Consider the following 54444-nt stretch of genomic DNA (forward strand, 5'->3'; position numbering starts at 1 on the left):
ACCCTTTTTAAAATGGGGACAGAGACCACACCCTCAAGACATACACACACCATCCCGCCTCTACATACACTAAACCATAGGCGCTCGCCCAGTTTATTCGAAATTTTGTATACAATTCAAGCGATCGGGAGAAACTAAGCAGTATGGAGGTGGGAAGATGAGCAAGGATCAAATGGGAAATCAGCTGGAAAGCTGCATTGTCTGTGAAGAAAAGAAGCCTGAGGGGATTCATCTTTACACGAGTTTTATTTGCCATGAATGTGAAGCGGAAATGGTGCGGACGAAGACAGATGAGCCGAGATATTCGTATTTTATTGATAAGCTGAAAAGAGTCAAAACCCCTCCCCTTTATTCCTGATTGCTATTTTTATAGGTTTGATGAGGCCCTCGGGGGGTCTTTTTTTTATGGAGTTTAGTATCTGCATTTGGTCCCTTAGGATGTTTTCAGCTGCCGCAGTTGATATAATTTTGTAGTGCAGGGCAACCTCTGCACAAGTTTGAATAGAAATGGCTGGTGAACAAATGAATACACCGCTTTTTCATGCGTTAAAAAAGCATGCTTTAAAGCACCCGGTTTCTTTTCATGTGCCGGGTCATAAATATGGCAATACTTTTAACCGTGAGGGTTATTCCTTTTATAAAGAGCTGCTGAAGCTCGATGCGACAGAGATTACGGGCTTGGATGATCTTCATGATCCGGGCGGTCCGATTTTGGAGGCGATGGAGCTCGCGGCTGATTTTTATGGAGTGAGAAAAACATATTTTCTTGTGAATGGCACGACGGCAGGCAATTTGGCTATGATTCTGGCTGCGGTGAAGGAAAATGAGGTGGTGCTTGTTCAGCGCAACAGCCATAAATCCATCCTGCATGCATTAGAGCTTGCAGGAGCCTGGCCTGTATTTTTGAGTCCTGATTATGATGATGGACTGCAGGCAGCTGCTTCAGTGACTGAGAGCGTGATTGCAGAGGCGCTTGAGCTGTATCCGGAAGCAAAGGCACTGGTGCTGACGAGTCCGAATTATTACGGAGCTGCGGCTGACTTGTCGGGAATTGTTAAAATGGCGCATGCTAAGAATATTCCAGTGCTTGTGGATGAGGCGCACGGCGCCCATTTTACGCTTGGCGCTCCTTTTCCGACTTCTGCACTGGAAGCTGGTGCAGATATAGCCGTGCATTCTGCTCACAAGACGCTTCCTGCCATGACGATGGGTTCCTATCTTCATTTCAACAGCAGGCTGGTGGATGAGGAGAGAATGGCCTATTATTTAAATGTTCTGCAAAGCAGCAGCCCGTCCTATCCTATTATGGCTTCGCTTGATCTTGCCCGTGCGTACCTGCAGGAAATCAAAGAAGCGGGACGGCTTCCAGGCATACTGGCAGCTGTACATCAAACAAGAGAGGATCTCGCAAGACTGCCGGGCCTATCCTTAATGAAGCCGGCACTTCCTAATTTAAAGGCCGACCCGTTAAAGGCTGCGGTGAAGTCTGTGAGAGGCTTGAGCGGCTTTCGTGTTCAGGAGATCTTTGAGGATTCCGGTTTTTACGGAGAGCTTGCTGAACAGGGGCATTTTCTCTTAGTCCTCCCGCTGGATGAGTGGAATCCTTTTGACGAAAGGTATGGTATACTATGGGAAAACCTATCGCAGGAAAAGGGCAGTGGGAAAGAGGCCGACCCGCTGGCGCCATCTGTTTCAGGTGATGCAATTTCTCCATTGCCGGTTTCATACGCCGGACTGAAAAAGAGGAAGGTGAAGGTGCTTCCTTTTCACATGGCGGCTGGCAGGCTGAGTGCTGAGGCTGTTGTTCCTTATCCTCCCGGTATTCCGCTATTAGCGAGGGGAGAAGTGGTCAATCCTGATCATTTAAGGCAGGCAGAAAGGCTTATGGAGCATGGGACACAGCTTCAGGGCGGCAGGCATTTAGCGGAAAAGCGGCTGGCTGTCTACGAATAAGTACTGATTACTGATGCCTGTATCAGATGAAAAAGGCTAACATAGAAAAGGTGATGTTTTTGAAGGGCTGTTTTATTACGTTTGAGGGGCCTGAAGGGGCCGGTAAAACAACAGTACTTAAGCTTGCTGCAAGCAGGCTTGAGGAAATGGGCATTGAAACTTTAACAACGAGAGAGCCTGGCGGGATAAAAATTGCCGAGCAAATCCGGTCTGTTATTTTAAATAAAGAAAATACGGAAATGGATCCCCGTACAGAGGCTCTTCTATATGCGGCAGCACGCGGCCAGCATATGGCTGAAAAGGTGATTCCAGCCTTAAACGAAGGCAGAACGGTTTTATGCGACCGGTTTATTGACAGCTCGCTTGCTTATCAGGGGCATGCAAGAGGTCTTGGCATTGATGAGGTGCTTGGCATCAATATGTTCGCAACAAGCCATGTGATGCCGGATGCAACGATTTATTTTGATCTTGACCCGGAAACAGGACTTGAGCGGATCAGCAAAAACGAGGACAGGGAAATCAATCGCCTTGATCTGGAGAAAAGAGAATTTCATGAAAAGGTTCAGCAGGGGTACAAGGAAGTGCTTGAACGCTTCCATGGCCGCATCAAAACAGTTGATGCCTCTAAATCTCTTGAAGAAGTAACAGAGGATGTTGTGGAAATTTTATTGAAAGTCATCCCTGGATCTTTAAACCATTCTTAATATGTCTAAAATAATGTCGATACGATAAAGGGAGGCAGTTTTCTATGAAACTTATTATTGCTGTTGTCCAGGACCAGGATAGCCATCATTTATTAAACAGTTTGACAGAGCACAATTTCCGCGTGACTAAGCTTGCGACGACAGGAGGCTTTCTCCGTTCCGGGAACACGACTTTTATGATCGGAACAGAGGATATCCGTGTAGAAAAGGCGCTTGAGCTGATTAAGCAAAATTGTGAATCCAGAGAACAAATGGTTGCACCTGTGTCACCAATGGGAGGCAATGCTGATTCTTATGTTCCTTATCCAATTGAAGTAGAGGTAGGGGGCGCGACAGTGTTTGTCGTTCCTGTTGAAAAATTCCATCAATTTTAAAGGTGACAGGAAATGAAAATAAATCAGGACCTGCGGACAGGCCTGGAGTCGAGAATTCCTCAGCAGGGCAATGCTGCCCCGGCGAGAGGCTTCCATGAGGCAGTCCAAAAGCAGGAAAACAAGCTGCAGATACAGCAGCTGAATAAATTGATCGGTGATCTGGAGACAGCGGGCGCAAAGCTGTCGAAGTCGAGGAACTTTAGCGATCTGGCAAAATTCAAAGGAATAGTAAAGCGGTTTATTAATGAAGCTGTCGATTACGGCCTGAATCTGAAGCAGTCCCGCAGCTGGGATTTTTCAGGAAATGGACGGTCTCTGAATGTCGTCCAGCAGGTTGACAGAAAACTGATTGATTTAACAGATGAAGTGGTTAATAAAGAAAAAGGCAGTCTTGATATTTTGGCGAAAGTCGGCGAAATAAAAGGATTGCTCATTAACTTATATACTTAGAGAGTGATGGCAATGAATAAAACATGGGATGAACTTGCCGGCTACCAGCCAAGAGTGCTTAAGCTGCTTGCAAACAGCATTTCCAAGAAGCGTCTTGCTCACGCTTACCTTTTTGAAGGAAAAAAAGGGACTGGAAAAAAAGAGGTCAGCCTGCTCCTTGCCAAAAGTACATTTTGCGAAAATCTGGATGGCTTTAAGCCGTGCGGCCATTGCCGCAATTGCAGGAGGATTGATTCCGGCAATCATCCGGATGTTCATTATATAGAACCTGATGGCCTTTCCATTAAAAAGAAGCAAATACAGGAGCTTCAGGAGGAATTTTCCAAAACAGGCGTTGAATCCAACAAGAAGGTGTACATTATATCCCAAGCGGATAAAATGACAGTTAATGCGGCCAACAGCCTGCTGAAGTTTCTTGAAGAGCCCAATCGGGAAACGATGGCACTCCTTCTTACAGAACAGGTTCATCAGATTTTGAATACCATTCTTTCGAGGTGCCAGACACTTTCTTTTCACCCGCTTCCTTCCCAGACGATCCGGAATGAGCTGGTGAAAAGCGGAGTTCCGCTGCATCTCGCAGGAATTGCATCCCAGCTTACGAATAATCTGGAAGATGCCATCGAATTAAGTCGAAATGATTGGTTTGCAGAAGCCCGATCGAAAGTGATAAAATTGTATGAAGCTTTATTATCACGTAAAGATCAGGCAATCATTTATGTCCACACGCAATGGATGCCGTTTTTCACAGATAAAGACCTTCAAGAGCGGGGACTAGATTTGCTTCTATATTTATATAAAGATGTCATATCCATTCAAGTTGGACAAGAAGATGCTGCTGTGTATAAAGACCAGATGGAGTCTTTGCGCCAGCATGCCCTGCAGATTACGCAGCAGTCAGCTGCCGGGCACATCGAAACCATTTTGGAAGCTAAGAAAAAGCTTCAGTCCAACGTAAACCCGCAGCTCTTGATGGAACAATTGGTTTTAACGCTGCAGGAGGGATAACCTTGTATAAAGTAGTAGGCGTCCGTTTTAAGAAAGCGGGCAAAATATATTACTTCGATCCGAATGGATTTCAAATAGAAAACAGCGATTTTGTTATCGTTGAAACAGTCAGAGGCATTGAGTTTGGAAAGGTCGTCATTAGCGAAAAGCAGGTAGGCGAGAATGATATTGTGCTTCCGCTGAAAAAGGTGCTTCGCGTCGCTGATGCAAAAGACCGCCTTATAGTAGAAGAAAATCAACAGGCTGCAAAGGATGCGTATGAAGTCTGCCAGCAGAAGGTTGCTCAGCATGGACTGGATATGAAGCTGGTTGATGTAGAGTACACCTTTGACCGCAACAAAGTCATTTTTTACTTTACGGCTGACGGGCGCGTTGACTTCCGCGAGCTTGTAAAGGATCTTGCCTCCATCTTTAAGACACGGATTGAATTAAGACAAATCGGTGTCCGCGACGAAGCAAAGATGCTTGGGGGAATCGGTCCCTGCGGCAGAATGCTTTGCTGCTCCACCTTCCTTGGGGACTTTGAGCCAGTTTCCATTAAGATGGCCAAGGACCAAAATCTTTCTCTTAATCCTACAAAAATATCCGGTCTGTGCGGAAGGCTTATGTGCTGCCTGAAATATGAAAATGACGAGTACGAGTCAGCCAAAGAGCTGCTGCCAGATGTAGGAGAAATGATTGGAACTCCGAACGGCCGAGGCAAAGTTGTCGGGCTTAATATTCTGGAGCGCATTCTCCAGGTTCAGCTGCTGGATAAGGATTATACAGTAGAATTTAACTGGGATGAATTGAATCAGGAAGGCGCCGTTCCCATGCAGTCCACAGAATGAGGTGGAAATCTTGGAGAAAAAAGAAATCTTCGAATCTTTCAGCAGTATGGAAGAGCAAATTGGCTCTCTGTATGGACAGCTTGGAGAAATGAAGCAGCATATTGCAGAACTGATCGAAGAAAACCATGCACTAACGATTGAAAATCAAAATTTAAGGCGCAGAATGGAAGCTATGGCTGCACCCTTTACAAAATCCCTTAAAGGTCAGTCGAAGGACAAGGGAAAAGGGGCGGAGCCTAAAGAAGCGGTCATTGATATTGGTGAGGGGTATGATAACCTCGCCAGACTTTATCAGGAAGGCTTTCATATTTGCAACATTCACTACGGCAGCCTTCGAAAAGATGGCGATTGCCTCTTTTGCCTGTCATTTTTGAACAAGAAATAGCAGCACCCGGCTTCCTTGCTTATGGGAAGCCTTTTTTATGGAGAAATTAGAAATACAATAGAAGGAGTTAGTTTTCAACATGATTGAATTGACCGGAGATGAAAGGCTGGACTATTTATTAGCGGAGGATTTGCGGATTGTGCAAAGCCCATCTGTTTTTGCTTTTTCACTGGATGCGGTCCTGCTGTCTAAATTTGCATATTTGCCGATTCGAAAAGGGAATATCGTTGATCTTTGTTCCGGCAACGGCGTCATCCCGCTCCTGATCAGTACAAGAACGAATGCTTCCATCACAGGGGTTGAGATTCAGGAAAGGCTGTACGGAATGGCTGTGAAAAGCATCCGCTACAACAGGCTGGAAGAACAGATCAGTATGGTGCACGGTGATTTGAAGGATATGCCGAAGGAGCTCGGTTACGGGAAATTTGATGTGGTGACGTGCAATCCTCCTTATTTTAAAACCCCTAATAAAAGAGAAATGAACGCAAATGATCATTTGGCCATCGCCAGGCATGAAATTTTCTGCACATTGGAAGATGTGGTAAGGGTAAGCAGCCAGCTGCTTAAAATCGGGGGCAAAGCAGCATTTGTCCATCGGCCTGGGCGTTTAATTGATATTATAGAATTGATGAGGCAATATCGCCTTGAGCCAAAGCGCATTCAATTTGTATACCCGAGGCAGGGGAAGGAAGCGAACACTTTATTAATAGAAGGAATAAAGGGCGGACAGCCTGATTTAAAGATTTTGCCTCCGCTTTATGTGTATGATAGCGCCGGAGAATATACAGAAGAGGTGCGGCACATTCTGTATGGAGAGAAAGAGTAAAGGAGGGCATGGGATGCAGACACAGCAAAGCTTTAAAGACAGCGGTTCTTTAGGAAAGCTCTACCTCATACCGACCCCGATAGGAAATCTTGAGGACATGACCTTCCGAGCCATCAATATGTTAAAAGAAGCGGATTTGATTGCAGCTGAAGATACCAGGCAGACAAAGAAACTCTGCAACTACTTTGAAATTAACACGCCGCTTACGAGCCACCATGAACACAACAAAGAAAGCAGCAGCCATAAGCTGCTGAATTTATTAAGAGAAGGAAAAACAATTGCAGTTGTGAGTGATGCCGGAATGCCGACAATTTCAGACCCTGGCAGCGAGCTTGTACGGGATGCTGTAATGGAAGGCATTACAGTTGTGCCGCTGCCTGGTGCCAATGCGGCGCTTACCGCACTGATTGCTTCCGGGATCACTCCTCAGCCGTTCCTTTTTTATGGGTTTTTGGAAAGGCAGAAAAAGGAGAAGAAAAAAGAACTGGAAGAGCTGAAGCATTACAGGGAAACGCTGATTTTTTATGAGTCACCCCATCGTCTCAAAGAAACGCTTCGTGTAATGGCGGAAATCTTTGGCGACCGGCAAGTGTCTCTCAGCAGGGAACTGACAAAGAAATTCGAGGAGTTTATCAGAGGCTCGCTTCAGGAAGTGTTGGTATGGGCGGAAGAAAACGAAGCAAGAGGAGAGTTTTGCCTTGTCGTTGAAGGAACAAAAGAGGTCCGTGAGGTCGTGGATGAAGCATGGTGGAGCGAACTGGCCATACGGGAGCATGTAGAGGCTTATATAGAAAAGGGGCATTCCTCCAAAGAGGCCATTAAACTTGCTGCCTCAGACAGGGGTATGCAAAAACGCGACGTTTATCAGGCTTACCATATCGATTGATCAGGCAAAAGAAAAGCGACAGCAGCTCAGATCGGACCTAGCGGCTGATTTAATTTCTTACAATCAGCTATCGAAGTAAACTTATAAATTCTGATCTTAAAATACTCTGTTAAAGAAGAATGCTGATTTTTACGCACCTGTTGATCTACGTTCCAGGCGGGAGACTCCTGCGGGAGCAGCGGGACAGGTGAGACCCCAGAGGCGCTAAAGCGCCGAGGAGGCTCACCGCCCGCCCCGCGGAAAGCGGACGCCTGCAACGAAAATCAACAGCCAAATTTAACAGAGCCCAAAATAAAAACCCCTCCGCTGCCGGAGGGGTTTTTCATGACAATTATTTTGTTTGAAATTGGTTCTGAATTTCTTTAATAATTTGTTCTGCGCCTTCTTTGCTAAGAACCAATTTACCGTTCGCTAAAGAAAGGTTGTCGTCAGAAACTTCACCAGTTACCTGGCAAGTCATGTTTGGTTTGTATTTTTTCAAGATGATTTTTTCATCGTCTACATAAATTTCCAAAGCGTCTTTTTCAGCAATGCCCAGTGTTCTGCGCAATTCGATTGGAATAACTACGCGTCCTAGTTCGTCAACTTTCCGTACAATACCTGTAGATTTCATCGTTTCAATCTCCTCCCAGTTTAACCTTCTCTATGTTGTTTTTCTTTTAACTTCGTCATTTTTCGACAAAATTTACTTGCTTCATTAGCATATCAGTGTTTCCAAAATACGTCAATATTTTTACTTGAGATAATGTAAAGATAGGACGACGAAATCAAGAAAGTCTTGATAGCATAGGCTTCTTTCTACTTAAGTACCCACAAAAATAGGAAAATAAACCTAAAAAAGGCAGCGGAATATTATCAGGGTGATAACTTTTCCTAGATTGGTGTTATGGTCAGTATAAACAACATTCGACATATTTCAACATGATTCTTGTAAAAGGGATCATTTGGTACAATTGGCAGCATTATATTATTCCGCGCAGCTTTGAATTTTTTGTCCATAGTCTGGTATATTTTCTTGATATTGAAGGCTAAGATGGTATCATAATTATAGAAACGAGAACCTATGTGCTCTCGTCCATTAAGGGCGGGAGCTTTCTTCCTAAGTAAGGAAGTATGGCTTATTTAAATTGGGCTGGATTGCATAATGTCAGTTGGTGTCCAGCTTCAGCTCCAGGCCCTCGAAGGATTTACCCGAGGCTGGTTTTTTCTAATCTGCACCAGGGAGGGAAAAAGTATGGAAAACAAAAAAACGTTTTATTTAACAACTCCAATTTACTATCCAAGCGGAAACTTACATATTGGCCATGCCTATACAACAACGGCGGGCGATGCAATGGCGAGATATAAGCGCATGCGCGGTTTTGATGTGATGTATTTAACAGGTACTGATGAGCATGGGCAAAAAATTCAGCGCAAAGCAGAAGAACAGAACATCAGTCCTCTGGAATATGTTGACGGAATCGTTTCCGGAATCAAATCGCTGTGGAATATGATGGACATTTCATACGATGACTTTATCCGTACGACAGAAGAACGCCATAAAACAGTTGTTGAGAAAATTTTCAAACAGCTGCTTGATCAAGGTGATATCTATCTTGATGAATATGAAGGCTGGTACTCAGTACCTGATGAAACATACTACACAGCACACCAGCTTGTTGACCCGGTTATGGAAGACGGAAAAGTTGTCGGAGGGAAAAGCCCTGACAGCGGTCATCCGGTTGAACTCGTGAAAGAACAGTCTTATTTCTTCAAAATGGGGAAATATGCGGACAGGCTTCTGAAGTTTTATGAAGAAAATCCTTCTTTTATTCAGCCTGAATCGCGCAAAAATGAAATGATCAACAACTTTATCAAGCCTGGACTGGAAGATTTGGCAGTATCCAGGACTTCCTTTGACTGGGGAGTAAAAGTGCCGGGAGATCCAAAGCATGTGGTTTATGTATGGATTGATGCTTTATCCAATTACATCACTGCACTGGGCTATGGATCTGATCATCAGGAAAAGTATGAGAAATATTGGCCTGCTGATGTTCATATTGTAGGAAAAGAAATTGTCCGTTTCCATACAATCTACTGGCCGATTATGCTGATGGCGCTGGATCTTCCTCTTCCGAAGAAGGTTTTTGCCCATGGCTGGCTATTGATGAAGGATGGCAAAATGTCCAAATCAAAAGGCAATGTAGTAGACCCTGTAACATTGATCGACCGCTATGGCCTTGATGCCCTTCGCTATTATCTGCTGAGAGAGGTTCCGTTCGGATCTGACGGCGTCTTTACACCAGAAGGGTTTGTGGAAAGACTGAATTATGATCTGGCCAATGATCTTGGCAACCTCCTGAACAGAACGGTTGCGATGATCCAAAAATATTTTGAAGGACGCATCCCGAACTACAGCGGTGCAGTAACAGAATTTGATCAGGCTCTGGCTGATATGAACAAAGCCACAGTGGAGCGCTATGAAGAAGCGATGGAAAAAATGGAATTCTCCGTTGCGCTTTCATCCATTTGGCAGCTTGTCAGCCGTACAAATAAATACATCGATGAAACACAGCCATGGGTCCTGGCTAAAGATGAATCTCATAAAGAACTGCTGCAATCAGTTATGTATCACCTGGCTGAATCCCTCAGAAGAATTGGCATTCTGCTTCAGCCATTCCTGACAGCAGCTCCTGAAAAAATCTTTAAGCAGCTTGGCGTAACAGACAGCAGTCTTAAAACGTGGGAAAGCCTTGAAACATTCGGCAGTCTCGGCGAAACAGCTGTCGGTGAATCAGAACCAATTTTCCCTCGTCTTGATATGAAAGAAGAAGTGGAATATATTAAAGACCAAATGAAAGGCAGCGCGCCTGTTGAAGATTTGGCTGAAAAAACAGCAGAAGAAAAGACTCCTGAGATCACGATCGACGACTTCTTTAATGTCGACCTGCGCGTAGCAGAAGTAGTCGCGGCAGAGCCGGTAAAAAAAGCGGATAAGCTGCTGAAGCTTCAGCTGGATCTTGGATATGAAAAACGCCAGGTTGTCTCAGGCATTGCCAAATTTTATACTCCTGAAGAGCTTGTCGGAAAGAAAGTTATATGTGTTTCGAACCTGAAGCCAGTCAAGTTAAGGGGCGAGCTTTCGCAGGGAATGATTTTAGCGGGTGAATCTGACGGGAAGCTGTCACTCACGTCTGTTGATCAAACATTGGCAAACGGTACTAGAATCAAATAAATTGTCGAAAGAGGTGTTTCACGTGTAACATTCTGGTGAACGCCTCTTTTTTTATGTGCAAATCTATTGTTAAAGAAGGTTGATTTTTCGCACCTGTTGATGGAAGTGGCAGGCGGGAGACTCCTGCGGGAGCAGCGGGACAGGTGAGACCCCGCAGGCGCTAAAGCGCCGGCTCACCGCCCGCCCCGCGGAAAGCGGACGCCTGAAACGGAAATTAACAGTCAAATTTAAAAGAGCCCATTCTTTATTGCTCTGCATTGAAAAAGCAGTTGTTAACCAAAATAGGTATAAATAGAACCAGCCAAAAAAGAAAGGAGATTTTTCCATGCTTTTTGATACCCACGCCCATTTAAACGATCTGCAATACGAAGATGATTTATTAGAGGTTATGAACAGAGCAAGAGAGGAAGGGGTGGAAAATATTGTTGTTGTCGGCTTTGATCGCCCTACGATCGTTAAAGCAATGGAGCTGACAGAAACATACGACTTTATTTATGCTGCAGTAGGCTGGCATCCAGTCGATGCAATTGATATGACGGATGATGATTTAAATTGGATTAAGGAGCTTGCTTCCCATCCTAAAGTTGTAGCGCTTGGAGAAATGGGGCTTGATTACCATTGGGATAAGTCTCCGAAGGATGTACAAAAAGAAGTTTTTAAAAAGCAGATTGCTCTCGCAAAAGAAGTTAAGCTGCCGATTATTATACATAACAGGGATGCCACTCAAGATGTATTGGATATTCTTCAATCAGAAGGAGCGGAAGAGGTTGGAGGCATTATGCACTGCTTTACAGGGAGCGTTGAAGTTGCCAGGCAATGCATTGATATGAATTTTTATATCTCGCTTGGCGGTCCTGTTACCTTCAAAAATGCGAAAAAACCGAAGGAAGTAGCTGCTGAAATTCCACTGGACAAGCTGCTGATTGAGACCGACTGCCCTTATTTGGCTCCTCACCCATTAAGAGGCAAACGGAATGAACCGTCTTATATTCGATATGTAGCCGAGGAAATTGCCAATTTAAGGGGTATGACAGCTGACGAGGTAGGAAGCCAAACAACGGAAAATGCAAAGAAATTTTTCGGCATTTCCTGATAACGGATGCTGTCGAAATTGTTAGAAGCCTGTTCCGGCAGGCTTCATTCCGATTGATTCTATCGTTCTTTTGACCTGTAAAGGATATCTTTTGTCGATAACTAGTCCTTTCATTTCCGGCAGTTTTTCAGCATAATAGTGACACGTGTTACAATTTTAAGAAAAAAGTGGTGAGGGTTGACAGGTGAAATTTTACTCTATATAATCACCGAAGGATAAGGAGGCGTTTTTTATATTGCTAAAAAATATGAAAAAGCTATTTTCCGAAAGAATGAGTAAGAGTAAAGTTATTCTTTCTGCCGCTAGCTTACTAGTCTTAGGAACCGGTACAGCATTTGGTACATATGAGGGATCAAAGAAGGATGTCTCGGTTGATATCAACGGCAAACAGGAAAAAATTAGAACACATGCAGAAACCGTTGGCGCTTTGCTTAAGGAATTAAAAATAGATCCAGATAAAGAAGACAGGCTTTCCGCAGCAGAAAGCACTGTGCTCAGGAATAACATGAACATCGTGTTTCAAGACGCTGTACCTGTGAAGGTTGTGACAGACGGTCAAGAAAAGACTGTTATGACAGCTGCCCGATCGGTAGGAGATGTCCTGAAGGAAGAAAACATGGCGCTTGGCCAGCACGATAAAATCAGCCCATCGCTTGCTGAGCCAGTGAAGAAGGATACGGAAATCAGCATCAGCCGTGCATTCGCATTGAACATAAATGATGGCGGGAAAAAAGGAAAAGCTTGGACCACTTCGACTACTGTCGCTGACTTTTTGAAAGATCGAAACATTAAACTCAACCGTTATGATAAAGTTGAGCCTGAATTAGACCATGCCTTGCGGCCAAATGAAACCGTAAGTGTACTGCGTGTAGAAAAAGTCACCGATGTAGTGGAAGAACCGATAGATTTTGCTGTTGTTAAAAAGCATGATGGCGACCTGGAAAAAGGACGGGAAAAAGTTCTGGAGCCAGGCGAAAAAGGGAAACAAGCTAAACACTTTTTAGTGGTCCGCAAAAATGGCAAAGAAGTAGGCCGCAGACTAATCAGTGTCAAAACACTCGAAGATAGTGCGGACCGCATTGTTGCAGTCGGTACGAAGCAGCAGCCGAAAGCAGTGCCGGTCAGCACAAATGCAGGCAGTAAACCGAGTAAAAAATCAAGCGCAAAATCAAGCGCAAAAGTTAAGCCCGTAAACGTTTCCCGGGGCAGCGGTTCTGTGTCCAAAGAAATGTATGTGACCTCTACAGCCTATACAGCAAGCTGCAGCGGCTGTTCAGGCAAAACAGTAACTGGTGTTAATTTGAAGGCCAATCCAAATGCAAAAGTGATTGCGGTGGATCCCGATGTGATCCCGCTTGGAACGAAAGTGTATGTGGAAGGCTATGGGTATGCAGTTGCCGCTGATACAGGCTCAGCCATTAACGGCCATAAAATCGATGTATTTTTCCCTGACAGCGCAAGTGCCTACAAATGGGGAAACAAGAAAGTGAAAATTAAAATTCTAAACTAGACTGACCGCAGAGGGTGTCATGCCCTCTGTTTTTTTTGCTGTCTTTTTTGCTATTATAGAGTTTATAATCATTAGACGAAATGATGAGCTTGAATGTTTCAGCTCTGGAGGAAATAATGAAAATAAAAGAAATCATTGTGGTGGAGGGCAGAGATGATACCGCAGCCATCAAGCGGGCGGTTGCTGCCGATACAATTGAAACAAATGGATCTGCTGTAGGTGAAAGCGTCCTGGAGCAAATTCGCCTTGCGAAGGAGACGAGAGGGGTCATTATTTTTACAGATCCCGATTTCCCAGGTGAAAAAATCAGGCACACGGTTTCCCAGGCAGTACCTGGATGCAAGCATGCTTTTATTCCAAAGGAATCAGCAAAGCCGAAGCATGGGAGAGGCATAGGAGTCGAGCATGCTTCACCTGAAGCGATCAGGGCAGCACTGTCTGCTGTACAGGAGGAAATGACTGATGCCCCTCTGGTGATCACAGGAGAGGATTTGCTTGATGCCGGACTGATTGGCCATCCGCTGGCTAAAGCCCGGAGAGAAAAGCTTGGAGCGCTTCTCCGAATTGGTTATGCTAATGGCAAACAGCTTCAGAAACGCCTTCATATGTTTCAGATTTCCCGTGAAGCTTTTGGACGTGCCATAAATGAGATTTTGCAGGAGGAAGCAAGACATGATTAAAGATATCGCAACGCCTGCCAGAACAAGAGAAATTCTTGATAAACACGGCTTTTCATTTAAAAAGAGCCTTGGACAGAACTTTCTGATCGATACAAATATTCTGCACCGCATTGCAGATCACGCTGACATCACTTCGGAAACAGGAGTTATTGAAGTGGGTCCCGGCATCGGTGCTTTGACGGAGCAGCTTGCCAAGCGGGCAAAAAAAGTAGTTGCATTTGAAATTGACCAGCGGCTTCTTCCGATTTTGGCTGATACACTATCTCCTTATAAAAACGTCAGCATTATTCATGAAGATATACTGAAGGCTGATGTCAGGAAGGTTATAGAAGAGGAATTTGCTGACTGTAAGGAAATCGTTGTTTGTGCAAATCTTCCCTACTATGTGACCACACCGATTATTATGAAGCTGCTTGAGGACAGGCTGCCTCTTCAGCGCATTGTCGTGATGCTGCAGAAGGAAGTAGCGGACAGGATAGCCGCATCTCCGTCTACAAAGGAATACGGGTCGCTTTCGATTGCTGTACAGTATTATACAGAAGCCAAAACGGTCATGTCGGTTCCAAAAACCGTTTTTGTTCCTCAGCCGAATGTTGATTCTGCCGTCATCCGGCTGGAAAGAAGGAACTCCCCGCAAGTGCAGGTGCAAAATGAAGATTACTTCTTCCAGGTTGTGAGAGGAAGCTTTGTACAGCGCCGAAAAACGATCCTGAACAACCTGATGCAAACTCTTCCTGATGGCAAGGCGAGAAAGCCTCTGATCGAGCAGGCATTAGCAGAGGCTTCTGTTGATCCGCGAAGAAGGGGAGAATCGCTTTCCATCGGTGAGTTTGCCGTGCTGAGCGAAAAATTGAATGAGCTGCTGGCGCCTGAATAACCTCAGGTGCTTTTTTTGTGCTGTTTTTAGAGAGAATCTGCTTTTTTAACAAACGCCCTTCCCTGCAACTGATAAGATGCTTGAAACAGTCTGCCGGATTGGTTTTGGAAACCAGCTGACCCTGCACACTGGAAATTCCTAATCACTCTTTCTCCCTTGCTTTCATAGGCTGAAAAAGGAAGTAATCAGAGGCAGTAGGCGATCCAAAATTGATATTTTGGAGTGAAAAGAATGCAGATAAGAATTGGAGACATCGTCGCCCGAAAATCGTATCAGCTGGATATGCTGTTTCGGGTCATTGATATTAAACAGACAAACCAAGGCACTTATACAGCCGTACTTTATGGGGAAGAGTTCCGTCTGGTGGCTGACGCTCCCTGCACAGACCTGCTGATCATCAATGAGCGGGAGCACAGGAGCAGGCAGGCGGAGGAGAAGGAGAAGCTTGAGCAGTCCTTGTACCTGTTCGCTCAGGATTATCAGCTTCTGAGGGAAAAAGAGGAGTTTTATGCAACGGACAGCTACAATCACCAGGAAGATTTTTTTCACATTCCCGGAAAGGTGCTGCATATGGATGGAGATGCCCTTTACCTCCAAAAGTGCCTGACCTTATACGAAAAAATCGGTGTGCCGGTTTATGGGGTTCACTGTCCTGAGAAAGAAATGCCGGATAAAGTAGCTGGCCTGATGGATAAATACAGGCCTGACATTCTTGTTGTGACAGGACATGATGCTTATTCGAAAATAAAGGGAGAAATGAGCGACATTAACGCTTACAGGCATTCCAAGCATTTTGTTCAAACTGTGCAAAATGCAAGGAAGAAGGTTCCGCACCTGGATCAGCTTGTTATTTTTGCCGGTGCCTGTCAGTCCCATTTTGAATCCTTGATCCATGCAGGAGCCAACTTTGCGAGCTCTCCTTCAAGGGTCAATATTCATGCCCTTGATCCTGTCTACATCGTTGCGAAAATCAGCTTTACTCCGTTTGTTGAAAGGATCAATGTTTGGGAGGTATTAAAAAATACGCTGACCCGCCAGAAGGGCCTTGGCGGGATTGAAACGAAAGGCGTACTGAGAACAGGCATGCCTTATAAGCGGGTAAATCTGGAATGATGCTGCTCTTTATTATAAAGAGCGGCTTTTTTTATTGGCTAAGTCTAACTGCTGCTTCAGAAGCCATTCTCATTTTTAAAAAGACTGTCGGATTTTGAAGTAATAAGAAAGACTTTGCGGCAGTGACCGCTTCCTTGGGGAGCGCTGCTATAAAGATTCTGCGCACTAATAGCGGCAAAGACGAACTTTTTTAAAATAATATACATATAAATATCGGTTCCTGTGCAAAATAGTTGTTGAAGGTTCGTGTATTTTGTTGAAAATATTTTATTGACAACTAAGTTTTCCTGCTGTTATAATTTAAATTTTATTTGACTTACATAGTGATAAGCGTTATAATAGAACTAGTGAGGTGGATGCAGTGGCTAAAACTTTGTCTGATATTAAAAAAGTATTAGATCTGAATCTAGGCAAACGATTGACGTTAAAGGCTAACGGAGGACGCAAGAAAACAATTGAGCGATCCGGTGTTTTGGCTGAGACCTATCCAGCAGTATTCGTTATTGAGCTTGATCAGGAAGAAAATGCTTTTGAAAGAGTTTCTTACAGCTATGCCGATGTTCTCACCGAAACAGTTCAAATAACTTTTTCAGAACATGATCATTCAGGTTCTATCGCACTAAGCGGGCAGTAGACAACAGGTTTGCTGCTTTTTTTTGTTGTGAAATGAGAACGCTTTCTCCGCTTATGGGTGCTTTAGCAATTTTTAACCTGTAAGCTTTGTCCCTCTCTGCATATACTAACAGGGCATCGAATTTGGTGTGCTTGTCTAATATGCCTTGAAGGGGAGTCATTTCAATGGGCCGACGAAGAGGAATTATGTCTGAAAGCTTTAAATATGAATTGGCAAAGGACCTTGGCTTTTATGAGACAGTGAAAAATGAAGGCTGGGGAGCGATCCGCGCCCGCGATGCCGGTAATATGACAAAGAGGGCCATCGAGCTTGCTCAGCAGCATCTTGCCGAGCGTTCCAGCGAGAGGTAATCTTTACGGCCGGAGCATTTATGCTTCGGCCTTTTGAATATGGACAGTTCGCATTTATTCCGTGCTTTTCTGATAAATATGGTACAATGTTGATACATTTCAGTTCGTTTAAAGTAGGTGAACATTTTGCGTGTTTTGGAAAAAGCACCGGCAAAGATTAATTTATCACTTGATGTTTTACATAAACGCCCAGATGGCTATCATGAGGTTCAGATGATTATGACAACGATCGACTTAGCCGATCATCTGGAGCTGACAGAGCTTGAAAAAGATGAAATTCGGATTATGTCCCATAACCGGTTTGTACCGGATGATCACCGGAATCTCGCTTATCAGGCTGCAAAGATATTAAAAGAGCGCTGCGGCATTAAAAAAGGCGTTTCGATCAGCATTACAAAAACCATTCCTGTGGCAGCGGGACTTGCCGGGGGAAGCAGTGATGCAGCTGCAGCTTTAAGAGGACTCAACAGACTTTGGAATCTCGGCCTCAGTATGAATGAACTCGCTGAGATTGGAGCTGAAATCGGATCGGATGTTTCGTTCTGTGTTTATGGCGGAACAGCAATTGCAACAGGCAGAGGAGAGAAAATCCAGCTGATCTCGCCCCCGCCCCATTGCTGGGTCATTTTAGCGAAGCCGACGATAGGGGTTTCAACAGCCGAGATTTACCGCCATCTTGATTTGAAAAATGTAAAGCATCCAAATGTGGATGCGATGGTAAAAGCACTCGAAAACAAAAGCTATGAGGACATTTGTGACAATCTCGGAAATGTACTTGAGGATGTTACGCTCAGCCGCTATCCGGAAGTAGCCATGCTTAAAGAGCAAATGAAGCGATTCGGTGCTGACGCTGTTTTAATGAGCGGCAGCGGGCCGACTGTTTTTGGGTTTGTTCAATATGAATCAAAAGTAAGCCGGATATACAACGGCCTGCGGGGCTTCTGTGATCAGGTTTTTGCGGTCAGAATGCTGGGGGACTGCCAAGACCTTGATTAAATACCGGATATTAAGTTATATTAACTGTAACAATATTCGGTTTTGGAGGTTTTTTCATGAAGCTACGCCGCAGCGGGCGGCTTGTTGATATGACGCACTATCTGCTGGCCCATCCGCATACCCTTGTGTCCTTAACTTATTTTGCTGATCGGTATCAATCTGCTAAGTCGTCTATCAGCGAGGACCTGACGATCATTAAGCAGACCTTTGAAGAACAAGGTACAGGCTCTCTCCTGACAGTGCCGGGTGCAGCAGGAGGGGTGAAGTACATTCCGGGAATTAAGGAAAAGGAAGCGAAAGATACAATTAAGGAACTTTGCGCTCTGATCGCAAAGCCTGAAAGGGTCCTTCCTGGAGGATATCTATATTTGACTGATATTCTGGGCAGCCCGCATCTTGTCAGCAAAATTGGCCGGCTGTTTGCAGCTGTTTTTGCAAACCGCAAAATTGATGTCGTCATGACTGTTGCAACGAAAGGCATACCTCTTGCTTATGCAGCTGCACGTGAGCTGAACGTTCCGGTTGTCATCGTAAGGAAAGACAGCAAAGTTACAGAAGGCTCAACGGTAAGCATAAATTATGTTTCGGGATCTTCCAAGCGCATTCAGACAATGCTGCTTGCAAAGCGAAGCCTTGAAGTAGGTTCAAACGTTCTGATTATCGATGACTTCATGAAAGCGGGAGGCACGATTAACGGCATGATCAGCCTTCTGGAGGAGTTTGATGCAAAAGTGGCAGGCATCGGCGTTCTGGTCGAAACAGAGGGCGTAGAAGAGCGCCTTGTAGATGAATACATTTCACTCGTTAAGCTGACAGAAGTTGATATTCGGGAAAAACAGATTGATTTAACTGAAGGCAATTATTTTGATTTCCTGGAAATTGAAAAGAAAGAGGGATGACCAAATGAAAATTGTGGAAACGAAACAGGCGCCAGCAGCAATAGGCCCTTACTCACAGGCTGTCACAGTTAATAATATGGTTTATACTTCCGGCCAAATTTCTCTGACTCCTGAAGGGACTCTAACAGATGGCGATGTACAGGCCCAGACACATCAGGTGTTTGCTAATTTGAAAGCGGTTTTGGAGGAAGCGGGAGCCTCACTTGAGACAGTGATCAAAACGACCGTATTCATTAAAGACATGAATGACTTCTCCCTGATTAATGACGTGTATGGAGGGTACTTTCATACCCATAAGCCGGCCAGATCATGTGTAGAAGCGGCCAGACTCCCTAAGGATGTTCTGATAGAAATTGAGGCTATTGCCCTGATCAAATAAATTTGTTTTTTGTCAATAAGAAAAGATTCCTACCGCTCCCTTATTTTTCTAAAAATATTTTTGTATTTTGCAGGAAAAGGGAATTTCCCGTGGAATTACTTAATTAAAGTTTTTTCATCTAGGGAAAAGGTGGTGAACAGAATGGAAGTAACAGACGTAAGATTACGCCGCGTTAACACCGAAGGACGAATGAGAGCGATTGCCTCAATTACGCTGGATCATGAATTTGTTGTTCACGATATCCGTGTTATTGATGGTAACAACGGCTTATTTGTAGCAATGCCAAGCAAAAGAACGCCAGACGGCGAATTCCGTGATATTGCCCATCCGATTAATTCCGGAACACGCGGCAAAATCCAGGAAGCGGTGCTTGCTGAGTACCATCGTTTAGGCGAAGTTTCTGAAGCTGAATTTGAAGAAGCGGGTGCTTCCTAAAATATGCCACCAACCTTGCTGTTAAGACGGCAAGGTTTTATTTATTTCAGATACTTCAAACTCCTGCCAAAGCCGCTTGCACTTTGCGTTTTGTCCGGAAAAAGCACCTCTACTGATCTTTTTACCCCGATAATTTCCTCCCGCAAACCTCTTTAGCAAAATTAGAAATATATTGTACTTTTACTCGTTTCCTTGAAAAAGCTTGATTTTTGAGATATATTTTTTATGGATAAATAGGGAATACTGGAGGCTTACATAATGAAAAATCGTTATGCGGTCATACTGGCTGCTGGTAAAGGCACAAGAATGAAGTCAAAACTTTATAAAGTGCTGCATTCTGTATGCGGGAAACCTATGGTACAGCATGTGGTTGATGAAGCTTCTAAATTAAACCTGGAAAAAATTGTTACAATCGTCGGCCATGGCGCTGAAAAAGTGAAAGCGCAGCTTGGCGGGCAAAGTGAATATGCAATACAGGAAGAACAGCTTGGAACAGCGCATGCTGTCATTCAAGCGAAGGATTTTCTTTCAGATAAAGTTGGAACAACGGTTGTTATTTGCGGAGATACACCGCTCATTACAGCTGAAACAATGGAGTCCCTGCTTTCCCATCATGAGGAAACAGGTGCAAAGGCTACTATTTTAACAGCAACGCCAGAAGATCCGGCAGGCTATGGCCGCATCGTCCGCACTCCAGAAGGCAGTGTCGAAAAAATTGTTGAGCACAAAGATGCTTCAGTGGAAGAGCTGAAAATCACTGAAATCAATACAGGAACTTACTGTTTTGATAATAAGTCTCTGTTTGCCACTCTATCCAAAGTCTCCAATGATAACTCACAGGGAGAATATTACCTGCCGGACGTTATTGAGATCCTGAAGAACAGCGGTGAAACTGTTTCTGCCTACAAAACGGAGTCCTTTGAAGAAACAATCGGGATCAATGACCGAGTAGCTCTTTCTCAGGCGGAAGCCCTCATGAAGAAACGAATCAATATTGGTCATATGAAAAATGGCGTAACCTTGATTGATCCGGAAAATACGTACATTTCAGCTGATGCAATTATTGGGCAGGATACGATCATTTATCCTGGCACAGTTCTGGAAGGAGCTGTTTCTATCGGAGAGGATTCCATCATCGGCCCTCATTCCGAAATAAAAGACAGTTCCATCGGCAGCCGCACTGTTATCAGACAATCAGTTGTTCATGACAGCTCTGTAGGAAATGACGTGAAGATTGGCCCATTTGCCCATATTCGTCCAGAATCTGCGATCAGCGACGACGTAAAAATCGGAAATTTCGTTGAGATCAAAAAATCCTCTTTAGGATTAGGAAGCAAGGCTTCCCATTTGAGCTACATCGGAGATGCCGAGATTGGCGCTGATGTAAACCTTGGCTGCGGATCCATCACCGTGAATTATGACGGAAAAAATAAATTCAAAACAAAAGTGGAAGACGGAGCATTTATCGGATGCAACTCCAACCTGGTGGCACCTGTTACAGTAGGAGAAGGCGCCTATGTGGCTGCCGGTTCTACAATAACAGAGGATGTGCCGGGCAAAAGCCTCTCAGTTGCGAGGGCGCGCCAGGTAAATAAAGAAAATTATGTTGACCGTCTCAGCATGAATAAAAATTCCTAATGGAGGGTTTCTCTTATAATGTCCAATCGATATGGTGACTCAAATTTAAAAATCTTCACCCTTAATTCCAACCGTCCATTGGCAGAAGAAATTGCCAATGTCGTTGGGGTGGAACTCGGTCAATGTTCTGTCCAGCATTTTAGTGACGGAGAAATTCAAATTAATATTGAGGAAAGCATCCGCGGCTGTGACTGCTATATTATCCAGTCTACAAGCGATCCAGTAAACGAGCATTTGATGGAGCTGTTGATCATGATTGATGCACTGAAGCGTGCTTCATCCAAAACGATCAACATTGTTATGCCGTATTACGGCTATGCGCGCCAGGACCGCAAAGCACGTGCGCGAGAGCCGATTACCGCTAAACTCGTGGCCAATCTTCTGGAAACGGCAGGGGCAACCCGCGTCATTACGCTTGATTTGCATGCTCCGCAGATTCAGGGCTTTTTCGATATGCCGATTGACCACTTAATGGGTGTTCCGATTCTTGGTGATTATTTCAGCAAGAAGGATCTCAAAGATATCGTCATCGTATCGCCGGATCATGGCGGTGTGACAAGGGCGCGAAGGCTTGCTGACAGGCTGAAGGCACCGATTGCGATCATTGATAAGAGACGTCCAAGACCGAACGTATCAGAAGTTATGAACATCGTCGGTAACATTGAAGGAAGAACAGCCATTCTGATTGATGACATTATCGATACGGCCGGCACGATTACGCTTGCTGCCAATGCCCTTGTTGAAAATGGCGCTTCAGAAGTTTATGCATGCTGTACTCACCCGGTATTGTCAGGTCCTGCAATTGAACGGATCCAGAATTCGCAGATTAAAGAATTGGTCATCACGAATTCCATCTGCCTGCCGGAAGAGAAAAAGATTGATAAGATTATCGAGCTTTCTGTTGCTCCATTGATTGGTGAAGCAATCATCCGTGTTCATGAAGATCAATCAATCAGCATGCTTTTTGATTGATAGGAAAAGCCTTTCGAATGGCTTGGAAAACCGAAAAGTCCAGCAGACTTTTCGGTTTTTTTGTGCACACAGCTGCGAGCGGCTTCCGCTTTTCGTTGTCCAGCTCCAGCCGCTAGCCCCTCGAGTCGCTTCGGAAAATCCCAAAAAGTCAAAGTGCGGACTTTTCGGGATTATCCTCCAGCGCTTGTCGGGGCTGAACGAGCGGCTTCCGCTTTTCTCAATTTGTTTATAACTTTCTTGTGTTGGGTAAACACTATTAATAACATAAGTTAGGAAGGTGTTATTTATGAGTGCAACTTTACAAGCTAAGGAAAGAAAAGAATTTACGAATTCCGCAAGAAGAAAAATCCGCCTGGATGGCGGTGTGCCAGCTGTAATATATGGAAAATCAATCGAAAGCCAGGCTGTCGCTCTGGATGGTTTGGATTTGCTGAAAACATTGCGTGAGGAAGGCCGAAATGCTGTAATCACAATAGAGGTGAACGGCAAGAAGCATTCCGTCATGGTGAATGAACTTCAAACAGACTTTATGAAAAATGAAATCGTTCATGCGGACTTTATTACTGTTGACATGAATGAAGAAATTGAAACAGCTGTACCGGTTCATCTAACTGGTGAAGCGGCAGGCGTGAAAACAGGCGGAGTTCTTCAGCAGCCGCTGTTTGAATTAACTGTGACAGCTAAACCGTCTGATATTCCTCAATCGATTGATGTGGATGTATCAGGACTAGAGGTGAATGATACTCTGACTGTCGGCGATCTGAGAGAAGGCCGCAACTATACGATCAATCATGAAGAAGATGAGTTGATTGCTTCTATTCTTCCTCCGCGGAAAGAAGAAGTTATTGATTCAGGAGAACAGCAGGATTCTGAAGAGGCGGAGACTGCTGATACAAGTGATGAGAGTGAAAAGGAATAGCATCTTTTGTTATAATAAACGTAACCACTTGCTGGTTGCGTTTTTTCTATTGCTTTTCAGCAGGATGGAAAAAAGGACTGATGATAGGCCTCTATAAAAGGTGGGAATGTGCTTGAAAATGATTGCTGGTCTCGGAAACCCGGGAAAACAATATGAAATGACTCGGCATAATGCCGGATTTTTTGTCATAGATGAATTATCAAAGCGTTTGGACATTCCATTGGATAAAGCGAAATTCAATGGCGTATATGGAACAGGTTTTTCAGGAGGAGAAAAAGTGATCCTGGTAAAGCCGCTGACTTATATGAATTTATCTGGTGAGTGCATCAGACCTCTGATGGATTATTACGATGTAGGCGACGAAGATCTTGCGGTCGTATATGATGACCTTGATTTGCCAACAGGGAAAGTAAGGCTGAGAATGAAGGGCAGTGCAGGAGGGCATAATGGGATTAAATCCACTATTCTTCATCTTGGAACACAGGAATTTAACAGAGTGAGAATAGGAATCAGCAGGCCGCCTGCCGGTATGAAGGTTCCTGACTACGTGCTTGGCCGTTTTGCAAAAGAAGAGGAGCCTCTGATTAAGGAAGCGGTTTCGATTTCAGCTGATGCGTGTGAAGCATGGCTGAGAAAACCGTTTCTGCAGGTAATGAATGAGTACAATTAAGAATGCTCTCTGCGGCAGTGCATAAGGTTTTTTTATAAAGGCAATACTAAAAGAAAAACCTGATAAGGGGAGTTCGTTATGGCCCTTCACTATGTCTGCCGCCATTGCAGCTTTAAAATTGGCACAATTGACAAGGACATCATTGAAAGCAGCCGTCTTGGTTTTCAGCTGTTATCAAATACAGAACGACAGGAAATGCTCACCACTTTAGAGAATGGTGATATGATAGTAAAGACAATATGCGAAGACTGCCAGGAGGCTTTGGATCGAAATCCAGCCTTTCATGAAGCAGACACGTTTATACATTAATGCTTGATTGATGAAAAGAAGCATGCAAGAAAAAAACATGCACGTAACGCTTTGGAGCTAAATACCAAAGCATTTTTCTGTTTACATAGAGGGGAGGAAACAGCTTGCAGAGTTTGCACTCATTTTTCACTGGTAATTCAGATTTTAAAACAGTTGTTAACGGAATTCAGGAAGGGCTGAATGAACAGCTTGTTGCAGGACTTTCCGGATCGGCAAGAACCGTTTTTACCTCCGCATTGTATGACGAGCTGGAGGCGCCGATTCTTGTCGTGACCCACAACCTTCTTCAGGCTCAGAAAACTTACGAGGATCTGGCCAATCTGATCGGCGATAAGGCTTATCTTTATCCGGTAAATGAGCTTATAGCTTCTGAAATTGCTGTAGCAAGTCCTGAGCTGAAAGCACAGAGGATTGAGGTGCTGAACAAGCTTTCTTCAGGGGAAAAGGCAGTTGTTGTAGCTCCTGCTGCAGCGCTCAGAAGACTTCTGCCGCCTGTGGGACTGTGGAAACAAAGTCAGAAAACGCTTCAGACAGGTGACGAGATAGAGCCTGAGGTGCTGACAGAATGGCTTGTTTCAAGCGGATACGAACGGACGGACATGGTAGCATCACCTGGAGAATTCAGCATGCGCGGCGGTCTGATCGATCTTTACCCGCTGACAGAGGAATATCCGATCCGTCTTGAGCTGTTTGATGTTGAAATAGATTCAATCAGACAGTTTGATGCAGTGGACCAGCGCTCCATTAAAAAGCTGAATGAGGTGTCGATCGGACCGGCAAAGGAAATGCTGCTGAAAGAGGAGCACATTCTTTCCTGCCTCGGCAAGCTTGAAGATGCCCTTTCAAAGAGTCTTAAAAAGCTGAAAAACCAGCAGCAGAAAGAAATGCTGATCGAACAGACGGAATATGACATGGAGATGCTCCGCAATAAGCAGATCAACGAGGAAATGCACCGGTATCTTTCCTTCTTTTATGAAACCCCTGCTAGTTTGCTAGACTATTTCTCAGGCAATACCGTCATGGTCATTGATGAGATCAGCCGCGTGCAGGAAATGTATGAGCAGCTTGAAAAGGAAGAGGCTGAATGGTATACAGGCCTTCTGGAAGCGGGCAAGATTGTGCACAATGTTCCTGTCTCGCATCCTTATTCAGCTGTGTTTAATAAAAGTGAGCACCCGCTCGTTTATTTGTCTCTTTTCCTAAGGCATGTTCCGCATACGAATCCACAGAACATCCTGAATGTTTCCTGCAAGCAGATGCAAAACTTCCACGGCCAAATGAATCTGTTAAAAGGCGAATTAGAGCGCTGGAAAAAAGGAAAGCAGACAGTCGTGTTTCTTGGAGCAGATGAAGAAAGGGTTAAAAAGCTGGATCAGGTGCTGAGCGACTATGAAATTACTGCTTCGATAGTGAAAGATCATGCCGTGCTTTCTCCGGGTCATTTTTATATCATGCAGGGTGACTTGCAGACAGGGTATGAAATGCCGCTTCAGAAGCTTGCTGTCATTACTGAAGCAGAGCTCTTTAAAAAGAGGGTCAAAAAGCATCCGAGAAGACAAAAGCTGACGAACGCTGAACGGATAAAAAGCTACTCAGAGCTCACTGCAGGCGATTATGTCGTTCACGTGAATCACGGAATCGGAAAATACCTTGGGATCGAGACGCTGGATATCAACGGAATCCATAAAGATTACTTAAATATCCGCTACCAGGGGACTGACCAGCTATATGTTCCTGTTGAGCAAATTGATCAGGTTCAGAAATATGTCGGCTCTGAAGGGAAAGAGCCTAAAATCTATAAACTGGGCGGCAGCGATTGGCGCCGGGTTAAAAAGAAAGTGGAATCCTCTGTCCAGGATATTGCCGATGATTTGATCAAGCTCTATGCCGAACGGGAGGCAAGCAAAGGATGGTCGTTCTCCCCAGACACTGAAATGCAGCGGGACTTTGAAGCTGCCTTTCCTTATCAGGAAACAGAGGATCAAATTCGCTCCATCAATGAAATCAAAAAGGACATGGAAAAAGAACGGCCGATGGACCGCCTTCTTTGCGGCGATGTCGGCTACGGCAAAACAGAGGTTGCCATCAGAGCAGCATTTAAGGCCATTGCAGATGGAAAACAAGTTGCGATACTTGTTCCAACAACCATTCTGGCTCAGCAGCATTATGAAACAATCCGTGAACGGTATCAGGATTTTCCGATTTCGATCGGTCTTTTAAGCCGGTTCCGCACGCGGAAGGAAATGGCGGAAACTACAAAGGGCCTTGAAAAAGGGACCATTGATATTGTCATCGGCACTCACCGCATCCTTTCAAAAGATGTAAAGTACAAGGATTTAGGGCTTTTGATTATTGATGAAGAGCAAAGGTTCGGTGTGACGCATAAAGAGAAAATCAAGCAGCTGAAGGCAAATGTCGATGTACTGACCCTTACCGCTACACCTATCCCGAGAACTCTTCATATGTCCATGCTCGGGGTGAGGGACTTATCTGTTATTGAAACGCCGCCTGAAAACCGGTTCCCTGTGCAGACGTATGTTGTGGAGTACAATGCAGGTCTAGTCAGGGAGGCCATTGAACGGGAGCTTGCGCGCGGCGGACAAATTTATTTTCTGTATAACAGAGTGGAAGATATCGAGCGGAAAGCAGATGAAATATCCATGCTTGTCCCAGATGCCAAGGTAGTGTATGCCCACGGAAAAATGACAGAGAATGAGCTGGAATCAGTTATGCTGAATTTCCTTGAAGGGGAAGCTGATGTTCTCGTCAGCACCACGATCATTGAAACAGGCGTTGACATCCCGAATGTAAATACGCTCATTGTTTATGATGGCGACAAAATGGGGCTTTCCCAGCTTTATCAGCTAAGAGGAAGGGTCGGACGGTCTAATCGGATTGCTTATGCCTACTTTACGTACCGCAAAGATAAAGTGCTGACAGAAGTCGCAGAGCGGCGTCTGCAGGCGATTAAAGAGTTTACTGAACTCGGATCAGGATTCAAGATTGCGATGCGCGACTTGTCCATCAGGGGAGCAGGAAACCTGCTCGGCGCCCAGCAGCACGGCTTCATTGATTCCGTCGGCTTTGATCTTTACAGCCAGATGCTGAAGGAAGCGATTGAAGAAAGAAAAGGAGATATTCCGAAAGAAGCTAAATTTGAAGTGGAAATTGATCTTGAAGTTGATGCTTATCTTCCGCAGTCTTATATTCCGGACGGCAGTCAGAAGATTGATATGTACAAACGCTTCAGAGGCATCTCATCTCTCGGAGAAGTCCATGAGCTTCAGGAAGAGATGATTGACAGGTTTGGCGATTATCCAAAAGAGGTGGAATACCTTTTTAAAGCTGCTGAAATAAAGGCATTTTCTCTGCAGGAGCGCATTGAAACCATTAAGCAGGATAAAAACAGTGTTGTGATGACAATGGCTGAGGATGCCAGCAACACCATTGACGGGCAAAAGCTGTTCGAATTAAGCGGGAAATTCGGAAGAAATGTAGGACTCGGCATGGACAGCGGGAAGCTGAAGATTTCCATTCAAACAAAAGATTTGAGCAATGATGAATGGATTGATATTCTTCTTAAGCTCCTGAATGGCCTTCAAAATGTTAAGAAAGAACAAATATCTGCAAGCTGACATTCCTTGTTTTCTAAAAAATTCATTTGGCTAGCGTATATTACCAATAATGTGAGTGATACTAATTTCAAGAAATGGCGATTGCTGCAAATAAAGGACATTTTCAGCAGCCGCTATGGTAATTACTCGTCAGATGAAAGTGAGGCAGCATAAGATGAAGGCAACAGGTATCGTTCGTCGTATTGATGATTTAGGCCGCGTCGTAATTCCAAAAGAGATCCGCAGAACTTTGCGCATCCGCGAAGGGGATCCGCTTGAAATCTTTGTCGACCGCGAAGGAGAAGTTATTCTGAAAAAATACTCTCCAATCAGCGAACTTGGCGATTTTGCCAGAGAATATGCAGATGCTCTTTATGACAGCATGGGGCATCCTGTCCTAATCTGTGACAGAGATGCATTCATTGCTGTATCAGGGGGATCCAAAAAAGAATACATGAACCGCAACATCAGTGACCAGGTTGAAAAGATTATGGAAGAAAGAAATTCCGTCCTTCATACCGAAAGCAGCCAGATGGAGCTTTTGGAAAATGTGAAGGAAGATTTCAAATCCTACACTGTTGGTCCAATAGTAGCCAATGGCGATCCAATAGGAGCTGTTGTCATTTATTCGAAGGATCAGACACTCGGTCAAGTGGAACAAAAAGCCGTAGAAACAGCTGCAGGTTTTCTTGCTCGGCAAATGGAGCAATAATCCCTTTTTATTACATTTAATTCTTTACATGAAAAAGCAGCGTGCAGCTGCTTTTTTCATTTGTCTTTTGGAGATGGCTGCTGCTTTGGCCATCAAAGAACCGGCTGATAAATCAGCCTCTTTTCTATGATATAATAGGAAAACGCATGACTCTTTTTTCGGCAAAAATTGCCATTAAAGAGGATAGATTGACCGCCGGAAGGAGAATGGACGATGGATGTTCCGTCCAATCAGCATAAACAGCTTGTCTGGCAGGGGGCTATTATCCTGACCATTGCCGGAATCGTAACGAAAATATTGAGTGCGGCTTACAGGGTGCCCTACCAGAATATTGTTGGAGACATTGGCTTCTATATTTACCAGCAGGTATACCCATTTTACGGAATTGCGATTATGCTTGCGACTTCCGGATTTCCGGTTATTGTATCAAAGCTGTTTGCCGAATACGGCGATCAAGGCAATCCTGCAGATTTAAGAAAAGTTTGGAAAGTATGCCTGCTTTTCCTTTCTGCTGTCGGTGCTGTCTTTTTTCTTTTGCTGTTTTTTGGCTCTGGGAAGATTGCTGAATTTATGGGCGATCCCCGTTTAACAGGCCTGATTCAGGTTATTTCTTTTTCTTTTCTTATCCTGCCGTTTGTTTCTCTGCTGAGGGGTTACTTTCAAGGCTTGCATATCATGTTTCCAACCGCTTTATCGCAGGTGGTGGAGCAAAGCATAAGGGTGCTGACCATTCTGCTGTTCTCATATATTCTGCTTTCTCAGGGGAAAACACTGTATCAGGCAGGAGCAGGTGCGCTGTTTGGTTCACTGACAGGAGGGGTTTTTGCTGCAGGAGTACTCAGCCTGTTTTTTGTCAGGCACCGCCGCACCTTCTGGACGAGCGGGAAAGGGACGGGTTCAGGGGTCTCCTCCCGTAAACTGCTTAAATCACTGCTGCTGTATTCACTGACCATTTGCATCAGCAGTCTTTTGTTAATCTTTGTTCAGCTGATTGATGCGCTGAATTTATATTCGCTATTAACAAGCAATGGGGCTGGATCTGATGCCGCAAAGCAGCTGAAAGGAATTTATGATAGAGGACAGCCTCTGATTCAGCTTGGAACGGTCGTGGCCTCATCGCTTTCCTTATCGCTTGTCCCGCTGATTTCAAGCGCGAAAAAACGAAACGACCATCTTTTTATTGAGAAAAAAATCAACTTATCCCTTAAGGTGTGCCTTGCGGTAGGGGCAGGTGCTGCGGCCGGCCTTATGACCCTTGTTCACGATGTGAATGTCATGCTGTTCCGGAATGATTCGGGATCGGATATTCTGTTTGTCTTAAGCCTTTCTATTTTATTCACCTCTCTCTCGATGACAATAAGCGCCATTTTACAGGGGATGAATCACACCGTATTTCCTGCCATTGCTGTTGCAGCTGCGGCCGGCGTTAAGATTGCCCTCAATTATTATTTAATTCCTGTTTATGGAACGGCAGGTGCAGCCTGGGCATCTGTAATGGCGTTTTTCATAGCAGCACTTTTGAATATTATTTATCTTAGAAAAATTGAATTCCGGCTGAAGGAATACAAAAGCCTTGGGAAAATACTGCTCTCAGCTCTTATCATGGCCGCTGTTCTAAAAGGATATATGCTTGGCTTTGAGACAGTGATCGGCAGACCGAGCCGGGGAGCATCCTCCATTGAGGCGTTAACAGGAGTAGCTGTCGGGGGCGCTGTCTATCTTATTTTGATCGTAAAGGGCAATGTGTTTACAGATGACGAACTGGACATTGTCCCGTTTGGCAGTAAAATCAAACAGCTATTCAGCAAAAGGAAAGGTGAGAAAAGATGAAAAAGATTACGATAGTGGGCCTGGGCTCGAGCAGTGCGGCTCAGCTGCCTCTCGGAGTTTACCGCATGCTCATCTCAGCCGGCGAGGGAGCCCTTTTTGTACGGACCGCGGATCACCCTGTACTAAAGGAGCTGCATGAAGAGCTGCCTCCTTATGTTTCCTTTGACAGCATATATGAAAAGCACGATCAGTTTGATCCGGTATATGAGGAAATTACAGCTGTTTTATTGGAAAAAGCAAAAAGCAGCGAGGTGATCTATGCAGTGCCGGGGCACCCTTTAGTTGCTGAAAAAACGGTCCAGCTTTTGATTGCAGCAGCTGAAAGGGAAGAAGCGGTGATAGAGATTGCAGGAGGCCAAAGCTTTCTTGATGCCATGTTTGCCGCACTGAAAATCGATCCAGTTGATGGTTTTCAGCTTTTGGACGCCTCATCAATGAAACGGGATGATCTGAAGCTTACTCAGCATCTGATTATCTGCCAGGTGTATGATCAAATGTCAGCTTCCATGGCAAAGCTCACGCTGATGGAGGAATATCCTGACGAATACGAAGTGGCAGTCATTCAGGAGGCTGGCGGGGCGAATGAGAAGATCAAATGGATCCCGCTGTATGAGCTGGACAGAGGGGCAGAGGTTAATAACCTGACAAGCCTGTATATTCCTCCAATTGCTGATGAGCGGCTGGTGCATCATCAATTCAGCGCCTTCCGGAACGTTGTAAAAGCTTTGAGGGCGCCCGGAGGATGCCCTTGGGACAGGGAGCAGACCCATGCTTCCTTAAAAAAATACTTAATTGAAGAATGCTACGAATTGCTGGAAGCCATTGATGAGGAAGATCCGGATCATATGGTGGAAGAACTCGGCGACGTGCTTCTGCAGGTTGTCCTTCACTCCCAAATAGGGGAAGACGAGGGGATGTTCACGGCAGATGATGTGATACGGACAGTAACTGAAAAAATGATCCGCCGCCATCCTCATGTATTTGGCGGGGCAGCTGCCGAAAACACGGAGCAGGTATTGGCTAACTGGGATGAAATTAAGAAGCAGGAGGGTAAATATAAAGAAGAGTCGAGGCTCGGCTCTGTCGCCGGCTCCCTTCCTGCCTTGTCGAAGGCCTACCAGCTTCAAAAAAAAGCAGCAAAAGCTGGCTTTGACTGGCCTGATGCAAGCGGGGCCTGGGACAAGCTGAAGGAAGAACTGCAGGAATTTGAAGCAGAGCTTTCCAGGCAAAAAGTAGACAGCAGCCTCATGCTGAGGGAATTCGGTGATATTCTTTTTGCTTTCGTCAATATTGCAAGGTTTTACAAAATAGAGCCGGAAGAGGCACTGGCCTCGACGAATCACAAATTTACATCGCGGTTCCAATATATCGAAAACCAGGCGCGTCTTCTTCAGAAGGAATTGGAAGACATGACACTGGAAGAAATGGACCGCCTTTGGGATGAGGCCAAAACAAAAGAATAAAAGAGAAAAGGGAAGGGGTTAAATCTTTTGAGACTGGATAAATTTTTAAAAGTTTCCCGTTTAATTAAAAGAAGAACGCTTGCAAAGGAAGTGGCAGACCAAGGCCGTATTTCCATCAACGGCGTGCCGGCAAAAGCAAGCTCAAATGTAAAAATCGGTGATGAACTCGCGGTAAGATTCGGACAAAAAATCATCACTGTTCTAATTGAGGACCTGAAAGAAACTACAAAAAAAGAGGAATCAGCCAATCTCTACAAGATCCTTAAAGAAGAAAAAATCAATGAAAATTAAGTAAAGCGGAAGCGCCTGCCAAATAAAAAGTATACAATCTGATACAGCAGGGCTTGTTCTATTCAAGCCCTTTTTTTCATAGAGATAACTAAGAAATCTCTAATGAATGCGGGGGCTGTACAGATGAGTTACTATGATGAGCAATCAGGACAGAAAGGCACTGTACCTGATCATGATATTACAATGAAAGGGCGCAAGCAGCTGGAAATTTCCGGGGTCAAACAGGTAGAAAGCTTCGATAACGAAGAATTTTTGCTGGACACTGTCATGGGAGCTATGGCGATCCGCGGGGAAAATCTACAAATGAAAAATTTAGATGTCGATCGCGGCATTGTTTCCATAAAAGGGCGGATTTTCGATATCGTTTACCTTGATGACCAGCAAGGGGATAAAGCTAAAGGATTTTTTAGCAAGCTGTTCAAATGACGCTCAGCACCCAGTTTTATACGATGCTTGCCATGGCCGGTATGGGAGGATGGCTCGGCGCCGCCCTTGATACATATGGCCGCTTTCTGAACAGGCCGGCGCGGGCAAGGTGGTTTGTATTCCTGAATGACATTGTCTTTTGGGTATTACAGGGACTTTGCTTTTTTTATGTTCTGCTGCTCGTCAATGAAGGGGAGCTGAGGGTGTATATATTCCTTGCTGTCCTTTGCGGGTATGCCTTTTACCAGGGGGCATTAAAAGGCATTTACCTGAAGGTGCTGGATATTTTGATTAAAACGGTCCTATGGGTATGCCGCCTGCTCCTGAAAACAGCGAATTACCTGCTCATCAAGCCGGTGACAGGGCTTTTCCACCTTCTCATCGTTCTTCTTACAGGAATTTTAAATATTATTTGGAAATTACTTAAAGGGGCTTCCCAATTGCTCTGGTTTTTCGTTAAAATCTTATTAGCACCATTTAGGGTGCTGCTGCGCTTGCTATGGAATCTCGTCCCTTCAAGGTTAAGAAACCTGATAAAAAAGTTTTTTGCCTCGTTTGGAGGTTTTTCCGGCAGGATAAAGAATATAGTGGATAAAGCAGCGAAGTGGGGGAAACGGATCTTTAGGAAATAAGGAGGACCGTTTAAAGAAATGGATAATGAACGCAGCCGGAAAGTAACTCCGTTACAATCACAGTATATGCAGCAGCAGGAGCGCCAGGATCAAATTCAAAAGCGCCGGAGACGGGGACTTATCAGAAGGCTGACACTGCTCGGGGCAATAGCCGCAGCAGCAGCCGTTTTCATCATATTTACTTTCGTCTCTCAATCCATCGAGATTGGGAAGAAAGCAGAGGAAAAAGATAAACTTGCCAGCCAGCTGACTGAATTGAAAAAAGATCAGAAAATGCTCCAGCAGGAAATTAAAAACCTGAATGATGATGAATATATTGCGAAGATTGCCAGACGGGACTATTTTTTATCCGGCAAAGACGAAATTATTTTTAATGTGCCAGATAAGAAGTAGGCTTTATTGACACCTGAATTTTTAATTAGGTATAATGAAGCAAAGTGATTTTTTATAAGTTTAAGGAGGAGCATTCTTTTTATGTCCATAGAAGTTGGCAGCAAGTTACAAGGTAAAGTAACTGGCATTACAAAATTTGGGGCGTTTGTTGAACTGCCTGGAGGCTCAACTGGGCTCGTTCATATTAGCGAGGTCGCAGACAGTTACGTTAAAGACATCAACGATCACTTGAAGGTCGGAGATGAAGTAGAAGTTAAAGTAATTAATGTAGAAAATGATGGAAAGATTGGGCTGTCCATCAAAAAAGCGATAGACCGACCAGAGCGTCCAGAACGCCCTCGCCAAGACCGTCCTCGCCAAGACCGTCCTCAAAGAGGCAGAAGTAACGATTTTCGTCCGAGAACAGAGAACTTTGAACAAAAAATGAGCCGTTTCCTGAAGGACAGCGAAGACCGCCTGTCTTCATTGAAGCGAAACACAGAATCAAAGCGCGGCGGACGCGGAGCAAGAAGAGGGTAACTTGCTGCTTTTAATATAAATATGCCTGTACGGAACTGCACTCCTTTTTTAGAGGAGTGTTTTTTTGTTTGGGAATTTGATAAAGGGAGTGAGAAAGGAAATAAACCGGCTCTTTGGAAAGCGGGTTTTCAGCGTTAAATGTTGGATTTTGAGCTTTAACCTAATGACTGGGCACCATCAAGATCCTGATATCGGCGGATGGAGGCTGTACATCAGCGGCTTCCAAAATATATCGGCCACTCTCGCTCGTATATCGGCGAACTTTCAATTATATCGAGCACTTCCCACTATATATCGGCGCTTTCTGATTACAGCATGTAAATTTTCCATGCAGCAACCGGCTTTTATAGGCTCCTTCCCTCTAAGTCAAAACAACTTTTAAAAAAGATCAAATTAGTTATTGACGAACACAGTAAATCTTTGTATTATAGAACTTGTGCTTCATAAAGAAGCCTTGTTTTATTGATATGGCGGTGTAGCTCAGCTGGCTAGAGCGTACGGTTCATACCCGTAAGGTCGGGGGTTCGATCCCCTCCGCCGCTACCATATACATACGGCCCGTTGGTCAAGCGGTTAAGACACCGCCCTTTCACGGCGGTAACACGGGTTCGAATCCCGTACGGGTCATTCTTATAGCAAGCAGCTCATCCATTTGGAGGGCTGCTTTTTTGATTTTCATAAGATCAGAATTTTTAAAAGTACTTGGATAACTGGTTATCAGAAGTGGATGTGTCCGGCTCCAGCCGCTTGCCTGATTCTTTAGTCACTTCGAAAAACTCCTAAAAGTCCAAGCCCAGACTTTTAAGAGTTTTCCTCCAGCGCTTGCCGGGGCTGAACGAGCTGCTTGCGCTTTTCGAAGTTGTCCGGCTCCAGCCGCTAGCAAGCGGCTTGCGTTTTTCTTAAATTACCAATATAAACCTCCAAATTAAAAAATATTCAAAAGAAAAGACTCCAAAATAACGGACATCTGCCCTTTCCTCAACAAAAAAATCAGAAGAATTAGGAAGAATGCAAGCGGGAAGGTGAAAAATACTGGGGCTTGCAACAAATATAGTCGAACGTTTTCTAGATAACACAACCTTTTTTTGACAAATTCAGAAGTAACCCTTGACTATAATAACAACCATCAACATCAATCGGGGGTATGAAAATGGATAAAGCAGAAAGAAGGATGATGGAGCCTGTAACAGGTGTTAGTCTTGAAAAAACACAGCAGGCATTTCAGAAAATGTTCTTTAAGATGGGAGCGAAGTTTCAGGCAGTTTGGTACAATGCAGGACTTCTCTATATCTTTATCGGCTTTTTGCTCGGACGAGCTGTCATATTAACAGAAATCCTTCCTTTTGCCCTCCCGTATTTTGGGGTTCTGATGCTGATCAAAAAGGATAAAGCGCTTGTCGGTGCGGCTGCACTTCTGGCAGGAGGGGCAACGGTCTCTTTGGAAACATCAGCATTTATAGGGGCAAACCTGCTCATGTTTTTTATCTGTCATAAACTCTTTTCCTATTTTATAAAAGAACAGCTGAAAATTCTCCCCTTGCTTATCTTTCTTTCGGTCCTGACCTCTAGGCTTGCTTTCTCTTATGTGATAGATGGAGCGATCACTCCGTACAATAGCTTAATGGCTGGAGTTGAATCAGGCCTTTCCTTTATTCTCACCTTGATTTTTCTTCAAAGTCTGCCGCTCATGTCGGCCAATAAATATAAACAAACGCTGAAAGTAGAAGAAATTATTTGCCTGATGATTCTGATTGCCTCGGCTATGACCGGATTCGTCGGCGTCTCATATATGCATTTTCAGGCTGAACACGTTTTTTCCAGGTACGCTGTGCTTCTCTTTGCTTTTATAGCAGGCTCAAGCATCGGCTGTACAGTGGGGGTGGTCACCGGCCTGATCTTAAGCCTGGCGAATGTCGGCAATCTATATCAAATGAGCTTGCTGGCATTTTCCGGGCTTCTCGGAGGACTATTAAAAGAAGGGAAAAAAGTGGGGGCTGCCATCGGCCTTGTGGTGGGAAGCATGCTTCTTTCCCTGTATGGCGAGGGCTCTGCAGATTTAATGACAACCCTTGGAGAGTCGCTCATTGCCATCGTGCTGTTTTTCCTTACTCCTAAAAAGGTGACAAGCAGCCTGAGCAAGCACATTCCAGGCACAAATGAACATGCTCAGGAGCAGCAGCTTTATGCAAGAAAGATAAGAGATGTTACAGCGAACAGAGTGGACCAGTTTTCTAAAGTATTCCTTGCGCTGTCTGAAAGCTTTGCTTCCTTTTACGAAAAAAGTGAAGAAGGCGGCCAAGAGCAGGAAATAGATCTGTTTCTCAGCTCGATTACAGAAAAGAGCTGCCAGAATTGCTATAAAAAAGAAAGATGCTGGGTGCAGAATTTTAATGCGACCTATGATCTGATGAGTGAAATGACATCTGAGACAATGAAAGGAAAATATCAGACAAACCGGAAGCTGAAAAAGGAATTTCAGCAGCACTGCTCCAAACCGAAAATAGTGGAGGAGGCGATTGAACAGGAAATCAATGTTTTTAAAGCTAACTTAAAGCTGAAAGAGCAGGTGCAGGAAAGCAGAAAGCTGGTAGCGGAACAGCTCCTGGGTGTCTCACAGGTGATGGATGACTTTTCAAAAGAAATTAAGAGGGAAAGAGAAAACCATTTTCACCAGGAAGAACAGATACTGGATGCGCTTCAGAACTTTGGAGTCAGCATAACCAATGTTGATATTTACAGCCTTGAGCAGGGGAACATCGATATTGAGATGAGCATCCCGTACTGCCAGGGTCACGGCGAATGCGAGAAAATAATAGCTCCCATGCTTTCAGATATATTAGAGGAACCCATTATAGTGAAACGGGAAGAATGCGCCATGTATCCAAATGGATTCTGCCATGTTTCTCTTGGTTCTTCCAAGACGTACAAAGTGGAAACAGGTGCAGCTCATGCTGCCAAAGGAGGAGGTCTGGTTTCAGGAGACAGCTATTCAATGATCGACCTTGGAGTAGGAAAGTACGCCATTGCTATCAGTGACGGCATGGGCAATGGCGTAAGAGCCCATTTTGAAAGCAATGAGACAATCAAGCTGCTTGAAAAAATTCTTCAGTCAGGCATTGATGAGAAAGTAGCGATCAAAACGGTCAATTCCATTCTCTCGCTTCGCACCACAGAAGAGATGTTCTCCACTCTCGATCTGGCAATCGTGGATTTGCAGGACGCACACTGCAAATTTTTAAAAATCGGCTCCACCCCAAGCTTTGTGAAACGGGGGGAAAGGGTGATGAAGGTTCAGGCAAGCAATCTGCCGATGGGCATTATTGATGAGCTGGAGGTGGACATTGTCGGCGAACAGATGAAGGCGGGCGATCTTCTCATCATGATGAGCGACGGTATTTTTGAAGGGCCGAAGCACGTGGAGAACCATGATATTTGGATGAAAAGGAAAATATCCGAGCTTGAAACAACCGATCCGCAGGAAGTGGCCGATTTAATAATGGAGGAGGTTATCCGGACAAGAGCCGGAAAGATAGAGGATGATATGACAATCGTGGTTGCACGGATAGACCACAATACACCGAAATGGTCATCGATCCCTTCTTCCCGCTACTATAAAAAGGAGAGCATCGTTTCTTAAGAAAACCGTATAAACACTCTGTCAGTTGGCGAGGATGGTAACATTACAGCTGAAGCGAAAAAGGGCAGGACAGGATGAAGGGACAGAGGTCCGGAAAATAAAAAGAGTCCACGGCCTGAAAATAAGCAGCAGCTTCTTTAGCCAAAGGAGTGCGTGAAAATGAATAAAGGAAATTTGCGCCAGATTCTGCTGATTACTGATGGGTGTTCCAACCATGGGGAAGACCCGGTGGCAATGGCTGCACTGGCAAAAGAGCAGGGCATTACCGTCAACGTTATCGGAGTAGTAGAAGAAAGCATTATAGATCATGATGCCATAAGGGAGATAGAAGGAATTGCCTCTTCCGGAGGGGGCGTCAGTCAGATCGTTTACGCACAGCAGCTGTCACAGACTGTTCAAATGGTGACAAGGCAGGCTATGACCCAAACGCTTCAGGGCGTTGTCAATCAGGAGCTGCAGGAGATCTTAGGGAAAAAGGTTACGATGGAAGAGCTTCCGCCTGAAAAGCGGGGAGAAATCATGGAGGTGGTTGATGAGCTTGGAGAAACCGTTTCCTTGAAAATACTTGTGCTCGTTGATACGAGCGCCAGCATGAAGCCAAAGCTGCAGCAGGTAAAAGAGTCACTGCTGGACTTATCAATCAGCTTGAACTCCAGAATTGGAAACAACCTTTTCTCTATTCATATATTTCCCGGGAAAAACAATGAAGTGGAACAGGTGCTGAACTGGACGCCGAAGCTTGAATCGCTGTCATCTATCTTTCCAAAGCTTCTGACTGGAGGCATGACTCCAACAGGGCCTGCAATCAGAGCGGCCATCAAATCATTTGGGAATGCACGCTCCATGAGAGGCGGATTGGAAGATGAACCATACTACGGCGAATCAGGCATGTAAGGCTGGACCCGGGACGATTGTTACCGGTAAATGGCATAGCAATACGTATGAAATTGTAAGACCTCTTGGGCACGGTGCTAACGGGATTGTTTATCTCGCAAAAGGAAAAGGAGGCTACTCTGCTTTAAAGCTGAGCGAAAATAGCTTGTCTATTACCTCTGAAGTAAATGTGCTGAAAACTTTTTCGAAGGCCCAAGGTTCCTCGCTGGGGCCTTTTTTACTTGATACAGATGACTGGATCAGGCCCGGCAGAGCACAGCCGATTGCCTTTTATGCCATGGAATATATCCAGGGAAAGCCCTACCTTGATTTTATAAAAGGAAAAGGAAGCGAATGGATCGCTGTTTTAATGCTGCAGCTCCTCTCCAACCTTCAGGAGCTGCATGAAGGCGGCTGGGTTTTCGGCGATCTGAAGCCTGAGAACCTGATTGTATCGCCTGATCCAGTGAAAATCCGCTTTGTTGATGTCGGCGGAACGACGATTAAAGGAAGAGCCGTTAAAGAATTCACCGATTTCTTCGACAGAGGATATTGGGGGCTGGGAGACCGGAAAGCGGATGAGCGGTACGATCTCTTTGCCGTCTCTATGATTATCATCAATTCCGTCTATCCAAAGCGATTTTCAAGGAACGGCGATTCAAAACAGCTGCTTTCTGAAAAAATAGAGGCACATCCATTCTTAAAAAAGCAGAAAAGGCTGTTATGGAAAGGTTTATATGGGGAATACATAAGTGCAGAGGAAATGAGGCATGACATGCTTGATTTGCTGCAAAGGTCAGAAACCCCTCCTGTTTCCCGGCCTGTGACGCCTGTAAAAAAACAGGCTGCCAAAAAGCCGGAAGCAGCTGCTATGAAAAGAAGCACGCGCCGCAAAAAAAAGAATAAGCTGGCAGGACTGCTGGAAGGAGTGCTTGTAATGGCCGGTTTGGCAGTTCTTTGCATGATGTACTACTTTCATATTCTGCTCCCCTAGGCAGAATTATGGCTGAAGTGTGAACTTTTGCATCTTTTTTGCAGGCTGTCCGGCAAAAATGGTAGGATATTTATAACTTAAGCGGGGTTTTACTGCTTAAGATTAACGAGCATTGCCAAAGAGGTTATTCTATTGGAAAGTTTCTATGCCTTTATTAAAAAACATGAGCTGATAGAGCCTTTTTCAACTATTGCAGCAGGAGTTTCCGGCGGACCGGATTCACTTGTTCTGCTTCATCTTCTTCACTCAATGAAGGATAAGCTCGGCATTCAGGTAATCGCTGTTCATGTGGATCATATGTTCAGGGGGAAGCAATCTGAAAATGAGATGAAGTTTGTTGAAACATTTTGCCGGGAGCATCGTATTCCTTTTATGGCAAAGCAAATGGATGCAGCTGCTTATGCAAAAGAACACCGCCTAAGTTCTCAGGCTGCTGCCAGAGAATGCCGGTACAGCTTTTTCGACGAAGCAATGGCTGAAACTGGTGCACGGTATCTCGCACTCGCCCACCATGGAGACGATCAGATTGAAACGATCCTGATGAGGCTTGTCAGAGGGGCTGCCGGAAAATCGTCAGCCGGCATCCAGGTGAAAAGGCCGTTCGGGAACGGTTATCTGATTAGGCCTTTCCTCGGCACATCGAGAAAAGAGATTCTTGACTACAGCGAAAAGCATGGGCTGAATCCAAGATATGACCCAAGCAACGATTCAGATGCTTATACCCGGAACCGTTTTCGCAAGTATGTGCTCCCTTTTATAAAAGAAGAAAACCCGCTTGCGCATGAGAGATTCCAGAATTTCAGCGAGCTGCAGCTTGAAGATGACCGTCTCTTGCAGGAATTAACTGAAAGAGAAATGAATAGAGTATGGATAAGAAAGGAAAAGGATGCTTTAGAGATAGATTCCGATGAGCTGAAAAGGCTCCCTTTGCCTTTACAAAGGCGGGGTATTCAACTAATATTAAACTATCTCTATAAAGATGTTCCAGTATCTTTCTCTTCTTTACATATTGAGAGTCTGCTGCAGCTGCTCTCCCAGACACATCCTTCAGGGTCGCTTAATTTCCCAGGCGGTTTAAAGGTAACAAAGTCATATCATCGCTGTTTGTTTACCTTTGAACATGAAGAACATTCTCCGTATTGTCTGGAATTTACTCCTCCTGGAATGTTAAATCTCCCAAATGGGTGTTATATAAGCGCCTTTATTTCAGCTGATCCTGCTGAAATAAAAGCAAGTAATCATTCCTTTATTGTTAGCCGGACTGATGTGGAACTTCCGCTGATCGTCCGTTCCAGAAACGCAGGAGACAAAATGGAAGTGAAGGGCATGAACGGCTCAAAAAAAGTCAAAGATATATTTATTGACGCAAAGATTCCTTTGGCAGAGAGGGATCTCTGGCCCATTGTAGAAGATGGAAGAGGCAGCATCATGTGGCTGCCGGGGCTTAAGAAGTCAGCCCTGGAGCAAACAAGAGCAAACAACGGTGAGTACATTGTATTACATTATGACGAGCAAGGAATCTTCTAGGGGGCAATGCGAAAATGAAAAAAGATATTGAAAAAGTTCTTATTACAGAAGAAGAAATACAGAGCAAAGTGAAGGAATTGGGTACAACGCTGTCTGAAGAGTACAGCGGCCGCTTCCCGCTTGCCATTTGTGTATTAAAAGGGGCTATGCCGTTTATGGCTGACCTGATTAAGCATATTGATACATACCTTGAAATGGACTTCATGGATGTTTCAAGCTATGGTACCTCAACAGTATCTTCAGGAGAGGTTAAAATCCTGAAGGATCTGGACACTTCCGTTGAAGGAAGAGACATCCTGATCATTGAAGATATTATCGACAGCGGCTTAACGCTGAGCTATCTGGTAGAGCTTTTCCGCTACCGCAAAGCAAAGTCCATTAAGATTGTCACGCTGCTTGATAAGCCGACAGGAAGAAAATCAGATATTCATGCTGATTATGTTGGATTTGAAGTGCCTGATGCTTTCGTAGTAGGATATGGCCTGGATTATATTGAACGCTACAGAAACCTTCCTTATATCGGTGTTCTGAAGCCGGAAATTTATCAAAAAAGCGAATAAACAGCAGACAGTTTGAGTGGTCATAATATTTGTACTGGAATGATTTTCTATGATACTATTTGAGGTAGTTGTGCCTACTGTGGGAGGAGGTAAGGAATGAGTCGTATCTTCCGGAATACCGTTTTTTATTTACTTATATTTCTTGTTGTGATTGGGGTTGTCAGTTTCTTCAACGGCAACAGCGGCAAGCCTGATCAAGTAACGTATAACACGTTCGTTTCCCAGTTGGAAGAAGGGAAAGTTAAATCATTAACCGTACAGCCGGTACGCGGCGTTTATGAAGTGAAAGGGCAGCTTAAAGAGGCCCCGAAAGATCAATTTTTCATGACACATATTCCTGACCAGGCAGGTCTTGCGCGTGTGGATAATTACATTAAGACACAAAGCCAGAAGAATGTGGCTGCGAAAGACCAGACAAGCGTTGATTTCCAGCCCGCTGAAGAAACAAGCGGATGGGTGACATTCTTTACTTCGATCATACCGTTCATCATTATTTTCATCCTTTTCTTCTTCTTGCTGAACCAGGCTCAGGGCGGCGGAAGCCGTGTCATGAATTTTGGCAAAAGCAAAGCGAAGCTCTACAGCGAAGAAAAGAAAAAAGTGAAATTCAAAGATGTAGCGGGAGCTGACGAAGAGAAACAGGAATTGATTGAGGTAGTTGAATTCCTGAAAGACCCTCGCAAGTTCGCTGAACTTGGTGCGAGAATTCCTAAAGGCGTGCTTCTAGTAGGGCCTCCAGGAACAGGTAAAACACTTCTTGCCCGTGCAGCTGCAGGGGAAGCCGGTGTTCCGTTCTTCTCCATCAGTGGATCTGATTTCGTTGAGATGTTCGTCGGTGTCGGTGCATCCCGTGTTCGTGATTTGTTTGAAAATGCGAAAAAGAATGCTCCCTGCATCATTTTCATTGATGAAATTGACGCAGTCGGACGCCAGCGCGGCGCCGGACTTGGCGGCGGACATGATGAAAGAGAGCAGACGCTCAACCAGCTATTGGTTGAAATGGACGGTTTCAGCGCCAATGAAGGAATTATCATTGTGGCAGCAACGAACCGACCTGACATTCTTGACCCGGCGCTTCTTCGCCCGGGACGCTTTGACCGTCAGATCACAGTTGACAGACCGGATGTGAAAGGCCGTGAAGCAGTGCTTCATGTACATGCCCGCAACAAGCCGCTTGATTCAAGCGTTGATCTGAAATCCATTGCTATGAGAACTCCTGGTTTCTCTGGCGCTGATTTGGAAAATCTTCTGAACGAAGCAGCACTTGTTGCAGCCCGTTTGAATAAAAAGAAAGTCGATATGTCAGATATCGATGAAGCAACAGACAGAGTCATCGCCGGCCCTGCTAAGAAGAGCCGTGTGATATCTGAGAAAGAAAGAAATATTGTAGCTTATCATGAAGCAGGCCATACTGTTATCGGCATTATGCTGGATGAAGCGGAAATGGTTCATAAGGTTACGATCGTACCGCGCGGCCAGGCTGGCGGCTATGCCGTTATGCTGCCGAAGGAAGACCGCTACTTTATGACAAAGCCGGAGCTGCTTGATAAAATTACAGGCCTTCTCGGCGGCCGTGTAGCTGAAGAAATCATCTTCGGTGAAGTAAGTACAGGCGCATCCAATGACTTCCAGCGTGCGACAGGCATTGCCCGCCGCATGGTAACAGAATTCGGTATGTCTGATAAGCTTGGACCTCTTCAATTCGGTCAGTCTCAAGGACAGGTATTCCTTGGACGGGACTTCAATAATGAGCAGAACTACAGTGATGCCATTGCTCACCAAATTGATATGGAAATTCAGGAATTTGTGAAGCAGTCATATGCGCGTGCTAAGACAATTCTGACAGATAACAGGGATAAGCTTGAGCTCATTGCCAAGACCCTGCTTGATGTTGAAACACTTGATGCAAATCAAATCAAATACCTTGTGGATCACGGCAAGCTTCCAGAGCGTCCGGAAGATTTGGCTGACACTGATGTTAAGGTCAACATCCAAAAAAGGGATGAACCTTCTCAATTGACAGAACCGGTTGATCCTCCGCATAACGACTAAAAGTAACAAGCCGCCGGCCAATATGCTGGCGGCTTTTTCTGTTCTAAAAACCAGAATCCGCCTATGGGATTGATGCAAAGCTTTATGATATGATATTTTCAGAATGGTATGCCATGCAAAAGAGAAACTATAGAAGTGGTGAGAAAGATGATACTAGTACTGGATGTCGGCAATACAAATACTGTTATTGGGGTTTACGAAGGAGATACATTAAAGCACCATTGGAGAATTGAGACTAGCCGCAATAAGACTGAAGATGAATTTGGCATGATTTTCAAATCGCTGTTTGAGCATGTTGGCATACATTTTCAGGATATTCAAGGTATTATAATATCCTCGGTAGTCCCGCCTATTATGTTTGCGCTTGAAAGAATGTGTACGAAATATTTCAGCTCCGCACCGCTGATTGTAGGTCCTGGCATGAAAACAGGGCTGAATATTAAATATGATAACCCGAAGGAAGTCGGTGCTGACCGGATTGTAAATGCTGTAGCTGGCATTCATTTATATGGCAGTCCGCTTATCATCGTGGATTTTGGAACAGCAACAACGTATTGCTATATTAACGAAGACAAGCAATATATGGGCGGTGCCATTGCGCCGGGAGTCAATATCTCAACAGAAGCGCTCTATACAAGAGCTTCCAAGCTGCCGAGGATTGAGATCGCAAGACCTGAACATATTATCGGTAAAAACACGGTTGGCGCTATGCAATCAGGCATTCTCTACGGTTATGTAGGACAAGTAGAAGGCATAGTGAGCAGGATGAGGGAGCAGACAGGACAGCATGCAAAAGTCATTGCTACTGGCGGTCTCGCTTCTTTAATTGCTAATGAGTCCACTATTATCGATGTGGTCGATCCATTCTTGACATTAAAAGGCTTGCAGCTGATTTATGAGCGCAACAGGAGCTAGTTGCGAAAGGAGTTAGATTTGAATGGATTATTTAATTAAAGCGATTGCGTATGACGGCCAAATCAGGGCATACGCTGCAGATACAACCGATACAGCAGGTGAAGCGCAAAGGAGGCATCAGACCTGGCCGACAGCAACAGCTGCCCTTGGCAGATCTTTAACTGCAGGACTGATGCTTGGCGCTATGCTAAAAGGAGATAACAAGCTGACGATCAAAGTTGAGGGCGGGGGTCCGATCGGCGCCATTTTGGTCGATGCCAATGCAAAAGGCGAAGTAAGGGGTTATGTGTCACACCCGCAAACCCACTTTGACTTGAACGAGCATGGAAAGCTTGACGTAGCGAGAGCGGTCGGTACAGAAGGAATGCTGACAATTGTTAAGGATCTTGGCATGAAGGAACATTTCACAGGCCAGGTGCCAATTGTTTCCGGCGAGCTTGGGGAAGATTTTACGTATTATCTTGTCTCATCAGAACAGGTTCCCTCTTCTGTCGGTGTTGGAGTGCTTGTTAATCCTGACAACACAGTTCTTGCAGCGGGCGGTTTTATGATCCAGCTGATGCCTGGAACAAAGGACGAAACGATCACAAAGATTGAGAACAGGCTAAAGTCAATCCAGCCGATTTCTAAAATGATTGAACGGGGATTAACACCGGAAGAAATTCTGGAAGAAGTGCTTGGCGAAGGACAAGTCAAAATTCTGGAAAAAATGCCGGTTCAATTTAAATGCCAATGTTCAAGAGATCGTATCGCCAGCGCTATTGTCAGCCTGGGAAATGATGAAATTCAAAGCATGATTGATGAAGATGGCGGAGCGGAAGCCCAATGCCATTTCTGCAATGAAGTGTACCAGTTCTCTAAAGTTGAGCTGGAAGAGCTGAAAACAGGACCTGCGCAGTAATAAGGACCTAAGCCCAAATGATTGACAATTCCGAATATAGTTGATAAATTTTTTATATTACCTATAAAAATACTCGGAATATGAGGTGGTTGTTTTGACTCGCGTTGCAAATTCTATTCATGAGCTGGTTGGCGAAACACCAATTCTTAAGCTGAACCGCTTAGTTGAGGAAGACAGTGCAGAAGTATATTTGAAGCTTGAATTTATGAATCCGGGAAGCAGTGTAAAGGACCGCATCGCACTTGCTATGATTGAAGCAGCTGAAAAAAGCGGCGACTTAAAACCTGGAGATACATTAATTGAGCCGACAAGCGGCAACACAGGAATCGGCCTTGCGATGGTCGCTGCCGCGAAAGGAATCAAAGCTATTCTGGTTATGCCTGATACAATGAGTACAGAGCGCCGAAACCTTCTGAAGGCTTATGGTGCTGAGCTTGTCCTGACGCCAGGCGCAGAAGGCATGGGCGGAGCAATCCGCAAGGCAGAAGAACTTTCCAAAGAGCATGGCTATTTCATGCCGCAGCAGTTCAAGAACGAAGCGAACCCTGAAGTTCACCGTCAAACAACAGGTCCTGAGATCGTTCGTCAAATGGGGGATCAGCTTGATGCCTTTATCTCAGGAATCGGTACAGGCGGTACCATCTCAGGTGCTGGTACAGTCCTTAGGGAAAAATATCCGAACATCAAAATCATTGCGGTAGAACCGGCTGACTCACCCGTTCTTTCTGGAGGAAAGCCAGGTCCTCACAAAATCCAGGGTATTGGTGCAGGCTTTGTACCGGATACACTTGATACTGAGGTCTACGATGAAATCATTAAAATTCAGAACGATGAAGCCTTTGAATATGCCAGAAGAGCTGCAAGAGAGGAAGGTCTTCTAGGAGGAATTTCTTCAGGTGCGGCGATCAGCGCGGCCCTTCAGGTAGCCAAGAAGCTTGGCAAAGGCAAAAAAGTACTCGCCGTGATCCCTAGTAACGGAGAGCGGTATTTAAGCACACCTCTTTACCAATTTGATTAATATGTTTTAAAAAAACAGTCTTCGGACTGTTTTTTTATTTATTATAAATGTACTTAGATAGCTGATTTCGGAAGTTGGATTGTCCAGCTCCAGCGGCTAGCCCCTCGAGTCGCTTCGAAAAATCCCAAAAAGTCAAAGTGCAGACTTTTCGGGATTTTCTCTCCAGCGCTTGTCGGGGCTGAACAAGCCGCTTGCGCATTTCGGTATTGTCCAGCTCCAGCGGCTAGCCCGATCTGAGCCGCTTCCGCATTTCTGATTTACAAAAATTCACACTGGAAATAGCATAGCCTTCTCAGGGACTTTATGTAAATATAATAGGTACATACAGAATGAGGAGAATGGCTGTCCAATGAAACCGTTATTTATTCAAATTCCTTTTACAGGTTCTTTTTTCCAAAGATACGAGACTTTGGCCCGTCAGAAAAGCCGCCATATTATTTTAGAAAGCGGTAAAGGCGGAAGATACAGCATGGCCGGCATAGACCCCATTGCGGTTGTATCTGCAAAAGATGAAACCCTTACGATCCAGGAAGGCGGCCGGATACAAAGCTTGAAAGGAGAGCCGCTTGCCCTTTTCAAGGATTGGTTCAAACAGCTTCATCGCCCGCTTCTTAATGAACTTCCTGATTATCAGGGCGGGGCAATCGGGTTTATCAGCTACGATGCGGTGCGCCGGTTTGAAAAACTGCCATCCATTGCAGCGGATGACCTGGATACTCCGGATTTTTATTTTATGATTTTTAACGAAACAGCCGTGTATGATCATCTTGAAGAGGTTCTTTGGCTGATTGTGCAGCCAGAAAAAGGTGAGAGTGAAGACTCTGCTCTGAAAAGGCTCCAGAATTTAAAGGAGCGCTGGACAAATAATGACGCTGCAGAAGAGCCTGTTTCACAAACAGAAGAGGCCCGCTTGGAAAAAGGGCATTTTACAGAAGAGGCATTTAAGGAAGCGGCTGAAAAAATCAAACAGTATATTGCGGACGGAGACGTCTTTCAGGTGAATTTATCAGTCAGGCAGGCAATGCCCCTCACCACTCAGCCGCTTGACATATATAAAAGCCTTCGCAGGGTGAATCCTTCCCCTTACATGGCTTACCTTCACGCGCCGGAGTTTCAGATTGTCTGCGGTTCGCCTGAGCTTCTTGTCAAAAAGAAGGGCTCCTCAGCCAGTACGAGGCCGATAGCCGGTACAAGATCAAGGGGATTAACCGAAGCAGAGGACAGAGGACTTGCAGATGAGCTGATTGGGAACGAGAAGGAGCGGGCAGAGCATGTCATGCTGGTTGATTTGGAAAGAAATGATCTCGGCAGAATATGCGAATATGGTACAGTAGAGGTAGACGAATTTATGGCTGTGGAGAAGTATTCCCATGTCATGCATATCGTCTCAAACGTCAGAGGAACGCTGAGACAGGACGTTGAGCTGGATGACATTATCAAAGCTGTATTTCCCGGAGGAACGATTACCGGCGCTCCTAAAATAAGGACAATGGAGATCATTGAAGAATTAGAGCCTGCCAGAAGGGGAATTTATACAGGATCAATCGGATGGATTGATTTTAGCGGAGATATGGAGTTGAATATTGTTATCAGGACCCTTTTTGCAAAAGATGGGTCAGGATATATTCAGGCAGGAGCAGGAATCGTCATCGATTCCAATCCAAAGCATGAATACAAAGAATCACTGAAGAAAGCGATGGCAATGAAAAAAGCCGTTGAGCTGAGCAAAGAAGAGCAAATAATCAGATGAGGTGAGCAGAGTGATTTTAATGATTGATAACTATGATTCTTTTACTTACAACCTTGTGCAGTACCTTGGTGAGCTTGGAGAAGAGCTGATTGTTAGACGGAATGATGAAATAACCATCGAGGAGATCAAAGAGCTGAATCCTGAGTTTTTAATGATTTCCCCTGGGCCCTGCAGTCCTGATGAAGCAGGAATCAGCATGGAAGCCATTAAAGCATTTGCAGGGGAGATTCCAATCTTTGGCGTCTGCCTCGGACATCAGTCCATAGCACAAGTTTTCGGAGGAGATGTCGTGCGGGCGGAAAAGCTGATGCACGGGAAAACCTCTGAGATCCATCACGATGGCCAAACCATCTTCACCGGCATGGAACAGCCATTTGAAGCAACAAGGTATCACTCTTTAATCGTTAAACCCGATACGCTCCCTGACTGCCTGGCGGTCACAGCGCGGACAAAAGATAATGAAATTATGGCACTCAGGCATAAAGAACTGCCGATTGAAGGCGTGCAATTTCACCCGGAATCGATTATGACATCCGTTGGAAAAGATCTTTTAAGGAACTTTATCCAATTTTATAAAAGAACGGAAATGAGCATTTAATTCATGTATATTTACTTGAATGGCGATTATATAAAACCGGAGGATGCCAGGATTTCTGTTTTCGATCATGGCTATCTGTACGGGCTGGGGGTCTTTGAAACCTTTAGGGTTTACAAGGGACACCCCTTTCTTCTGAAGGACCATTTGGCTAGGCTTGGGAGATCGCTTTCTGAACTTGAAATCCGCACCCATTTGAATTTTGATAAAGTGAACAGCATCATTTCAAGCCTGCTTGCCCTGAATTCTCTGCAGGATGAAGATGTATCGATCAGGCTTAATGTTTCTGCCGGTGACGGGGGGAACATGCTGGCCGATCAAAGTTACGATAACCCGACGGTATTGTGTTTCATGAGAAAGCTTCCCCAAACGGGTGCGCCTGTAAAAACGGGAAAAATCTTAACGGTAAAGCGCAATACGCCTGAGGGAAGATTCCGGATGAAATCCCATCATTATATGAATAATTTCTTCGGCAAGAAGGAGACGGGAAACAGCCCGCTTCTTGAAGGAATATTTTTGACAGAGAAAGGGCATGTTGCAGAGGGTATCGTATCAAACCTTTTCTGGGCAAAGTCCGGAAAAGTGTATACCCCATCTCTTCAAACCGGCATACTGGACGGAATTACAAGAAAATTCATCCTCACTCTGCTTGAAAAGCTCCATATTCCTTTTGAGGAAGGTTTTTATACAGCAGACGAGATGCTGGCAGCAGATGAAGTGTTTGCCGTGAATTCCGTCCAAGAAATTGTTCCTTTTAAAGAGATTGAAACAGCTGTGCTAAGAGGGCGGGAAGGCCCAATGGTGGCAATGCTGATGGAAAACTACTCAAGCTGCCGGCAAAAGCTATTGGCATGTGATGAGCTGTAAAGGATGAAAGCGATGAGTACGATGAAAGTGAATAAATCAAATCAATTAAATTGCGGGCGTTTTCAGCTGGATTATTCCAAAAAAACGCTCATTATGGGAATCCTGAATGTCACCCCTGATTCATTTTCCGACGGTGGCAAATATGATAATGTGGAAGAAGCGCTGAAGCATGCGAAAAGGCTTGCTGCTGATGGCGCGGACATCATTGATATCGGGGGGGAATCCACCAGACCAGGTGCTGAATTCGTTCCTCAGGATGAAGAGCTGGAAAGAGTCATTCCGGTTATTGAAAGACTCTCAAAAGAAATGGATGTCCCGATTTCCATTGACACATATAAAGCAAATGTAGCAAGAGAAGCGGTTAAAGCTGGCGCTTCCATCATTAATGATGTGTGGGGGGCTAAAGCAGAGCCTGACATCGCAAAAGCTGCTGCAGATTACAATGTGCCAATTGTGCTGATGCATAACAGGCATAAAAGAGATTATACTCATCTGACATCAGATATGGTGGCAGATTTAAGAGAAAGCATAGAAATTGCCAAAGCTGCAGGAGTTCCTGACGAGCATATAGTGCTCGATCCGGGCATTGGCTTTGCAAAGGATTTTCAGGAAAACATGGAAGTGATGCGGAACCTTGATCTTTTCACTCACCTCGGGTATCCTGTTCTGCTCGGCACATCACGAAAGGGCTTCATCGGCAAGGTTCTTGACCTTCCTCCTGAAGAGCGGATGGAAGGAACAGGGGCTACTGTGTGCCTTGGAATCGAAAAAGGCTGCGATATTGTAAGAGTTCATGATGTTCGGGAAATGGCTAGAATGGCTAAAATGATGGATGCTCTGATTGGCAAAGGAGTGCCGCAGCATGGATAAAATATATGTAACCGGCATGGAATTTTACGGCTATCACGGAGTTTTCGAGGAAGAAAATAAACTGGGCCAGCGCTTCAAGGTGGATTTGACGGTTGAGAAGGATCTGAAAAAGGCCGGTGAAACAGACGATTTGGCCTATTCGATCAATTATGCTGAGCTCTATAAGCTCTGCAAAGAGATCATGGAAGGGAAACCTTATAAGCTCGTCGAATCACTGGCTGAGAAAATTGCCGGAGCTGTACTGGAGCAATTTCCTGAAGCAGCGGGCACTACCGTTAAAATTATTAAGCCTGATCCTCCAATCCCTGGCCATTACCAATCTGTAGCGGTCGAGATTACAAGGAGAAGATCATGAATACGGCCTACGTGGGGCTAGGGTCCAATATGGGCGACCGCGAAGAATATTTAAACAGAGCGATTCATTTTCTGGGAACCCACCCCGCTATCTCCGTTGAAAACATCTCTTCTCTCTATGAAACGGACCCGGTCGGGTTTAAGGATCAAGGGCCGTTTTTAAATATGGCGGCACAGCTTTCAACAACTCTTAAAGCAGAAGAGCTTTTAGAAGCCTGCAGAGAAATTGAGCAGAAGCTTGGGAGAAAAAGGGATATCCGGTGGGGGCCGAGAACTTTGGACCTTGACATTTTATTGTATAATCATGAAAATATTGAGACAGAGCAACTAATTGTTCCGCATCCGAGGATGATGGAGCGGGCTTTTGTCCTCATCCCGCTTCAGGAACTTAATCCAAAGCTCACCATACCCAATCAATCAGAGCCGGTTTCGGTTATCATAGATCAACTACAGGATAAAGAAGGGGTAAGACTATGGAAGCTGAAAAGTGGGGGAGACGGATCAGGGCCTACCGAAAACTGAAGGGCTACACACAGGAATCCTTTGCTAAAGATCTTGGCATTTCTGTTTCTGTACTGGGCGAAGTGGAACGCGGCAACCGGGTTCCAAGCGACCGCTTTGTCCGGGAAGTAGCTGATGCTTTGAAAGTAAGCATTGACGAACTCTACCCAAAAGAAGAGTGAAAACAGCTTTATGTGCTGGCAGATAGATTAGAAAAATGAAAGAAAGGAGGATATAGAATGCTGAAAATTGGCGATATTGAATTAAAAAACCGTGTGATTCTTGCCCCTATGGCCGGTGTTTGCAATGCTGCCTTTCGCCTGACAGTGAAAGAGTTCGGAGCAGGCCTTGTTTGTGCTGAAATGGTCAGTGACAAGGCGATACTATATAAGAACGCTAGAACAATGGGCATGCTTCATATTGATGAAGGTGAAAAGCCTTTGAGCCTGCAGATCTTTGGCGGGGAAAAGGACACGCTTGTCGAAGCAGCCAAGTTTGTTGATAAAAACACAACGGCAGACATTATTGATATTAATATGGGATGTCCCGTTCCTAAAATTACAAATTGTGATGCTGGCGCCAAATGGCTCCTTGATCCGGGCAAAATTTATGAAATGGTTTCTGCTGTGGTAGATGCTGTTGATAAGCCTGTAACGGTAAAAATGCGCATGGGCTGGGATGATGACCATATTTTTGCAGTGGAAAACGCTCGCGCTGTGGAGCGGGCAGGCGGTAAAGCTGTAGCTCTCCATGGAAGAACGCGTGTCCAATTGTACGAAGGAACGGCAAATTGGGATATCATTAAAGAAGTAAAGCAGTCTGTTGCTATTCCGGTTATCGGCAATGGCGATGTGCAAACCCCTCAGGATGCCAAGAGAATGCTAGATGAAACAGGTGTTGACGGCGTTATGATCGGGCGTGCTGCGCTTGGAAACCCCTGGATGATTTACAGAACCGTGAACTACCTTGAAACAGGAGAGCTTGGCGAAGAACCGACGGCCCGGGAAAAAATGGATGTATGCAAGCTGCATCTGGACCGGCTGATATCCCTGAAAGGCGAACATATCGCAATAAGGGAAATGAGAAAGCACGCAGCATGGTATTTAAAAGGAATCCGGGGCAATGCAATGGTTCGGACCGGAGTCAATACGTGTGAAACAAGAGCAGAAATGGTGACGCTTCTTGATCATTTTGTGGAAGAGCATGAAGCAAAACAGGAAGACGGCATCCAAGCAGGGTAGACGGTCTGCTGCAGGATTTTACGCTGCCAGCCCTGGCTGGCAGTTTTTCTGATAAAATGCGAGAGCAAATATGATATAAAACGTGAATTGGAGATGATGGATCCATGAGTGAGCAAAACCATGAAGAATTAAATGACCAGCTGCAGGTAAGGCGTGAAAAACTACATACTTTAAGAGAGAAAGGCATTGACCCGTTCGGTAAGCGATTTGACATCAGTGATAAAACAGCAGAAATCTTAGCTAAATACGACGCTCAGACAAAGGAAGAGCTCGACGAGTCGAAAAACGCTGTAACCATCGCTGGAAGAATCATGACAAAGCGCGGAAAAGGAAAAGCCGGTTTTGCTCATATTCAGGACCTGACTGGCCAAATTCAAATTTATATCCGACAGGATGCAGTGGGAGAGGACCAATATGATCTGTTTAACACCGCTGACCTGGGAGACATTGTCGGCATTACAGGCGATGTGTTCAAAACAAAGGTTGGCGAGCTGTCTGTCAAAGCCACCTCATTTGAGCTTCTGACTAAAGCGCTTCGCCCTCTGCCTGATAAGTTTCACGGCTTGAAGGATGTTGAGCAGCGCTACCGCCAGCGCTATCTTGACTTGATTGTTAACCCTGACAGCAAAGAAACGTTTATTGCGAGAAGCAGAATTATCCAATCCATGCGCCGCTACCTTGATGACCATGGCTATTTAGAGGTAGAAACGCCAACTATGCACTCCATTCCAGGAGGTGCCTCTGCGCGTCCATTTATCACTCACCACAATGCCCTTGATATGCCGCTGTACATGCGTATCGCGATTGAGCTTCACTTGAAGCGCCTTATTGTCGGCGGACTGGAAAAAGTATATGAAATCGGCCGTGTGTTCAGGAACGAAGGGGTATCAACTCGTCATAATCCTGAATTTACTATGATTGAGCTTTATGAAGCCTACGCTGATTTCAACGATATTATGAAGCTGACAGAAAACGTCATTGCGCACATTGCAAAAGATGTTCTTGGCACAACAACTGTTGAATATGGAGAGTATGAAGTGAACCTCGAACCTGAGTGGACAAGACTTCATATGGTTGATGCCATTAAACAGGAGACTGGAGCAGATTTCTGGAAAGAAATGAGCGCAGAAGATGCAAGAGCGCTTGCTGCAGAGCACGGAGTAGAAGTAACAGAACATATGACAGTCGGCCACATCATCAATGAGTTCTTTGAGCAAAAAGTAGAAGAAACACTAATTCAGCCTACTTTTATCTATGGCCATCCGGTTGAAATTTCGCCTCTCGCGAAAAAGAATGATGAAGATCCGCGTTTCACAGACCGTTTCGAGCTCTTTATCGTAGCACGGGAGCACGCCAATGCCTTCACTGAGCTGAATGATCCTATTGACCAGAGAGAACGCTTTGAAGCTCAGCTGCAGGAGCGGGAGAAAGGCAATGATGAAGCACACATGATGGACGAAGACTTCATCGAAGCGCTGGAGTACGGCATGCCGCCTACTGGAGGACTTGGCATCGGCATCGACCGTCTCGTAATGCTCTTAACGAATTCTCCTTCTATTAGAGACGTATTGCTTTTCCCGCAAATGAGACACCGTTAATACTGATGGCTGCCGATTACGATCGGCAGCCATTTTTACTTTTTTAAAATATCTTTTGAAAAACGAAAAAAACTCTTGCCATCTTCTTTTCACGGTGGTATATTATTATTCGTTGCTACAAAACAGCGACTTGCAAGAAATAGAAAAACGAAAAAAGTTATTGACATAGCAAAGACGATTTGTTATGATAGTAAAGTTCCTTTCGGAACG

At 44.8% G+C, this 54444-nt stretch carries 55 protein-coding genes and 2 tRNA genes; 56 read left to right on the forward strand and 1 reads right to left on the reverse strand.

The window, feature by feature from the left end; translation table 11 throughout:
- Positions 1-157: 157 nt before the first annotated feature.
- The 10 genes from LRR81_RS20430 (at position 158) to rsmI (ending at position 7413) form a co-directional block, all read left to right on the forward strand.
- Entirely contained in the window at positions 158-358 is a 201-nt protein-coding gene (locus LRR81_RS20430) for a sigma factor G inhibitor Gin (protein ID WP_231791269.1), read from the forward strand.
- A gap of 164 nt (positions 359-522) precedes the next feature.
- Positions 523-1953 carry an aminotransferase class I/II-fold pyridoxal phosphate-dependent enzyme gene (locus tag LRR81_RS20435; RefSeq protein WP_231791270.1) on the forward strand — a complete coding sequence of 477 codons (1431 nt, stop codon included), beginning with the start codon at positions 523-525 and terminating at the stop codon, positions 1951-1953.
- A gap of 59 nt (positions 1954-2012) precedes the next feature.
- On the forward strand, positions 2013-2657 hold the full coding sequence (tmk, locus tag LRR81_RS20440) for a dTMP kinase (protein ID WP_231791321.1): 645 nt from the start codon (positions 2013-2015) through the stop codon (positions 2655-2657).
- Between the two features lie 44 nt (positions 2658-2701).
- The gene (locus LRR81_RS20445) at positions 2702-3031 is read left to right on the forward strand and encodes a cyclic-di-AMP receptor (RefSeq protein WP_231791271.1); all 330 of its coding nucleotides are present in this window, start codon (positions 2702-2704) and stop codon (positions 3029-3031) included.
- Between the two features lie 12 nt (positions 3032-3043).
- On the forward strand, positions 3044-3481 hold the full coding sequence (locus LRR81_RS20450; protein WP_231791272.1) for a YaaR family protein: 438 nt from the start codon (positions 3044-3046) through the stop codon (positions 3479-3481).
- 12 nt (positions 3482-3493) lie between these two features.
- The gene (holB, locus tag LRR81_RS20455; protein WP_231791273.1) at positions 3494-4486 is read left to right on the forward strand and encodes a DNA polymerase III subunit delta'; all 993 of its coding nucleotides are present in this window, start codon (positions 3494-3496) and stop codon (positions 4484-4486) included.
- Between the two features lie 2 nt (positions 4487-4488).
- Positions 4489-5316, forward strand: coding sequence for a PSP1 domain-containing protein (locus LRR81_RS20460; RefSeq protein ID WP_231791274.1), 828 nt, complete (start codon positions 4489-4491; stop codon positions 5314-5316).
- Positions 5317-5326: 10 nt separating this feature from the next.
- Positions 5327-5701: a DNA replication initiation control protein YabA gene (yabA, locus tag LRR81_RS20465; protein WP_231791275.1), complete on the forward strand. Its 375-nt coding sequence runs from the start codon at positions 5327-5329 to the stop codon at positions 5699-5701.
- A 79-nt stretch (positions 5702-5780) separates the two neighbouring features.
- On the forward strand, positions 5781-6527 hold the full coding sequence (locus LRR81_RS20470; RefSeq protein WP_231791276.1) for a tRNA1(Val) (adenine(37)-N6)-methyltransferase: 747 nt from the start codon (positions 5781-5783) through the stop codon (positions 6525-6527).
- Positions 6528-6540: 13 nt separating this feature from the next.
- Entirely contained in the window at positions 6541-7413 is an 873-nt protein-coding gene (gene rsmI, locus LRR81_RS20475) for a 16S rRNA (cytidine(1402)-2'-O)-methyltransferase (RefSeq protein WP_231791277.1), read from the forward strand.
- A 331-nt stretch (positions 7414-7744) separates the two neighbouring features.
- Here the strand turns inward: rsmI and abrB are convergent, their stop codons facing one another.
- A complete protein-coding gene (gene abrB / locus LRR81_RS20480; protein ID WP_231791278.1) occupies positions 7745-8026 on the reverse strand; it encodes a transition state genes transcriptional regulator AbrB in 282 nt (93 codons plus the stop codon).
- A 621-nt stretch (positions 8027-8647) separates the two neighbouring features.
- On the opposite strand from abrB, the gene metG reads away from it, so the two are divergent.
- The 46 genes from metG to lysS all read left to right on the forward strand — a co-directional run bounded on the left by metG (position 8648) and on the right by lysS (position 54234).
- Complete coding sequence (gene metG / locus LRR81_RS20485) at positions 8648-10627, forward strand: methionine--tRNA ligase (protein ID WP_231791279.1); 1980 nt, start codon at positions 8648-8650, stop codon at positions 10625-10627.
- Between the two features lie 325 nt (positions 10628-10952).
- A complete protein-coding gene (locus LRR81_RS20490; protein ID WP_231791280.1) occupies positions 10953-11720 on the forward strand; it encodes a TatD family hydrolase in 768 nt (255 codons plus the stop codon).
- 247 nt (positions 11721-11967) lie between these two features.
- Positions 11968-13230, forward strand: a complete 1263-nt coding sequence (locus tag LRR81_RS20495) for a ubiquitin-like domain-containing protein (RefSeq protein WP_408631635.1) — start codon at positions 11968-11970, stop codon at positions 13228-13230.
- A gap of 116 nt (positions 13231-13346) precedes the next feature.
- Positions 13347-13910 carry a ribonuclease M5 gene (rnmV, locus tag LRR81_RS20500; RefSeq protein ID WP_231791282.1) on the forward strand — a complete coding sequence of 188 codons (564 nt, stop codon included), beginning with the start codon at positions 13347-13349 and terminating at the stop codon, positions 13908-13910.
- Complete coding sequence (gene rsmA / locus LRR81_RS20505; protein ID WP_231791283.1) at positions 13903-14787, forward strand: 16S rRNA (adenine(1518)-N(6)/adenine(1519)-N(6))-dimethyltransferase RsmA; 885 nt, start codon at positions 13903-13905, stop codon at positions 14785-14787. Before rnmV ends, rsmA begins: the two co-directional genes overlap by 8 nt.
- Positions 14788-15018: 231 nt before the next feature.
- Entirely contained in the window at positions 15019-15900 is an 882-nt protein-coding gene (yabG, locus tag LRR81_RS20510) for a sporulation peptidase YabG (protein WP_231791284.1), read from the forward strand.
- Between the two features lie 361 nt (positions 15901-16261).
- On the forward strand, positions 16262-16534 hold the full coding sequence (veg, locus tag LRR81_RS20515; protein ID WP_231791285.1) for a biofilm formation stimulator Veg: 273 nt from the start codon (positions 16262-16264) through the stop codon (positions 16532-16534).
- A 164-nt stretch (positions 16535-16698) separates the two neighbouring features.
- On the forward strand, positions 16699-16884 hold the full coding sequence (locus tag LRR81_RS20520; RefSeq protein WP_231791286.1) for a small, acid-soluble spore protein, alpha/beta type: 186 nt from the start codon (positions 16699-16701) through the stop codon (positions 16882-16884).
- Between the two features lie 126 nt (positions 16885-17010).
- Entirely contained in the window at positions 17011-17880 is an 870-nt protein-coding gene (ispE, locus tag LRR81_RS20525) for a 4-(cytidine 5'-diphospho)-2-C-methyl-D-erythritol kinase (protein WP_231791287.1), read from the forward strand.
- 56 nt (positions 17881-17936) lie between these two features.
- The gene (purR, locus tag LRR81_RS20530) at positions 17937-18779 is read left to right on the forward strand and encodes a pur operon repressor (RefSeq protein ID WP_231791288.1); all 843 of its coding nucleotides are present in this window, start codon (positions 17937-17939) and stop codon (positions 18777-18779) included.
- A 4-nt stretch (positions 18780-18783) separates the two neighbouring features.
- On the forward strand, positions 18784-19158 hold the full coding sequence (locus LRR81_RS20535) for a RidA family protein (RefSeq protein ID WP_231791289.1): 375 nt from the start codon (positions 18784-18786) through the stop codon (positions 19156-19158).
- A 141-nt stretch (positions 19159-19299) separates the two neighbouring features.
- Positions 19300-19593 (forward strand): septation regulator SpoVG, encoded by a 294-nt coding sequence (spoVG, locus tag LRR81_RS20540; protein ID WP_231791290.1) that lies wholly within the window; start codon positions 19300-19302, stop codon positions 19591-19593.
- A gap of 258 nt (positions 19594-19851) precedes the next feature.
- Entirely contained in the window at positions 19852-21231 is a 1380-nt protein-coding gene (gene glmU, locus LRR81_RS20545; RefSeq protein WP_231791291.1) for a bifunctional UDP-N-acetylglucosamine diphosphorylase/glucosamine-1-phosphate N-acetyltransferase GlmU, read from the forward strand.
- A gap of 18 nt (positions 21232-21249) precedes the next feature.
- Positions 21250-22203 (forward strand): ribose-phosphate diphosphokinase, encoded by a 954-nt coding sequence (locus LRR81_RS20550; protein WP_231791292.1) that lies wholly within the window; start codon positions 21250-21252, stop codon positions 22201-22203.
- A gap of 286 nt (positions 22204-22489) precedes the next feature.
- Positions 22490-23122: a 50S ribosomal protein L25/general stress protein Ctc gene (locus LRR81_RS20555; RefSeq protein ID WP_231791293.1), complete on the forward strand. Its 633-nt coding sequence runs from the start codon at positions 22490-22492 to the stop codon at positions 23120-23122.
- Between the two features lie 112 nt (positions 23123-23234).
- Positions 23235-23792, forward strand: coding sequence for an aminoacyl-tRNA hydrolase (gene pth / locus LRR81_RS20560; protein WP_231791294.1), 558 nt, complete (start codon positions 23235-23237; stop codon positions 23790-23792).
- A gap of 78 nt (positions 23793-23870) precedes the next feature.
- Positions 23871-24101: an anti-sigma-F factor Fin family protein gene (locus tag LRR81_RS20565; RefSeq protein ID WP_231791295.1), complete on the forward strand. Its 231-nt coding sequence runs from the start codon at positions 23871-23873 to the stop codon at positions 24099-24101.
- 104 nt (positions 24102-24205) lie between these two features.
- The gene (gene mfd, locus LRR81_RS20570) at positions 24206-27736 is read left to right on the forward strand and encodes a transcription-repair coupling factor (RefSeq protein WP_231791296.1); all 3531 of its coding nucleotides are present in this window, start codon (positions 24206-24208) and stop codon (positions 27734-27736) included.
- A 154-nt stretch (positions 27737-27890) separates the two neighbouring features.
- Positions 27891-28427 (forward strand): stage V sporulation protein T, encoded by a 537-nt coding sequence (gene spoVT / locus LRR81_RS20575; protein WP_231791297.1) that lies wholly within the window; start codon positions 27891-27893, stop codon positions 28425-28427.
- Between the two features lie 213 nt (positions 28428-28640).
- The gene (locus LRR81_RS20580) at positions 28641-30257 is read left to right on the forward strand and encodes a putative polysaccharide biosynthesis protein (RefSeq protein WP_231791298.1); all 1617 of its coding nucleotides are present in this window, start codon (positions 28641-28643) and stop codon (positions 30255-30257) included.
- Positions 30254-31720 (forward strand): bifunctional methyltransferase/pyrophosphohydrolase YabN, encoded by a 1467-nt coding sequence (yabN, locus tag LRR81_RS20585; protein WP_231791299.1) that lies wholly within the window; start codon positions 30254-30256, stop codon positions 31718-31720. The genes LRR81_RS20580 and yabN overlap by 4 nt, the downstream gene beginning before the upstream one ends.
- Positions 31721-31747: 27 nt before the next feature.
- Positions 31748-32011, forward strand: a complete 264-nt coding sequence (locus LRR81_RS20590; RefSeq protein ID WP_231791300.1) for an RNA-binding S4 domain-containing protein — start codon at positions 31748-31750, stop codon at positions 32009-32011.
- Positions 32012-32134: 123 nt separating this feature from the next.
- Positions 32135-32437 carry a sporulation protein YabP gene (yabP, locus tag LRR81_RS20595; RefSeq protein ID WP_231791301.1) on the forward strand — a complete coding sequence of 101 codons (303 nt, stop codon included), beginning with the start codon at positions 32135-32137 and terminating at the stop codon, positions 32435-32437.
- Positions 32434-33069, forward strand: a complete 636-nt coding sequence (gene yabQ, locus LRR81_RS20600) for a spore cortex biosynthesis protein YabQ (RefSeq protein WP_231791302.1) — start codon at positions 32434-32436, stop codon at positions 33067-33069. The genes yabP and yabQ overlap by 4 nt, the downstream gene beginning before the upstream one ends.
- An 18-nt stretch (positions 33070-33087) precedes the next feature.
- A complete protein-coding gene (locus LRR81_RS20605; RefSeq protein ID WP_231791303.1) occupies positions 33088-33462 on the forward strand; it encodes an FtsB family cell division protein in 375 nt (124 codons plus the stop codon).
- Between the two features lie 81 nt (positions 33463-33543).
- Positions 33544-33981 carry a S1 domain-containing RNA-binding protein gene (locus LRR81_RS20610; protein WP_231791304.1) on the forward strand — a complete coding sequence of 146 codons (438 nt, stop codon included), beginning with the start codon at positions 33544-33546 and terminating at the stop codon, positions 33979-33981.
- 469 nt (positions 33982-34450) lie between these two features.
- A tRNA-Met gene (locus tag LRR81_RS20615) sits at positions 34451-34527 on the forward strand.
- 9 nt (positions 34528-34536) lie between these two features.
- Positions 34537-34608 (forward strand) — tRNA-Glu (locus LRR81_RS20620).
- Positions 34609-35131: 523 nt separating this feature from the next.
- Positions 35132-37618 carry a stage II sporulation protein E gene (spoIIE, locus tag LRR81_RS20625; RefSeq protein ID WP_231791305.1) on the forward strand — a complete coding sequence of 829 codons (2487 nt, stop codon included), beginning with the start codon at positions 35132-35134 and terminating at the stop codon, positions 37616-37618.
- Positions 37619-37777: 159 nt separating this feature from the next.
- Complete coding sequence (locus LRR81_RS20630; protein WP_231791306.1) at positions 37778-38512, forward strand: VWA domain-containing protein; 735 nt, start codon at positions 37778-37780, stop codon at positions 38510-38512.
- On the forward strand, positions 38481-39485 hold the full coding sequence (locus LRR81_RS20635; RefSeq protein ID WP_231791307.1) for a serine/threonine-protein kinase: 1005 nt from the start codon (positions 38481-38483) through the stop codon (positions 39483-39485). The genes LRR81_RS20630 and LRR81_RS20635 overlap by 32 nt, the downstream gene beginning before the upstream one ends.
- 126 nt (positions 39486-39611) lie before the next feature.
- Complete coding sequence (gene tilS / locus LRR81_RS20640; protein WP_408631636.1) at positions 39612-41012, forward strand: tRNA lysidine(34) synthetase TilS; 1401 nt, start codon at positions 39612-39614, stop codon at positions 41010-41012.
- 14 nt (positions 41013-41026) lie between these two features.
- Positions 41027-41572 carry a hypoxanthine phosphoribosyltransferase gene (hpt, locus tag LRR81_RS20645; protein WP_231791309.1) on the forward strand — a complete coding sequence of 182 codons (546 nt, stop codon included), beginning with the start codon at positions 41027-41029 and terminating at the stop codon, positions 41570-41572.
- A 96-nt stretch (positions 41573-41668) separates the two neighbouring features.
- Positions 41669-43624: an ATP-dependent zinc metalloprotease FtsH gene (gene ftsH, locus LRR81_RS20650; RefSeq protein ID WP_231791310.1), complete on the forward strand. Its 1956-nt coding sequence runs from the start codon at positions 41669-41671 to the stop codon at positions 43622-43624.
- A 147-nt stretch (positions 43625-43771) separates the two neighbouring features.
- Entirely contained in the window at positions 43772-44539 is a 768-nt protein-coding gene (locus LRR81_RS20655; protein WP_231791311.1) for a type III pantothenate kinase, read from the forward strand.
- A 22-nt stretch (positions 44540-44561) separates the two neighbouring features.
- Positions 44562-45440 carry an Hsp33 family molecular chaperone HslO gene (hslO, locus tag LRR81_RS20660; RefSeq protein WP_231791312.1) on the forward strand — a complete coding sequence of 293 codons (879 nt, stop codon included), beginning with the start codon at positions 44562-44564 and terminating at the stop codon, positions 45438-45440.
- Between the two features lie 94 nt (positions 45441-45534).
- On the forward strand, positions 45535-46458 hold the full coding sequence (cysK, locus tag LRR81_RS20665; protein WP_231791313.1) for a cysteine synthase A: 924 nt from the start codon (positions 45535-45537) through the stop codon (positions 46456-46458).
- A gap of 349 nt (positions 46459-46807) precedes the next feature.
- Positions 46808-48208 carry an anthranilate synthase component I family protein gene (locus LRR81_RS20670; RefSeq protein WP_231791314.1) on the forward strand — a complete coding sequence of 467 codons (1401 nt, stop codon included), beginning with the start codon at positions 46808-46810 and terminating at the stop codon, positions 48206-48208.
- A gap of 10 nt (positions 48209-48218) precedes the next feature.
- Positions 48219-48806: an aminodeoxychorismate/anthranilate synthase component II gene (pabA, locus tag LRR81_RS20675; protein WP_231791315.1), complete on the forward strand. Its 588-nt coding sequence runs from the start codon at positions 48219-48221 to the stop codon at positions 48804-48806.
- 3 nt (positions 48807-48809) lie between these two features.
- Positions 48810-49670, forward strand: coding sequence for an aminodeoxychorismate lyase (gene pabC, locus LRR81_RS20680; protein ID WP_231791316.1), 861 nt, complete (start codon positions 48810-48812; stop codon positions 49668-49670).
- 12 nt (positions 49671-49682) lie between these two features.
- Positions 49683-50540: a dihydropteroate synthase gene (gene folP / locus LRR81_RS20685; RefSeq protein ID WP_408631634.1), complete on the forward strand. Its 858-nt coding sequence runs from the start codon at positions 49683-49685 to the stop codon at positions 50538-50540.
- The gene (gene folB / locus LRR81_RS20690) at positions 50533-50895 is read left to right on the forward strand and encodes a dihydroneopterin aldolase (RefSeq protein ID WP_231791317.1); all 363 of its coding nucleotides are present in this window, start codon (positions 50533-50535) and stop codon (positions 50893-50895) included. Before folP ends, folB begins: the two co-directional genes overlap by 8 nt.
- Positions 50892-51416, forward strand: a complete 525-nt coding sequence (gene folK / locus LRR81_RS20695; RefSeq protein WP_269448753.1) for a 2-amino-4-hydroxy-6-hydroxymethyldihydropteridine diphosphokinase — start codon at positions 50892-50894, stop codon at positions 51414-51416. The genes folB and folK overlap by 4 nt, the downstream gene beginning before the upstream one ends.
- Positions 51368-51577, forward strand: coding sequence for a helix-turn-helix domain-containing protein (locus tag LRR81_RS20700; RefSeq protein WP_231791318.1), 210 nt, complete (start codon positions 51368-51370; stop codon positions 51575-51577). Before folK ends, LRR81_RS20700 begins: the two co-directional genes overlap by 49 nt.
- 57 nt (positions 51578-51634) lie before the next feature.
- Positions 51635-52636, forward strand: coding sequence for a tRNA dihydrouridine synthase DusB (dusB, locus tag LRR81_RS20705; RefSeq protein ID WP_231791319.1), 1002 nt, complete (start codon positions 51635-51637; stop codon positions 52634-52636).
- Positions 52637-52740: 104 nt separating this feature from the next.
- A complete protein-coding gene (lysS, locus tag LRR81_RS20710; protein ID WP_231791320.1) occupies positions 52741-54234 on the forward strand; it encodes a lysine--tRNA ligase in 1494 nt (497 codons plus the stop codon).
- Positions 54235-54444 lie beyond the last annotated feature (210 nt).

It is taken from the genome of Metabacillus kandeliae (assembly GCF_021166585.1).
GTDB lineage: Bacteria > Bacillota > Bacilli > Bacillales > Bacillaceae > Metabacillus_B > Metabacillus_B kandeliae.

Bases quoted from the DNA above. Each gene is read 5' to 3' on its own strand.
- LRR81_RS20435 (WP_231791270.1), top strand. From the start codon at position 523: ATGAATACACCGCTTTTTCATGCGTTAAAAAAGCATGCTTTAAAGCAC.
- LRR81_RS20450 (WP_231791272.1), top strand. From the start codon at position 3,044: ATGAAAATAAATCAGGACCTGCGGACAGGCCTGGAGTCGAGAATTCCT.
- spoVG (WP_231791290.1), top strand. From the start codon at position 19,300: ATGGAAGTAACAGACGTAAGATTACGCCGCGTTAACACCGAAGGACGA.
- LRR81_RS20605 (WP_231791303.1), top strand. From the start codon at position 33,088: ATGGATAATGAACGCAGCCGGAAAGTAACTCCGTTACAATCACAGTAT.
- dusB (WP_231791319.1), top strand. From the start codon at position 51,635: ATGCTGAAAATTGGCGATATTGAATTAAAAAACCGTGTGATTCTTGCC.
- hpt (WP_231791309.1), top strand. From the start codon at position 41,027: ATGAAAAAAGATATTGAAAAAGTTCTTATTACAGAAGAAGAAATACAG.
- hslO (WP_231791312.1), top strand. From the start codon at position 44,562: ATGGATTATTTAATTAAAGCGATTGCGTATGACGGCCAAATCAGGGCA.
- ftsH (WP_231791310.1), top strand. From the start codon at position 41,669: ATGAGTCGTATCTTCCGGAATACCGTTTTTTATTTACTTATATTTCTT.
- folP (WP_408631634.1), top strand. From the start codon at position 49,683: ATGAGTACGATGAAAGTGAATAAATCAAATCAATTAAATTGCGGGCGT.
- LRR81_RS20535 (WP_231791289.1), top strand. From the start codon at position 18,784: ATGAAAATTGTGGAAACGAAACAGGCGCCAGCAGCAATAGGCCCTTAC.
- LRR81_RS20565 (WP_231791295.1), top strand. From the start codon at position 23,871: ATGGCCCTTCACTATGTCTGCCGCCATTGCAGCTTTAAAATTGGCACA.
- glmU (WP_231791291.1), top strand. From the start codon at position 19,852: ATGAAAAATCGTTATGCGGTCATACTGGCTGCTGGTAAAGGCACAAGA.
- LRR81_RS20635 (WP_231791307.1), top strand. From the start codon at position 38,481: ATGAACCATACTACGGCGAATCAGGCATGTAAGGCTGGACCCGGGACG.
- rnmV (WP_231791282.1), top strand. From the start codon at position 13,347: ATGAAAATAAAAGAAATCATTGTGGTGGAGGGCAGAGATGATACCGCA.
- LRR81_RS20550 (WP_231791292.1), top strand. From the start codon at position 21,250: ATGTCCAATCGATATGGTGACTCAAATTTAAAAATCTTCACCCTTAAT.
- folK (WP_269448753.1), top strand. From the start codon at position 50,892: ATGAATACGGCCTACGTGGGGCTAGGGTCCAATATGGGCGACCGCGAA.
- LRR81_RS20445 (WP_231791271.1), top strand. From the start codon at position 2,702: ATGAAACTTATTATTGCTGTTGTCCAGGACCAGGATAGCCATCATTTA.
- yabQ (WP_231791302.1), top strand. From the start codon at position 32,434: ATGACGCTCAGCACCCAGTTTTATACGATGCTTGCCATGGCCGGTATG.
- lysS (WP_231791320.1), top strand. From the start codon at position 52,741: ATGAGTGAGCAAAACCATGAAGAATTAAATGACCAGCTGCAGGTAAGG.
- abrB (WP_231791278.1), bottom strand. From the start codon at position 8,026: ATGAAATCTACAGGTATTGTACGGAAAGTTGACGAACTAGGACGCGTA.
- spoIIE (WP_231791305.1), top strand. From the start codon at position 35,132: ATGGATAAAGCAGAAAGAAGGATGATGGAGCCTGTAACAGGTGTTAGT.
- LRR81_RS20520 (WP_231791286.1), top strand. From the start codon at position 16,699: ATGGGCCGACGAAGAGGAATTATGTCTGAAAGCTTTAAATATGAATTG.
- LRR81_RS20430 (WP_231791269.1), top strand. From the start codon at position 158: ATGAGCAAGGATCAAATGGGAAATCAGCTGGAAAGCTGCATTGTCTGT.
- holB (WP_231791273.1), top strand. From the start codon at position 3,494: ATGAATAAAACATGGGATGAACTTGCCGGCTACCAGCCAAGAGTGCTT.
- LRR81_RS20555 (WP_231791293.1), top strand. From the start codon at position 22,490: ATGAGTGCAACTTTACAAGCTAAGGAAAGAAAAGAATTTACGAATTCC.
- metG (WP_231791279.1), top strand. From the start codon at position 8,648: ATGGAAAACAAAAAAACGTTTTATTTAACAACTCCAATTTACTATCCA.
- LRR81_RS20610 (WP_231791304.1), top strand. From the start codon at position 33,544: ATGTCCATAGAAGTTGGCAGCAAGTTACAAGGTAAAGTAACTGGCATT.
- LRR81_RS20470 (WP_231791276.1), top strand. From the start codon at position 5,781: ATGATTGAATTGACCGGAGATGAAAGGCTGGACTATTTATTAGCGGAG.
- yabP (WP_231791301.1), top strand. From the start codon at position 32,135: ATGAGTTACTATGATGAGCAATCAGGACAGAAAGGCACTGTACCTGAT.
- LRR81_RS20670 (WP_231791314.1), top strand. From the start codon at position 46,808: ATGAAACCGTTATTTATTCAAATTCCTTTTACAGGTTCTTTTTTCCAA.
- LRR81_RS20490 (WP_231791280.1), top strand. From the start codon at position 10,953: ATGCTTTTTGATACCCACGCCCATTTAAACGATCTGCAATACGAAGAT.
- LRR81_RS20700 (WP_231791318.1), top strand. From the start codon at position 51,368: ATGGAAGCTGAAAAGTGGGGGAGACGGATCAGGGCCTACCGAAAACTG.
- pabC (WP_231791316.1), top strand. From the start codon at position 48,810: ATGTATATTTACTTGAATGGCGATTATATAAAACCGGAGGATGCCAGG.
- LRR81_RS20580 (WP_231791298.1), top strand. From the start codon at position 28,641: ATGGATGTTCCGTCCAATCAGCATAAACAGCTTGTCTGGCAGGGGGCT.
- LRR81_RS20630 (WP_231791306.1), top strand. From the start codon at position 37,778: ATGAATAAAGGAAATTTGCGCCAGATTCTGCTGATTACTGATGGGTGT.
- LRR81_RS20495 (WP_408631635.1), top strand. From the start codon at position 11,968: ATGAAAAAGCTATTTTCCGAAAGAATGAGTAAGAGTAAAGTTATTCTT.
- rsmA (WP_231791283.1), top strand. From the start codon at position 13,903: ATGATTAAAGATATCGCAACGCCTGCCAGAACAAGAGAAATTCTTGAT.
- spoVT (WP_231791297.1), top strand. From the start codon at position 27,891: ATGAAGGCAACAGGTATCGTTCGTCGTATTGATGATTTAGGCCGCGTC.
- purR (WP_231791288.1), top strand. From the start codon at position 17,937: ATGAAGCTACGCCGCAGCGGGCGGCTTGTTGATATGACGCACTATCTG.
- rsmI (WP_231791277.1), top strand. From the start codon at position 6,541: ATGCAGACACAGCAAAGCTTTAAAGACAGCGGTTCTTTAGGAAAGCTC.
- yabG (WP_231791284.1), top strand. From the start codon at position 15,019: ATGCAGATAAGAATTGGAGACATCGTCGCCCGAAAATCGTATCAGCTG.
- folB (WP_231791317.1), top strand. From the start codon at position 50,533: ATGGATAAAATATATGTAACCGGCATGGAATTTTACGGCTATCACGGA.
- yabN (WP_231791299.1), top strand. From the start codon at position 30,254: ATGAAAAAGATTACGATAGTGGGCCTGGGCTCGAGCAGTGCGGCTCAG.
- LRR81_RS20655 (WP_231791311.1), top strand. From the start codon at position 43,772: ATGATACTAGTACTGGATGTCGGCAATACAAATACTGTTATTGGGGTT.